Annotated in this window: 42 protein-coding genes; 24 read left to right on the top strand and 18 right to left on the bottom strand. The window is 63.9% G+C overall.

Annotated elements, in window-relative coordinates:
- Positions 1–421, bottom strand: a 421-nt coding sequence (locus ACFP9U_RS06170; RefSeq protein WP_378619838.1) for an alcohol dehydrogenase catalytic domain-containing protein, incomplete at its 3' end; no start/stop codon positions are given.
- A gap of 161 nt (positions 422–582) precedes the next feature.
- Between ACFP9U_RS06170 and ACFP9U_RS06165 the strand changes: the two genes are divergently transcribed.
- On the top strand, positions 583–1,245 hold the full coding sequence (locus tag ACFP9U_RS06165) for a GntR family transcriptional regulator (protein WP_378619836.1): 663 nt from the start codon (positions 583–585) through the stop codon (positions 1,243–1,245).
- A 43-nt stretch (positions 1,246–1,288) separates the two neighbouring features.
- Here the strand turns inward: ACFP9U_RS06165 and ACFP9U_RS06160 are convergent, their stop codons facing one another.
- Positions 1,289–2,593, bottom strand: a complete 1,305-nt coding sequence (locus ACFP9U_RS06160; RefSeq protein ID WP_378619835.1) for an NtaA/DmoA family FMN-dependent monooxygenase — start codon at positions 2,591–2,593, stop codon at positions 1,289–1,291.
- Between the two features lie 131 nt (positions 2,594–2,724).
- On the opposite strand from ACFP9U_RS06160, the gene ACFP9U_RS06155 reads away from it, so the two are divergent.
- The 4 genes from ACFP9U_RS06155 to ACFP9U_RS06140 are packed head-to-tail and all read left to right on the top strand — an operon-like array spanning position 2,725 to position 6,549.
- Positions 2,725–3,513: an ABC transporter ATP-binding protein gene (locus tag ACFP9U_RS06155; protein ID WP_378619833.1), complete on the top strand. Its 789-nt coding sequence runs from the start codon at positions 2,725–2,727 to the stop codon at positions 3,511–3,513.
- Positions 3,510–4,523 (top strand): FecCD family ABC transporter permease, encoded by a 1,014-nt coding sequence (locus ACFP9U_RS06150; protein ID WP_378619831.1) that lies wholly within the window; start codon positions 3,510–3,512, stop codon positions 4,521–4,523. Before ACFP9U_RS06155 ends, ACFP9U_RS06150 begins: the two co-directional genes overlap by 4 nt.
- Positions 4,520–5,584 (top strand): FecCD family ABC transporter permease, encoded by a 1,065-nt coding sequence (locus tag ACFP9U_RS06145; RefSeq protein ID WP_378619830.1) that lies wholly within the window; start codon positions 4,520–4,522, stop codon positions 5,582–5,584. Before ACFP9U_RS06150 ends, ACFP9U_RS06145 begins: the two co-directional genes overlap by 4 nt.
- A gap of 11 nt (positions 5,585–5,595) precedes the next feature.
- On the top strand, positions 5,596–6,549 hold the full coding sequence (locus tag ACFP9U_RS06140) for an ABC transporter substrate-binding protein (protein WP_378619828.1): 954 nt from the start codon (positions 5,596–5,598) through the stop codon (positions 6,547–6,549).
- Positions 6,550–6,692: 143 nt separating this feature from the next.
- Here ACFP9U_RS06140 and ACFP9U_RS06135 read toward each other — a convergent pair whose 3' ends face one another.
- Positions 6,693–7,049, bottom strand: a complete 357-nt coding sequence (locus tag ACFP9U_RS06135) for a hypothetical protein (RefSeq protein WP_378619826.1) — start codon at positions 7,047–7,049, stop codon at positions 6,693–6,695.
- Positions 7,050–7,175: 126 nt separating this feature from the next.
- The gene (locus ACFP9U_RS06130; RefSeq protein WP_378619825.1) at positions 7,176–8,087 is read right to left on the bottom strand and encodes a LysR substrate-binding domain-containing protein; all 912 of its coding nucleotides are present in this window, start codon (positions 8,085–8,087) and stop codon (positions 7,176–7,178) included.
- Here ACFP9U_RS06130 and ACFP9U_RS06125 point away from each other — a divergent pair.
- A complete protein-coding gene (locus ACFP9U_RS06125) occupies positions 8,079–9,122 on the top strand; it encodes a DMT family transporter (RefSeq protein WP_378619823.1) in 1,044 nt (347 codons plus the stop codon). The genes ACFP9U_RS06130 and ACFP9U_RS06125 overlap by 9 nt on opposite strands.
- A gap of 276 nt (positions 9,123–9,398) precedes the next feature.
- On the opposite strand, the gene ACFP9U_RS06120 is transcribed toward ACFP9U_RS06125, so the two are convergent.
- Positions 9,399–11,495, bottom strand: coding sequence for a TonB-dependent receptor (locus ACFP9U_RS06120; RefSeq protein ID WP_378619822.1), 2,097 nt, complete (start codon positions 11,493–11,495; stop codon positions 9,399–9,401).
- Between the two features lie 329 nt (positions 11,496–11,824).
- On the opposite strand from ACFP9U_RS06120, the gene ACFP9U_RS06115 reads away from it, so the two are divergent.
- From ACFP9U_RS06115 to ACFP9U_RS06105, 3 genes are all read left to right on the top strand, one after another.
- Complete coding sequence (locus tag ACFP9U_RS06115) at positions 11,825–12,661, top strand: siderophore-interacting protein (RefSeq protein ID WP_378619820.1); 837 nt, start codon at positions 11,825–11,827, stop codon at positions 12,659–12,661.
- A 40-nt stretch (positions 12,662–12,701) separates the two neighbouring features.
- Positions 12,702–12,944 (top strand): phosphopantetheine-binding protein, encoded by a 243-nt coding sequence (locus tag ACFP9U_RS06110; RefSeq protein ID WP_378619819.1) that lies wholly within the window; start codon positions 12,702–12,704, stop codon positions 12,942–12,944.
- A gap of 98 nt (positions 12,945–13,042) precedes the next feature.
- The gene (locus ACFP9U_RS06105; protein ID WP_378619817.1) at positions 13,043–16,030 is read left to right on the top strand and encodes a condensation domain-containing protein; all 2,988 of its coding nucleotides are present in this window, start codon (positions 13,043–13,045) and stop codon (positions 16,028–16,030) included.
- A gap of 83 nt (positions 16,031–16,113) precedes the next feature.
- Here the strand turns inward: ACFP9U_RS06105 and ACFP9U_RS06100 are convergent, their stop codons facing one another.
- Both ACFP9U_RS06100 and ACFP9U_RS06095 read right to left on the bottom strand, forming a co-directional pair.
- A complete protein-coding gene (locus tag ACFP9U_RS06100) occupies positions 16,114–17,475 on the bottom strand; it encodes a condensation domain-containing protein (RefSeq protein WP_378619816.1) in 1,362 nt (453 codons plus the stop codon).
- A 73-nt stretch (positions 17,476–17,548) separates the two neighbouring features.
- Positions 17,549–22,027 carry an amino acid adenylation domain-containing protein gene (locus tag ACFP9U_RS06095; protein WP_378619814.1) on the bottom strand — a complete coding sequence of 1,493 codons (4,479 nt, stop codon included), beginning with the start codon at positions 22,025–22,027 and terminating at the stop codon, positions 17,549–17,551.
- A 76-nt stretch (positions 22,028–22,103) separates the two neighbouring features.
- Between ACFP9U_RS06095 and ACFP9U_RS06090 the strand changes: the two genes are divergently transcribed.
- The 8 genes from ACFP9U_RS06090 (at position 22,104) to ACFP9U_RS06055 (ending at position 31,135) form a co-directional block, all read left to right on the top strand.
- Positions 22,104–23,279: an isochorismate synthase gene (locus ACFP9U_RS06090; RefSeq protein WP_378619812.1), complete on the top strand. Its 1,176-nt coding sequence runs from the start codon at positions 22,104–22,106 to the stop codon at positions 23,277–23,279.
- Positions 23,280–23,315: 36 nt separating this feature from the next.
- Positions 23,316–24,944, top strand: a complete 1,629-nt coding sequence (locus ACFP9U_RS06085; protein ID WP_378619811.1) for a (2,3-dihydroxybenzoyl)adenylate synthase — start codon at positions 23,316–23,318, stop codon at positions 24,942–24,944.
- A gap of 12 nt (positions 24,945–24,956) precedes the next feature.
- Complete coding sequence (locus ACFP9U_RS06080) at positions 24,957–25,832, top strand: isochorismatase family protein (protein WP_378619809.1); 876 nt, start codon at positions 24,957–24,959, stop codon at positions 25,830–25,832.
- A gap of 10 nt (positions 25,833–25,842) precedes the next feature.
- A complete protein-coding gene (gene dhbA / locus ACFP9U_RS06075; protein ID WP_378619808.1) occupies positions 25,843–26,598 on the top strand; it encodes a 2,3-dihydro-2,3-dihydroxybenzoate dehydrogenase in 756 nt (251 codons plus the stop codon).
- The gene (locus tag ACFP9U_RS06070; RefSeq protein ID WP_378619807.1) at positions 26,591–27,415 is read left to right on the top strand and encodes a 4'-phosphopantetheinyl transferase family protein; all 825 of its coding nucleotides are present in this window, start codon (positions 26,591–26,593) and stop codon (positions 27,413–27,415) included. Before dhbA ends, ACFP9U_RS06070 begins: the two co-directional genes overlap by 8 nt.
- A gap of 161 nt (positions 27,416–27,576) precedes the next feature.
- Positions 27,577–28,644: a methyltransferase gene (locus tag ACFP9U_RS06065; protein ID WP_378619805.1), complete on the top strand. Its 1,068-nt coding sequence runs from the start codon at positions 27,577–27,579 to the stop codon at positions 28,642–28,644.
- Positions 28,645–28,760: 116 nt separating this feature from the next.
- Positions 28,761–29,858, top strand: a complete 1,098-nt coding sequence (nspC, locus tag ACFP9U_RS06060) for a carboxynorspermidine decarboxylase (protein WP_378619804.1) — start codon at positions 28,761–28,763, stop codon at positions 29,856–29,858.
- Positions 29,859–29,896: 38 nt separating this feature from the next.
- Positions 29,897–31,135 (top strand): saccharopine dehydrogenase family protein, encoded by a 1,239-nt coding sequence (locus tag ACFP9U_RS06055; RefSeq protein WP_378619803.1) that lies wholly within the window; start codon positions 29,897–29,899, stop codon positions 31,133–31,135.
- Between the two features lie 103 nt (positions 31,136–31,238).
- On the opposite strand, the gene ACFP9U_RS06050 is transcribed toward ACFP9U_RS06055, so the two are convergent.
- The 10 genes from ACFP9U_RS06050 to ACFP9U_RS06005 all read right to left on the bottom strand — a co-directional run bounded on the left by ACFP9U_RS06050 (position 31,239) and on the right by ACFP9U_RS06005 (position 40,644).
- Positions 31,239–31,649: a VOC family protein gene (locus tag ACFP9U_RS06050; RefSeq protein WP_378619801.1), complete on the bottom strand. Its 411-nt coding sequence runs from the start codon at positions 31,647–31,649 to the stop codon at positions 31,239–31,241.
- A gap of 51 nt (positions 31,650–31,700) precedes the next feature.
- Positions 31,701–32,180 (bottom strand): DUF1772 domain-containing protein, encoded by a 480-nt coding sequence (locus ACFP9U_RS06045; RefSeq protein ID WP_378619800.1) that lies wholly within the window; start codon positions 32,178–32,180, stop codon positions 31,701–31,703.
- A 60-nt stretch (positions 32,181–32,240) separates the two neighbouring features.
- On the bottom strand, positions 32,241–33,104 hold the full coding sequence (locus ACFP9U_RS06040) for an alpha/beta fold hydrolase (protein WP_378619798.1): 864 nt from the start codon (positions 33,102–33,104) through the stop codon (positions 32,241–32,243).
- 470 nt (positions 33,105–33,574) lie between these two features.
- Entirely contained in the window at positions 33,575–33,820 is a 246-nt protein-coding gene (locus ACFP9U_RS06035; RefSeq protein WP_378619797.1) for a hypothetical protein, read from the bottom strand.
- A 264-nt stretch (positions 33,821–34,084) separates the two neighbouring features.
- Positions 34,085–34,966, bottom strand: a complete 882-nt coding sequence (locus tag ACFP9U_RS06030) for a LysR family transcriptional regulator (RefSeq protein WP_378619840.1) — start codon at positions 34,964–34,966, stop codon at positions 34,085–34,087.
- Between the two features lie 561 nt (positions 34,967–35,527).
- Complete coding sequence (locus tag ACFP9U_RS06025; protein ID WP_378619795.1) at positions 35,528–36,277, bottom strand: ABC transporter ATP-binding protein; 750 nt, start codon at positions 36,275–36,277, stop codon at positions 35,528–35,530.
- Positions 36,277–37,035: an ABC transporter ATP-binding protein gene (locus tag ACFP9U_RS06020; RefSeq protein WP_378619793.1), complete on the bottom strand. Its 759-nt coding sequence runs from the start codon at positions 37,033–37,035 to the stop codon at positions 36,277–36,279. The genes ACFP9U_RS06025 and ACFP9U_RS06020 overlap by 1 nt, the downstream gene beginning before the upstream one ends.
- Positions 37,036–37,044: 9 nt before the next feature.
- The gene (locus tag ACFP9U_RS06015; RefSeq protein WP_378619791.1) at positions 37,045–38,187 is read right to left on the bottom strand and encodes a branched-chain amino acid ABC transporter permease; all 1,143 of its coding nucleotides are present in this window, start codon (positions 38,185–38,187) and stop codon (positions 37,045–37,047) included.
- Position 38,188: 1 nt separating this feature from the next.
- Entirely contained in the window at positions 38,189–39,214 is a 1,026-nt protein-coding gene (locus ACFP9U_RS06010) for a branched-chain amino acid ABC transporter permease (protein ID WP_322453635.1), read from the bottom strand.
- Between the two features lie 89 nt (positions 39,215–39,303).
- Complete coding sequence (locus ACFP9U_RS06005) at positions 39,304–40,644, bottom strand: substrate-binding protein (protein ID WP_378619789.1); 1,341 nt, start codon at positions 40,642–40,644, stop codon at positions 39,304–39,306.
- Between the two features lie 191 nt (positions 40,645–40,835).
- Between ACFP9U_RS06005 and ACFP9U_RS06000 the strand changes: the two genes are divergently transcribed.
- The 4 genes from ACFP9U_RS06000 to ACFP9U_RS05985 all read left to right on the top strand — a co-directional run bounded on the left by ACFP9U_RS06000 (position 40,836) and on the right by ACFP9U_RS05985 (position 45,780).
- Positions 40,836–42,284: a helix-turn-helix domain-containing protein gene (locus ACFP9U_RS06000; RefSeq protein ID WP_378619787.1), complete on the top strand. Its 1,449-nt coding sequence runs from the start codon at positions 40,836–40,838 to the stop codon at positions 42,282–42,284.
- A 70-nt stretch (positions 42,285–42,354) separates the two neighbouring features.
- On the top strand, positions 42,355–42,741 hold the full coding sequence (locus ACFP9U_RS05995; protein WP_322453638.1) for a response regulator transcription factor: 387 nt from the start codon (positions 42,355–42,357) through the stop codon (positions 42,739–42,741).
- A gap of 1 nt (position 42,742) precedes the next feature.
- Positions 42,743–43,006: a hypothetical protein gene (locus ACFP9U_RS05990; protein ID WP_378619785.1), complete on the top strand. Its 264-nt coding sequence runs from the start codon at positions 42,743–42,745 to the stop codon at positions 43,004–43,006.
- Positions 43,006–45,780 carry an ATP-binding protein gene (locus tag ACFP9U_RS05985; protein ID WP_378619784.1) on the top strand — a complete coding sequence of 925 codons (2,775 nt, stop codon included), beginning with the start codon at positions 43,006–43,008 and terminating at the stop codon, positions 45,778–45,780. The genes ACFP9U_RS05990 and ACFP9U_RS05985 overlap by 1 nt, the downstream gene beginning before the upstream one ends.
- Positions 45,781–45,813: 33 nt before the next feature.
- Here ACFP9U_RS05985 and ACFP9U_RS05980 read toward each other — a convergent pair whose 3' ends face one another.
- Entirely contained in the window at positions 45,814–47,331 is a 1,518-nt protein-coding gene (locus ACFP9U_RS05980; protein WP_378619782.1) for a malonate--CoA ligase, read from the bottom strand.
- 282 nt (positions 47,332–47,613) lie between these two features.
- Here ACFP9U_RS05980 and ACFP9U_RS05975 point away from each other — a divergent pair, with 282 nt between their 5' ends.
- Genes ACFP9U_RS05975 through ACFP9U_RS05965 form a run of 3 tightly spaced genes read left to right on the top strand, consistent with a single transcriptional unit; the run spans position 47,614 to position 51,521 of the window.
- A complete protein-coding gene (locus tag ACFP9U_RS05975) occupies positions 47,614–48,867 on the top strand; it encodes an imelysin family protein (protein ID WP_378619780.1) in 1,254 nt (417 codons plus the stop codon).
- A 59-nt stretch (positions 48,868–48,926) separates the two neighbouring features.
- Entirely contained in the window at positions 48,927–50,444 is a 1,518-nt protein-coding gene (locus ACFP9U_RS05970; protein WP_378619779.1) for a di-heme oxidoredictase family protein, read from the top strand.
- Positions 50,445–51,521: an imelysin family protein gene (locus ACFP9U_RS05965; RefSeq protein WP_378619777.1), complete on the top strand. Its 1,077-nt coding sequence runs from the start codon at positions 50,445–50,447 to the stop codon at positions 51,519–51,521. It begins immediately after the preceding gene.
- Positions 51,522–51,658 lie beyond the last annotated feature (137 nt).

The raw sequence follows: 51,658 nt of genomic DNA, 5'->3' as shown, positions 1-51,658 counted from the left end.
GGGTGTCGGGGATGCGGCGGCAGTTCGTGGCCGGCGCGCAGACCTGCTCGGCGAATCCGCCGTCGGCGTGCAGACCCAGAACGCGCCGGGATGGACAATCCTGGCGCTGGCCGGCGCCGCAGGCATCACAGGCGCCACACCCGACCGTCGGCCAGCACACGACACGATCGCCCGGCATAAAATCGCCTGCCGCCGGCCCGACCGCGCTCACCGTGCCGGCAAACTCGTGGCCGATCGTCACCGGCATGCCGGCGGCCATGAACTCATAACCGTTAGTCCATTCATAGGCGTGAAGGTCGCTTCCGCAGATTCCCGCGGCCGCGACATCGATGAGCACGTGGCCGGCAGGCGGCGCTTCAAGCGCCTCCAGCGTCACCACCTCCGCTCCAAACCGCGGTGCATTCTTGCGCAGCGCGAGCATTCGTTCTCCCGAGCCCGGCGCGTCGACGGTGGCCCGCTCCCCCTTCGCAGGATACCGTCGCCGTGCTATGTAATTTGTTATAACAAATAATGCGCGAGGAATTTCCGATGTCAAGCGCCCAGCCGTCGAGAGAAGGCACAGAACAGCGAAACGGGGACTGGATGCGCCCGATTGCCAAGGAAAATCTGAGCGAAAGGGCCTATGCGCAACTGCGCAGCGCGCTGATGCACGGGCAACTGAAACCGGGGGAACGCCTGCTTTTGCGTCCCATGTCCGAACGTTTCGGCATCAGCGCGACGCCGATGCGCGAAGCCCTCCTGCGGCTGGTTTCGGAAAAAGCGCTCGCCCTCGATGCACGCGGCACGGTGGTGGTGCCGACACTGACGCTCGAGCAACTGCTGGAAATCCGCAGCATCCGCCTCGATCTCGAGGGGCGCGCGGCGGCCGAAGCCGCGCGCATCGCCTCCAACGAGGCGATCACCGAACTGGAAGAGATCCACGCCCGGATTTCCGAGTGCCACCGAACCGGCGCTTTTGCGCGCGCCGTCAACCTCAACACCGCCTTTCATCTGCAGCTTTGCGAATCGGGGAAGCTGCCCATCGTGCTGGAAATCGTCGAGCGGCTTTGGGTCCGCTGCGGTCCGATCCTGTCCCATCTCTATGACGCGGGCGTGCCGGACTGGGAGCCGCATCCGCATCTGCGGATCATCGCCGCGCTGCGCGCGCGCGATCCCGAGGGTGCGCGTGCGGGGATCCAGGAAGACATCGAGCGCGGCGGCAAGGGGCTTCTCGATCACGTGCGCAGCGCGAGGGAAGAGGACTGACGCGCACCAAGAGGCGGGACGGATCCCGCTTTCCGGGGAATGCCTATTCGCCGAGATGATCCGCGAAGGTCGTGCCGGAATAGGATGTACGGAAAAGACCGGCCTCGGCCAATCGCGGCACAAGCGCCTCGAAAACGAGCCGCAGGGATGACACGGATCCTCCCGGCACGGCGATGAAGCCGTCGATGGCCCCGGCCTCTACCCAATCGCGGATGGCCTCGAAGGCGTCGTCGATCGTGCCGATCACCTGCCAGTGCGCCGAACCGATCACCTCCGGCCGCCACAAGAGTTCTTCCACCGTGGGCGAGTCGCGTTCGATGAGCCGGCGCAGCAGATCGGCGTGCGTGCGGCTGCGCGGGTGTTCGGGCGGCGGCGGCAGTTCGGCCGTCGTGACCTTGCACTCGAGCGGCCAGTCGGAAAGGTCGAGCCCGGTCATCTCGCGGATGGTGGCAAAGGCGCGGGCCTTGTCCGCCCGTGTATGGGTCTCGGCGAAGAGTTCGAACGCCTCGGCCCGGCTTTCCGCGAGGTACAGGCTGAGGCCGGGCATCAGATTGATCGCATCGGGCGAGCGGCCATGGCCCTCGGCGCGCCGGCGCAAATCGCGCCGCAGGTCTATGGCGGCTTCCCTGTCGGGCGTCGAGGCAAAGACGGCATCGGCCACGGAGGCGGCGAAGTTGCGGCCTTCCGGCGAGGCGCCGGCCTGGATGAGCGGGATCGGCGCCCTGGCGTATGTCGGAAGGTTGAGCGGGCCCTTTACCTTCAGATGGGAGCCGGAATGGTCGATGGGACGGACGAGAGCGGCGTCGGCGAACCGTCCGTTGGCGCGGTCCATCATCAGCGCCTCTTCGGGATAGCTTTGCCAGAGAAGCCTGACGACCTCCGTGAATTCCGCCGCCCGTTCATAACGTTCCTCGGCCGAGGGCATCGCCGACAGGCCGAAATTTTCGTGCCCGGCGAGCGCGGTGACGATGTTCCATCCGGCGCGCCCGTTGCTCAGCCAGTGGAGCGATTGAAGCTGCCGTGCCACGACATAGGGCGGGAGAAAGGTTGTCGAGATCGTCGTCAGCAGCCCCACACGCGACGTCTCGCGGGCGATCGAAGCAAGAAGCATGGTTGGATCGAGGCTTGAAAAGCCCGGACCCTTCTCGAGGACCTCGGTGCGCAGAAAGAGCGTGTCGGGGCAGAAGACGAAATCGAGATGCGCCGCCTCCGAGCGCCTGGCGATGTCGAGATAGAAGTCGCTCGAAAAAAGACCCTCGATGTTGCTGTCTGGCCGGCGCCAGGCATCCCCGCTCAACCAGGTCGGGGCCAGCGACATGCCGATGTGAAGCTTTCGTCGAGCGCTCATCCTGAATCTCCGGGCGTTGGAAATGTCCGCGACAAGGGACGGGGGAGCCTGATTCCGCGTGATATCGAATTGTGGAGTTTTTTACTATAGTTTAAGTTCGCGCCGGAGAGGCGAACGGGAGTCGCTATTCGGTGCTCGAAGCGAGAGAAATCAAGGCAAGCTACGGCTCGACCCCTGTCCTGCACGGGCTGTCGACGCGCTTTGCGGCGGGCCGCGTCACCGCGCTGGTGGGCCCTAACGGATGCGGCAAGTCGACGCTCTTGAAGGCGATCATGGGCTTCCTGCCGCTCGCCGCCGGCGAAATAAGGCTCGAAGGCCAGCCGATACGGCAGATCGGCCGGCAGTCGCTCGCGCGCAGGATCGCCTATCTGCCGCAGGAGTGCCGCTGCCCCGACTACATGACGCTGGGCGAACTCATCGAGCTTGCGGGCTATGCGCGCTACTCGCTGGTCGGCGGGCCGTCGGATCACGACAGGCGGCTGTTCCGCGAGGCGCTGGAGATCGTCGGGCTTTCCGATAAGGCCGGCGCCCAGGTGAACGCGCTCTCGGGCGGCCAGCGCCAGCGGGCCTGGATAGCCATGGTGCTCGCACAGGACACCGACGTCATCATGATGGATGAGCCCGTCAATCATCTCGACATGAAGTACCAGTATGCCGTTCTCGGGCTCGTGCGCGAACTTTCCGTCCGCCACGGCAAGACGGTCATGGTGGTGTTGCACGATTTGAACCTCACCTCGGCCTTCGCCGATGACGTCATCATGCTGCGTGGCGGCAGGGTCGTTGCGGCAGGCCCGGTCGAGCAGGCCCTCACCGCCGCCAACGTCGAGCGGGTTTTCGACCTTAAGGCGGACATCTTCGACCGCGGTGGCCGCCTCGTCTGCCTGCCCCGTATGCAGCGTGTCGAACCGATACCCGCATGACGCGACGCTTCGTCTTCCTTTTCAGCGCCCCTTTCCTGCTGGCGCTCGTTCTCCTCATCAGCCTTTCCCTTGGCGGCGGCTCATTCCATTTTCTTGATGTCGTCCAGGCGTTCATTGCTTTCGATGCCGAAAGCTACGATCAGGCAGTCATCCTCCACCAGCGCTTGCCGCGCGCGCTGATCGCGATCTATGTCGGCGCGACCATGGCGTGCGGCGGTGCGGTTCTGCAGGGCCTCGTCCGCAATCCGCTCGCCTCGCCCTCGACGCTCGGCATCAATGCCGGCGCGTGTGTCTTCGTGGTCGGCGGCGCGTTTCTTTTCGATCTCGGGATGGCAGCGCTGGGGCTGGCGGCACTCGCCGGCGCGTTCTTCGGCTTTCTGTCCTGCCTCGTGGTGGCGCGGCTTGCGGGCCGTACGCATGATCCGCGCGGCCTTGCGCTCATCCTTTCGGGCGCGCTGGTCTCGATGCTCTTCTTCGGCGTGACCAACGCCTTCCTCCTCTCCGACCCCATGCGGCGCAACGAATTCCTCGGCTGGGTATCCGGCAACATCAACCACGTTTACATCGACCGGCTCCTTGCCTTCTGGTGGATCGGCGCGGTGGCGATCGGACTTCTCGCCGTTCTCGCGCGACCGCTCACGCTCATCCTGCTCGGTACGGAGAAGGCCGCGTCCGCCGGCGTGAACGTCACCGCCGTCACGCGTCTCGCGCTTACCGCGACAGTCCTCGCCTCGGGATCGGCCGTGGCGATCTGCGGCCCGATCGGCTTCGTCGGGCTGGTCGTGCCGCACATCGTGCGCCCCTTCGTGGGCAACAACTTCACTTTTTCGCTGCCCGCCTGCGCCCTCACCGGCGCGAGCGTCTGCCTGCTTGCCGACCTTTTCGCCCGGGAAGCCTTTCAGCCATACGTCCTTCACACGGGCCTCGTGACGGACCTTCTCGGCGGGCTGGTCTTCGTGGTGATCGTCAAGCGCTTCTACCTTTCGCCGGCGGCAAGGGGGCGCGCGTGAGACGCGAACACGCGACGGACGGCAAGCCGGTGCTGCGCTTCGCCTCGGGCCTGCAGATCCGGGTGGGCAATCTGCGGGCCGGGATCGGGCTCATGAGCGCGACAATCCTGCTGGCGGCGCTGTCGGCCGGGCTCGGCGTCACCGACGCCGGCATCCTCGATCTCCTGAATGGCTTTACCGGCACCGACGCCGACGATGCACGGGCCTATGCGCTCTGGACGGTGCGGCTGCCGCGGATCGTCATGGGCTTCATGGCCGGCTGCGCCGTCGCGCTGGCCGGAGCCATGCTGCAGTCGATCGCCCGCAATCCGCTGGCCGATCCTGGCCTGTTCGGTCTCAGCCAGGGCTCGATGACGATGATCATGCTTCTCTTCGTCCTGGCACCCGCCGCCCCGAAGGCCATGATCGCGCTCGCCGCGATGACCGGCGGACTCGGAGTGGCGATGTTGCTGATCTGGCTCGGCGGCGGCGAGCGGTCGAGCGGGCTGGCGATCCTTCTGATGGGCATCGCGATCGAAAGCGTGCTGTCCTCGGTCGGCTCGCTCCTGATCCTCTACATGCCGACGGAGACGTCGCTCGCGCTGTCGGAGTGGATGGCGGGGTCCCTCTTCAAGGCCGACTGGTCGAGCATCGCCACCTTCGCGCCGCTGATGGTCTTGAGCATCGTCGGGATATTCCTTTCCGGTCGCGCGCTTTCCGCCTACGACCTCGGGAACGAGATGGCGATGGCGCTTGGCGAGCCGGTGGGGCGCTCGCGGCCCGTGATCCTCGTTTTCGCCGTGCTGCTCAGCACGGCCGCGGTGACTGCTGTCGGGCCGCTCACCTTTCTCGGCGTGCTCGCGCCGCATCTGGCGGGCTTCGTATCGCCCGCCGTCTCGCGCGCCCGGCTTTTTCTGTCCGCTCTCATGGGCGGCATCCTGGTGATCGCCGCCGACGCCCTGACGCGCGGCCTCGTGGGCGATGTACCCCTGCCCATCGGCCTCAGCCTGACGATCATCGGCGTTCCGCTCTTCATCCTCGCCTTGCGTCTCCAGGCGCTTCGAAAAATGCAGACACATTGAAAGGGAATGCGATGCGACTGTCGATCCTCCTGGCTGCCCTTGTCGCCGCCAATGCCGCCCTTGCCGGGGAACGAGCCGTCACCGACGATGCCGGGCGCGCGGTCACGATCCCCGACCGGCCCGAGCGGATCGTCGTCATGCATGAACCGCTGCTCGGCCTGCCGCTCATGGATCTCGGCGTCGAACTCGTCGGCAGCTACGGCCGCACCGACGACGGCGAATTCGTGACGGCCGTCGACTTCATGGACACTGTCCTGGACACGGACCTTGCCAAGCCCAAGGGGATCGGCCCCTTCGGCCAGATCGACCTCGAAAGGCTACGCGCGCTCGAGCCCGACCTGATCATCGGCACGGATCTCAATATCGACAAGGTGGAGCAGCTTTCGACGGTCGCACCCGTCTATCTGCAGAATGTCAGCACCGGGAAGGCATACGGCTTCAGCGTCGAGGAGGACCTCGCCAAGGTGGTCGGCCGGGAGGATACGTTCACAAAACGCAAGGCGGCCTATCTGGACCGCGTGGCCGAGGTGCGGAAGGCGCTGCCCTCTGATCCCGCCGGCCAGGACTACCTCGCCGTCTTCCTGACCGACCAGCTCAACGCGGTCGGCGAGACATCGGGTGCGATCCAGGCGCTCGAGGATCTCGGATACAGCCGGCTGGAACCGGAGCACGAGGGCGGGGCAGCGGGACGGGGCGGCTCGATGATGCTGGTACCGCTGAGCGTCGAAGCTTTCGGGCAGCTTGACCCCGATCTTCTGGTTTTGATGAACAGCTATATGAACGACGCGCGCGAGGAAGCGGGAACACGCGCCGCACTCGACAGGATCATGCCAGGCTGGGAGAAGTTCCTGAAGCCGGCTAAGGAGGGCCGCATCCTTTTCCTCGATTCCGCCAAAGTCACCACGCCGACGGTGGCCAGTGCCGAACACACGCTGGACGCCGTCGAGACATGGGCGAAGCGGTAGCGGGTGTCAATTTCAACAGAGAAGTGCAGCGCTCAGAAGACAAGTGTAGTGGAGGCCACTGGAAGGTCTTGGTTGTGGAGAACAGTCATCCACGACGAGCGTGGTGGATGGCTTATACGCGGACAGTGCGGACGTTCGAACTTTCAGGCGTAGCTCTTGATCACCGCAACACGGTTTGCCTTTGCATTGGTGAATTCGAACACGTGGCTGAAACGCCGACGATTGCCATTTCCAAGTGTTACCTCTCCGCTGGCTGAGCCTACTTTTCCGTGAGAGATCGCGTGCTCGACGGTGATGGCAATTGGTGTCGTCCGATCGGCAAGTTCCTGAAACAATGCGCTTCTTCCGTTGATCGGCTCCTCCGAGGCACCTTCCCAGACGACATCCTCGCTGAAGTCTTGCGGTGTGGCTTCGCCAGTTTCCAGCGCGATCGCCATATCCTGCACAAACTTGTTCTTGGGAGAGTTCCCGCAATCTCTGCTGCCGTGAATTTCGGTCATCCAACTCTCCTGATCAGACCTTAGATCACCATAAGAGCTCTCGTGCCGAAGGTTCAAGAAGGGTGGAAACCGGAATTCAAAGCGAATGCGCGGAATGACCATTTTACGCACGCAAGTGGACGTAAATTAGTCCGATCTTTCAAATTCCAACTCCAACCATCTTAACAGCGCTTGGGTTTCCGCATGGTTACCCCGGCGCGCGCCACGGAAAACCGAGATTTCAGTCGGCCGGTGGATCGTTTCGTCGCACGCGCGGATCAAATTGCCCTCGGCGAGCATACCATCCACGGTCCGGCGCCAGCCCAGGGCGATACCTTGCCCAGCCACCGCAGCCTGAAGAACCAACGGGAAGCTGTCGAAATGGACGAGGCGCACCTCCTGCGGCATCCGCCTGCCGAGAGCGTTGAACCATTCCGGCCAATCGATCCAGTCTTGCGGAACCACCCGGTGTGAGAGCAACGGAAAGCGAGACAGACTATCCAGTGGAATCGGTTGGCGCACGCCTTCAACCAATCCCGGCGCGCAGACGGGGAAGACTTGGTCGGATGCCGTGAAGGCCAGGCGCGCAGAGCCGGAAGGTCGACCGGTCGTCTGGATCGCGACGTCGAAATGCTCCCGCGCTTCGGTCAGTGGCGCGAGGGCGCTGACGACCCGGACCTCGATGTCCGGATGCCGCTCGTGAAAGCGGGAAAGGCGCGGCATGAGCCAGTAAAATGCTTCGCAGAGCTGGCAATGGAGCACAAGACCGCCAGGTAAGGCCACGCCGCGGAGCTGGGCGGCCTCTGTCGCGATGTCGGCAAGGGCGGTGCTGACGATACGGCCGAACCGGCTGCCTTCGTCGGTCAGGAAGACTGCCCGATTCCGACGCTCAAAGAGTGCGACGCCGAGATCGCGTTCCAACGCCGCGATCTGCTTGGTCACTGCCGTCTGGGTCAGGCCCAGCTCTGAAGCGGCAAGGGTGAAGCTCTCATGCCGGGCAGCGGCCTCGAATGGCCGGAGGCGGGATAAGGGCGGCAAGGCCCGTGTGATGTGATCCATGCCAAACACTCATCTATTTTCGACAAAAATGCATTATTACAGCTCTCTGAGTTCTGTTTTCCATCCTACATGGAATGGAAAACATCCTCTTCGCAATCACTCGATCGTCGCAATCTGGGAATTGTGTCCATCATCGGTGCGGTCTTTCTCCTGTCGTTTTCGGATGCGCTGGTGAAGAATGCGGGCGACCATCTCGGTCTGGGTCAGATCGTCTTTCTGCGATCGGCGTTCGCGGCGCTTGTGATCGCAGGCAGTGCTCTCGCCTTCTCCGGCTTGGGGCGCCTTCACTCGATACCTCCCTTTTGGGTGTGGGCGCGCAGCCTCTGCCTGACGGTGATGTGGCTGTGCTACTATGCCGCCCTGCCGTCGATGTCCTTCGCCCTGGTGGCGGCCTGCTACTACACCTCGCCGATGTGGATGGCGCTGCTGTCGCGTCTCCTTCTGGGCGAGCCGGTGGGCGGTCTGCGCTGGCTCGCCATCTTTCTGGCGCTGACGGGTGTTGTGCTGGCCGTCAATCCGGGCATCGGAACAATATCGCCGGTGATTGCCTTGCCCTTGGCCTCGGCGTTCCTTTACGCCCTGGCTGCGGTCATCACCTGGAGCCGGTGCCAAGACGAAGCGCCCTTGACCATGGCACTGAACCTTAATGTCACGTTGGCAGTCACGGGCGCGGTGAGCATTGCGGCTCTGGCAGCGTTCGGCCCTGGCGACGATAAAAGTTTCGTCTTGTCCGTCTGGCCCACGCTCATGCTGGAGGACTGGTTGTTGGTCGGTATCCTGGGGGTTCTTCTCGCGATCATTGCGACTGCGGTTGCGCAGGCCTACCGGCTAGCTCCATCTCCCATCGTGGGCGTATTCGACAATGCCTACCTCCTCTTCGCAGCCATGTGGGGCGTGCTGTTCTTCGACGAAGTCCCGGCCATGCGTGAAGCGGCAGGAATGGCCCTGATTGCCAGTGGAGCCATTATGATGACTAGCCGAGACCATTCGACTTCCGATGATCGGCGCAGCGGATTTATCAGCTCTGGGCGCTAAAGCAGGCTTCCGCAGGCATACCGTCAACGACCGCGTAGGGTCGATTCCTGCCGGACCGATGAACCATGAAAACACTTCACGTGTCTTCTGTTCGCGGCAACTCGCTGCACTTCTCACCTGCGCGCTGAACTTGTCTTATACACGCGCGAAGCCCCAAATAGCTGCCTTCTGGCGTGCCTCACTGCATTTGACTGTTGAATTCAACAGCGGGGTCGGCATCATAAAAAAAGCGGGCCGGAAGACGGCCCGCCGACTGGTGTCGGAAGTTTATGGGGGTCAGAACCTTACCTTCATCCCGGCGCCGAATGTGCGCGGCTCCAGCATGGAGCCGACGATGGCGATCCCGCTGGCCGAGCGGTCATCATACTTCCAGGTGGGCATGCGCTCATCGAAGATATTGTTGACGAAGCCGTAGAACTGGAAGTTCTCGTTCGGCGAATAGGCGACACGGGCGTTGGCCACCGTATAGGAGTCGACCCAGTAGGCCGGGTCGTTGTTGTCGGTCGAGTGATACCCGTCCGTATGATAGACCTCGCCACTGAGCCGGACCTCGGGCGTGATGTCCCAGTCCGCGCCGAGGCTGACCATGTAACCGGGTGCCTTGCCGAACTCGTTGCCTTCCTGAATGTCCGCGGAAGGATAGTTGAACTCGATGATCTCGGTCTCGAGAAGGCCCGCCGAGGCCCGGATGCGAAGCGTGTCGAGGACCTGGTAGTCGGCGCTCACCTCGAGGCCGTAGGACCTTGCCTTTTCCGCGTTCACGACAACATTCCCGAACAGCCGTCCATTGAGATAGTCGGGCACGACGCGCTGCGAATTGCGCTGATCGGTATAGAACAGGTTGCCGCTCAGCGTCAGCCGGTCGTCGAGCAGGCGCGCGCGGGCGAACAGTTCGTAATTCCAAAGCGTCTCGGGCTCGAATGTGTAGAAGCTGGCAGTCGCAAACCTCAAACCGGCGCCGCCTGGATTATAGCCACGGTTTACCAGAGCCCCGACCGTCACGTCCGGTGTCAGGTCGTAGGCGAGGGAGATCTTGGGCAGGAGTGCATCGAAATTCTCATCGAAGTCCAGAATCTCGCCGGGTGCAAAGCCGGGAGCACTGCCGCTGCGCTGGATGTGGTCGAACTGATAGCGCAGCCCGCCGGTCAGCGCCCAGCGCTCGGCAAAGCGCCAAGTGACCTCCGAAAAGAGCCCGAGACTGTCCTTCGTGTCGTCGAAGTCGGAAACGCCGCGCAGGTAGAGCGTGTCGTTTGAGACGACATGGCTGTAGTAAATGCCGGCAACGCCGCTCCAGGTGGAGTCGTCGGTGCCGAAATTGATCCGGGTTTCGTTCGAGACATCCCGATAGTCGATGGTGGCGCCGCCGTTCGTCCAGGGCTCGACCTCGCGGGTGATGTCTCCCTGCGAGTACTGGAACTGGTTGGTCAGTTTGACGTCGTTGCCGAAATCGTACCCGATATCCAGAACGCCGGTGCTAACGCGCGTGTCATAGCTCGGCATGGAGACGGTATTGTTGTCCAGATCCTCGTAGGGAGGATAGGCGGCTTCCGACGTCGGGCGGTTGAGCTTGGTGTGCGAAAAGGTCAGCTTCGCCTCGAGCCCGGGAATTTCCGCCGGCTCCCAAAGCAGCTTCAGGCGCCCGTTGAAGGTCTCGAAATCCTGGTCCGTATTGCCCTTCGCAAAATTCGGGTTCGTGTAGTCGATGAAGGTGTCGCGACCGCTGTAGTCGAGTGCCAATCGTGCCGCGAAATCGTCCGTGAGCGGCCCTGAAACCACGGCCGAGACGCGCTTTTTGTTGCGGCTGCCGTACTCGATTTGCGCCTCGCCTTCGGGCGTGAATGTCGGATCCTTGGTCTTTACGATGACGGCGCCGGCGACGCTGTTTGCGCCCATGGTGGTCGTCTGCGGTCCGCGGAACACTTCGACACTCTCGACGTCCCAGATCGAGCTCGCACCAAAGACGGATTCGTAGAAAGACAGGTTGTGGCCGTCGACATTGATGCGGGCGCGCGGAACGGTGCCGCCAAAGAATGCGCCTGAGCCGAAGTTGGGGCCCTGGCCGTCAACGCCGCGGAACACCGGCGCACTGACGGTGTCCGTGTAAAGAACGTTCGGAATGCCCCGGACCACGTCGGAGACGTGGGCTGCCTCGACCTTCTCCTCGATATCCTCTTCCGTGACCACCTCGACGGAGGTCGCCGTGTCGAAAATGCTGCGTTCGACGCCCTCGCCCTTGACCGTGATGACGTCGAGCACCGTCACGCGGTCGGAGGTGGATGCCGCCTCCTGAGCGAACGCAGGCGCAGCGAATGCGGACAGGAGCGAAAGCGCGCTGACGCCACGGCCCAAGATCCTGACAAGATTTGACGACATGATTCCCCCGAATCCCCGAGCAAGAACGCTGGCTGGAGACGGGACCCTTGGCTCGCGCAAATGAATGATCGTGTCTCCTCAAATGCATAAGGCCTCCTTCCCTGTCAATATAAACTTGAGTTTTTGAGGCAAGTTATATTGCGAGGACGCGCACCCCTTGCTATGGTTCCCGCATCGACGGCAGCACTTCAGACAAGGCTGATGTGGCTCAAATCCGCATTGAATCTCCCGCTGATCATGACACTCGGCCTCGCCCACCGCTGCCGGCCAGAGGCAGAGAATGCCGCGAAGTCGGTCCGGCCGAGAACTTCCTGAAAGGAATTGGTACGATGAGCATGCCGCAAAGCATCCGCGCGCAGCCGGCCACGCGCACCCCGGAGCGCCACCGCCACCCCGTTCGGTTGCGTCGTCTCAACGTGGAGCGCGTAGAGCAGATCAACCACGCGATGGTGCGCCTGACACTGACCGGGCCGGAACTCGAAGGTTTCGTCAGCCTGGGATTCGACGACCACGTCAAGATGTTCTTTCCGGAACCGGGCGAGGCGGAGCCGGTACTGCCCTTCGTCGGACCGAACGGGCTGGAGATGCCGAAGGACCGCAAGCCGATCGCCCGCGATTTCACGCCGCGTCACCACGACGCGGCGAAGGGTGAACTGGCGATCGATTTCGCGCTCCACCACGACGGGCCGGCCAGCAACTGGGCGCGTTCGGTGAGCACCGGCGACAGCGCCTGGATTGCCGGACCGCGGGGCTCCTTCGTCTTTCCGCTCGATTTCGACTGGCATCTCCTGATCGCCGATGAAACCGGCCTGCCGGCGCTGGCGCGGCGGCTGGAGGAACTGCCGGCGGGCACACGCGCGGTGGCACTGATCGAAATCGACGGCGCAGAAGACGAGATCGCGCTCGAAACCGCGGCCGAGGCGACCGTCGCATGGGTTCATCGCAAGGGCGAACCTGCCGGCGAAAGCCGGATCCTTCAGCAATCGCTGAAGGCGCTCACCCTGCCCGGGGGGGATTTCTTTACCTGGATCGCCTGCGAATCGCGGATCGCCAAGGAATTGCGTTCATTCCTCATCGAGAACCGTGGCGCCAACCCGAAGTGGATGCGCGCCTCGGGCTACTGGCGGCGCGGCGCGACCGGCATCCACGATCACTTCGACGACTGAGTATACGGCGCCGGGCGATCACGAAATGACGGAGACGCGGATGATGGAGCAGATACGCGGCGAGCTCTCCCGGGTTCTCGATAAGGAGTTCGGAGATCTGGCTGCGGATACGAACCTGATGGAGGTGGGTCTGCACTCGCTGGCGATCATGCGTCTCGTATCGGCGTTATCGCAGATCGCGGGAACGCAGCTCGACTATGCCGACCTCGCTCGCGAACCGTCGCTCGGCGCGTGGCAGGCGCTGCTTTGCCGGCTTCGGAACTCCGGCCCCAAAGAGGCGTGACACCGCCACGGCTTGCTGAGCGCCACCCCTTTCGGCCGCTCTGGGCGGGCCGCGGGGCAACGACGATCCGGCGTGCGGCCGGAGCAAGGGAGATAGAGATGGCTGGACATTCCGATCGCCTGCTGGCGCGCAATGAATTGCGCCGCTTCAATGAAACATTCGAGGAGCCTGCCGCAGAAGTGCGGGCCGCGGAAGAGGCGCAACGGCCTTCCGAGCACGAAGAACGCACGTGGCTGGCCCAGCAGCAGGACCCGGATGCTGTCTTCAAGCGTATCCTGGCCTATCGGCTGGGCGGGTGGCCCGACATCGCGAAACTCGTGCACGCGGTCCAGACCCTCGTCCGCGCCATGCCCGATCTCAATGCCCGCTACCGCTTCGATGACGATGGCGAGTTGCACAAACACTTTAACGGAGACGAGGGACAATATCTGGAAGTCCTCAGCGCCGATTCCAGACGAGAAGCGGTCGAAACCATACTCGCCAGACAGGCAGCGCCCTGGCATCCCGAACACGAGCCGCCCTTCAAGGTCCTGCTGATCCTGGGACGCGGAGAAGTCGTTGTTGCCCTTCTCATGCACCGGATCCTCGACGAGGCCTGCTCTCCCGAGAACGTGCTGGACAACCTTACCCGCGCCTATAATGGCGACCCGCTGCAACCGGCCGTCATGCGCCAAACCGCGGCGCCCGCGACTGAAACGGACTATCCGGCACCTGTCGACTGGATCCGTCGAGGCGAACCGGACATGCAGATCGAAGTCATCGATTTCGGCGAGTCCAGGGCAAATCCCGCGAAACAGCGGGTCGCCTTGCGCTACGGCACGGTCGTCGAAACAGACTCCTTGAACGGGCTTGCCGGCTCACCGCCCGACGCTTTGCGACTCCTTGCCACCATTTCGGTGCAGTTCGCCCATTTCCTTTGCGACCTTGGCGGGCACGCGAAGATCGGCCTCGTCCTGCCACGCCAGCCCGAGGCGCGGCTCGGCGACCATGGCCTCCTCGCTCCGCCGGACCTCTTGCACCTCGTCGTGGAGCGCGACCTGCCGGTCGCCGACGCTGCGGCGCGTGTTGCGGCCCATCTGGAAGCCCAGCAAACAGAAGCTTCCGGTGGAATGCGAACCGCACCGGAGACAAGTCTTCCTCAGGCCCACGTTGCCTGGCTCACGGATCCCCGCCGTTTCTTCGCACCGCGCTCCGTCACCGTCGAACGCCTTCCCATGCCGACGCTCGAAACGCGCCCCGACCTCGCACTGGCCGTGGGCCTCGACGCCGAAGGCAGGACCATTCTCGAGCTCGTGACGGGACAGGCCGTCTCCCCTTACGCCGGCGCCTTTCTGCTGGAACGTTTCACCGACTTCGTCAGGGGCAAGGCTGTGACCGGCGCCGAAGGGGCCATTTTCCCATTCTCGCTCGTGCGCGGGCCGAAACAGGCCGACGCGACCGCCGCTGCATCCCCGGGTCGGAACCCGGCGGACGGCGAGGCGGTCACTGCCCTCATCCTTTCCGAATTCCGAGAGGCCCTGGCTTCGCCGGAGATGGGCCCCGACGACGACTTCTTCGACCATGGCGGCCATTCGCTGATCGCAACCCGCATCATCGGTCGCCTCCTGGGCGACCACGGTATCGAGGTGCATTTCAACGACCTGTTCAGCTATCCGACCGCTGCCTCGCTCGCGCGGCATGCGAAACTCACGGACGCGACCGCCTCTGCCTCTTCGTTGGCCGACGCCGCGAATTCCTCCTCAATCGCGCCGCTTTCGCTTGCGCAGATGTCGCTGTGGAAGGCATATGCGGCCTTCGGCTTCAACGAGATCTTCAACATTCCCTTCGCACTCGAATTCCTCGACCCTGTGGACGAGCACGTGTTCGAATGTGCCTTTACCGACATTCTCGAGCGGCATCCTGGGCTTCGCACGCTGTTCGTCATGGAAGGAGAAGACGTCCGCCAACAGGTTGTGCCGATGTACGAGCTGCCGCGGTACAAATGGTTCTGGTCGAGCAAGGAGAGCGAAGACGTCGACCGACATCAGGAAGCCGGCCACCGTTTCGATCTCGCCCGGGAACTGCCGATAAGGCTCCGCTTCATGGTTGACCCCGCGACCAAGCGCCAGATCCTTTCCTTCCTGTTCCACCACATCGTGCTCGACGAATGGTCGGTCAACCTCATGATGGACGAACTGGCCGAGGCTTATCGCGCCCGCGCCGCCGGCACGGAGCCGGCTTGGGCCACGAGCCCGCGCGCCTTCCAGGACTTCGCACGGCTGCAGAATGCGAGCGGCGTCGATGCCGCCCACCTCGCCTACTGGACGGACATGCTGCGGGATGCGCCGCACGGCCTGCCCCTTTTCGAGGGCCAGACGGCGGCCGGTGACCGGGACGGCGAAGCATCGCCCGCCGGCGGCTGGGTCGAATTCAAGCTCGAAAGCGAAATCTGCGAGGGCCTTTATACGCTCGCCAGGGAGAACAGCGCCTCGCTCTTCAACGTGGCCTATGCGGCGATTGCCGCTTCACTTGCCACGCTCGGCCGGCTGGACGAGCTCGTTGTCGGCACCTCCGCCTCGGGCCGTACCGATCCCGACTTCTTCGACACCATCGGCTATTTCACCACGGTGGTGGCGCATCGCGTGCGGTTCACGGACGGAATGAAGGTCGGCGCACTGATCACCACGGTGAAGAACACGATCAATGAATCCATGCCGCATACGGACATCCCGATCGACCTCGTCGAGGAAGCGCTCGGCATGACGCCCGGCAGGGACCATCTGTTCGAGGTATTCATCCAGATCCACGCCAAGAACAAGCTGAACGGTGCGCTGCCGACACCCGACGGCGGACGCCTCGAATTCCGTCAGATCGACCCGGACAAGCAGGAATCGCTGCTCGGACTGCAGTTCGAGGTGATGGAGGAAACCATCGGCGAGGAACGCGCAATCCGCGTGCTGATGAGCTATCGCGCCGACCACTATCGACCGGAGCAGGTGGAACTGATCCGCAGCACGACACGCAACGTCTTCGCCCTTTTCTCCCGCCCCAGTGCCTCGGACGTGGTGCTTGCCGAGCTGGAACCGGTGGCACCAGAGGCGGAATGAATTAAGTCGGGGCGGACAGAGAACCGCCCTCGTCCTTCGACAGGCTCAGGATGAGGGCGGGTTGCACAGGTGCGGACCTTCCCTCAGGAGCAATCGACAGAGATGAAATTGCTCCAAAGGTCGGCAACCGGGCGGTCCATCGCCTCCGGCGACAGGCAGTGCTCGAGGAAGGCCGGCAGGTCGCGGGTGTGCCGCTCGAACGCGTCCCGGCCCGTCATCGCCGGGTCGGCGTCGATGTAAAGCGTCAGGCGGCTGCCGTCGTCTTCTCCCCGAAAAGTCAGGTTGAAGCCGTCGCCCGGTCCGCTCGCCAGGATGTGGCGGGTCACGCGGCATCCCCCGAAATCGGGGGAGCTGAAGGGCAGCACGTTGATGAGCGGCGAGAAGAAGAAGCGGCTGTTCTTCGGGACGCCGCGATCCGCGGCGATCTGCTCGATGCGATAGCGGCCGTGCAGCCGCTGTTTCCGGAGCACGCCGACGCTCCGGGCAAGAAAGGCACGCAATGTCTCCTGCGGATCCAGTGACAGATGGAAGGGCAGGATGTTGACCAGCATGGCCGGAAGATGCGCGCCGACGCTTCCCCAACGGCTCATGAAGGGCAGCCACAGTGTCAGGACGTCGCGGTCACCGGCGCTTTGCCGGGGCATGGTGGCATAGAGATAAGCCCCCGACAGAAGGACGAGCAGGTCGGGCCAGCCGATCTTGGCCGAAGACGCTGTCGCCCGAAGGTTCCGGCAGATGGCGTCGGGAAGTGCGGCGCCATGGTGAAGCCCCGGTTCGCCGTAGTCCTCGCCGCCCCTGTCGAGAACAGGCAGATCGACCGGCAGGTCGAGATACTCGGACCAGAAGGCACGGTCCGCCTCCCAGCGGCGACTGCCGCGATAGGCGTCTTCCTCGGCAAGGAAGCTTGCGAAGGAATGGAAGGGATGGCCGGCCTCGGCACGGCCGCGGAAATGACGGTAGAGCTGGCCGCAACGCTGCTCGATGAGAGCGAGCCCGTAGCCGTCGACGACGATATGGTGGGCGCGGAGATACCAGAGATAGCGCTTCTCGCCGAGGCGGAAGAGCAACTGTGCGGACAGTTTGTCGGTGGTAAGATTGAGCTTTGCACGCACGTCGGCATCCATCAACCTCTCGGCCTCCGCGAACGGATCGGGAAAGGCGCACAGATCGATATGCTCCACGATGGGTGCCCGGCGCGGATCAGAGCGTTGCTGCGGGCCCTGCCCGCCGGTACCCCGCCGGAAACGCACCGACAGCACCTCCGCTTCACGCACCGTCTGCGCGATCGCCCGCACCAGTGCGTCTTCATCGACATCACCCTCGATATCCAGATAGTGCGCGACGGTGGAGAGAGGCAGGTCCGGGTGAGAGGAGAACTCCTCCCAGAAGTCGAGCTGACCCAAGGTCAGCGGCATCCATCCACCGGCAATCTCGATCTCTGACATGAAGAAATTCCTCGCAACCTTGGTGAATCGGAGGACCCGCTGCTGGTTGATGTTCGCGGCGGTCGGGTCGGGATCATCGTCGGCCCTGGCTGGCAAACAGCTGCTCGACCTGGCGGGCATTGCGGCAGCGCACCAGTTGCTGCGGTGCAAGCTCGACGCCGAATTCCTCGCGGATCCGCATGGAGATCGGCTTCAGGTGCGACGGCAGAAGGCCGATCGCCATGAAGTCGGTCGTATCGTCCACTTCCGCAGCCCTCGCCTTGCCGAGCACGCTCAGATAGATCTCGAGCACGCGGCGCCCTCTTTGCTGCCCCGGAGCGGGCGCGGCGATTTCGATTGCCGGAGCGGCGCCATCGGCCGCCGACGTCAGAAGTTCGCGGGCGCGGCGGCGGTCGGGCTTGCCGTTCGCGGAGAGCGGCAATTCCTCGACCTCTAAAAAGCGGGTCGGGACATGCGACTCGGGCAGACGCAGCCGGGCGAAGCCGCGCAGGTCAGAGGCCTGAAGGGCGGATTGGGGCTCCGGCACGTAGAGTGCGCCGACCGCGGCTTCGCCGCGATGCTCGACGCCGTAGTCGACCACCAGCACGCCGCGAATGGCGGTGTGCCTTGCAAGCTCGTTCTCGATGTCGGGCAATGACACCCTGACACCGCGGACCTTGACGTAACCATTGACGCGGCTTGCGAAGAGGATGTTGCCGTCCTGGCGGTAGCGCCCGCGGTCGCCGGTGCGGAAGGCGCGAACCGGCACGCCTCTCTCGTCCATGACGGTCACGAAGTCGTTCTGGGTCAGGACGCCGTCTTCCAGATAGCCGAGGGCGACGTTGACGCCGGCCGTATGGATGCGGCCGACGACCCCGGCCGGGCAATGTTCGCCCAGATCGTTCAGCACGAAATAGCGGTTGGCGGGAAGCGGGCGGCCATAGGGAACGCGGTCGACGTCTTCCGGGCCGATTTCGTGCCAGATGCTCCAGATGGTCGTCTCCGTCGGCCCGCCGAGGGAGAACAAGCGCATCTCCGGCACCAGCCGGCGCAATTCGGCGATGACGACCGGCTTGATGTAGTCGCCGCCCTGCGCAACGAGCCGCAGCGATTTCAGTTCGTCGCCGCGCCGGCAGGAGAGCAGCATTTCGAGAATGGCGGGAACGGAACACCAGATGGTGACGCCGTGCTCGGCGACGAGCCGGTTCCAGCCGATGGCATCCTTTTCCTCCTCACGCGTGGGCAGCACGAGCGTCGCGCCGGCGGTGAGGCAGCCGAACACGTCGAACACGGACATATCGTGATGGAGCGGCGTTACCGAGATGAAGACGTCGCGTCCGGTGATCGCCCAGTCCTCCAGGGTGCGGCCGATCACGTTGGACGTCGCCTTGTTGGAAAGAACCACGCATTTCGGCTTGCCGGTGGTGCCCGAGGTATAGAGATAATAGGCGGGCTCCTCGCTCGAAGAGAGTTCCTCGAGCGGGGACGTGAGCGCCCACGGGTTGGCCGGCGCTTCGCCCGCCAGAAGCGCCTCGGGCGTCGCGGATTCGAAATGGTCGACCGTGCCCGGCGAGATCACGAGATCGGGGCGGCAATTGTCGAGCAGGTAGCGCAACCGGTCGACCGGGGAAGCCGCATCGATCGACACCCAGATCACCCCGATCAAGGCACAGGCGAGCGTGACGGTCGTGTGCTCGGGGCTGCGCGGCAGGCAGATCGCGACGACACTGCCCTTACCGATGCCGCGCGCGGAAAGCGAAGCCATGACCCTGCCGACACGATCGCCGAGGTCGGCATAGGAAAGGCGTCCGGCGCCGCAGATCAGCGCGTCCTTGTCCGGTTGAGCGTCGAAGAGGTTGTCGGCGATGCGTTTCAGGAACCCGCTGCAGGAGAAGTCCCCTTCCGCGCCGTTCAGCCGATAGTGCCCGTGGTCGAGGACATCCCGCGCGGAGAATTCGAGCCCACCTGCCGCGCAAATCGCTTCCACTGCCCGGTCGATGGCCGCGAGAATATCGGACACAATCGTGGAATCGATCGCCTCGCGGGCATGATCAATATCGAGGATGAGATTGCCCCCGCCGTCGGCCGAAAAGCGGATATCCATCGCCACCTGCGGGGTCTGGGTCAGCCCGGCGTGCAGTTGAACCGAACTCTCCCGGCCGAGCGCCGGCCAGGACAGGCCATTGGTGATGACTACCGGCAGCACCGGCCCACCGGAATGGGTGTTCATCAGGAGCCTGTTAATGTCGATGCCCGAAAAGGACAGGTGTTCGAGCCCCTCCAGTATGTCGCTCTGCAGCGCGCGGGCACGCTCGGCTAAGCTGCCCTGACGGATGTCCCAGTTCACCGCGACGAAGGTCGAACGGTTGGCGAGAGGACCGGCGTCCTGTGGCGCGACCGGAACGCCGACGCAAAGCGCGCCTTCCTCGAGCCAGCGCGACAGCGTCTCGAGGAGGACCGCGGTCAGGGCCGTGTTCTTGAAAAGACGCTCCCTGGCGCCGATACGGGAGATCTTCGCAAACCTCTCACGCCCGACGATCAGACTTTGCCGCGCGTAGCGGGAGACCCTGATCGTCTCGAGCGGCTTTCTCCAGGGCAATTGCGGCGGCCCTTCGAAGGACCGCAGCTTCTCCGTCCAATAGGCCGCATCCTCGCTGCGTTTCGCGGCCGGTCCCGGCGCGGGCGAAGGTGCGCCGGCGGTTTCGGTCGGCAGCGTTTCTTCGCCGAACAGTTCGAGGATCAGCGAGGCGATCGACCGGCCGTCCAGGATCAGCGCGTCGAAAAGAAGAAATACGACACCGGTCTCTGCGCCCGGATCGTCCGCATTGGGCTCCGGCGACCGGAAGGCGGTCACCTGCCAGGGCGGACGGTCGAGATCGAGCAATTGGTGCGCATAGTCCTCGCGAAGATCGTCTATCCGTCGGAGCGCTTCGGCGCGTGGCAATTCGCTCAGGTCAATCTCTTCGAAATTCACCACTGGTTCCGGCGATACACGCTGGAGCAGCCGCTGGTTGTCGATGCGCGTGCGCAGGCTTTCATGGCGACAGACGAGGTCGAGAAGACGCGCCGGCAACGCGGCAAAGTCGATGCGTCCGCGATATTCGCGGAACTCCTGCATGGCGACCCCGCCGAGCGGCAGATGCTCGCCGCGGCCCAGCAGATAGGCGCGCTGGAGGGGCGTCAACGCTGTTTCCATGCCATCTTCTCCGGTCTGCGGCGGCTCGACGGATTCTGGTGCCCGGTCGGGTTGCGCTGAGCGGGCAAGGATTTCCTGCAGCGGTGTGTCGAGAAAATCCGGGTTTGCGGCGACCCGCCGGGCGAGAGAGACGTAACTGTCGAACATTTCGCGGACCCAGTCCTCGGGAAGTGCGTCGAGCCGGATGTCCCAGTTGATCAGCATGCCGCCATCGGCGGAGGCCACCTGCGCGTCGAGGGCGACCTGGGGGCCCTGCGAGATCACCCAGTTCATCGTACCGAAGGTCCGGGTGACCCGCTCTGACAGGAGCTCACCGCCGGCGACGTCCAGGCCCGCGGTGAAGACGACCGGGGACAGTTCCATCGCCCCGTGTTGGCGCGAGAGATCGCGCATGACGCTGACGCCCGGATAGGCCGAGTGGGACAGCAGATCGGTCATCTGGGCGCCGAGCCCCTCGCAGAGCGCGGCCGGCGTTGCCGGCGAAGCGAGATCCACCCCGAGGATGAGGACGTTGGAAAATTCACCGACGATCCGGTCCACCTGTTCGATCAACGGTGGACGCCAGAACATCGGCACGTTGAGGCGGAAACGCTCCGATTTCGTGGCGCGGCCAAGGGCGGCGGCGAACAGGCCGAGCATCAGGGTGGAACTGGTCAGACGGCGCCGGCGGGCGGTTTGGAAGAGCGAATCCCGTTCCTCGGGCGAAAGCCGCGCCGCCAGGCGGTCGCTGCGGGGTGCCGCCGCGCCCTCGCCTTCCAGCAGCGGCAGAGCCGGTGCCGGCGGTATTTCGGCGAGGCGGACGCGCCACCAGCGCCGATCGCGCTCGCACCGTCGCTTGAGGTCGGCGTCGGCATTCATACGGTCGAGCCAGTCGAAGAAGCCTGGTGCGGCCGCTTCGTCAGGCGTTTCCGGGTCGTCGTAGAAACGGGCGAGATCCTCCATCACGATCCGGAAGCTGGCCGGGTCGACGGCGATCATGTCGGTATCCACGTGAAGCCGGCTGGCACCGCCGGGCAGGAGGCTCAGTCCGAAAGCCGCCGCCTGACCGGAGGCGAGATCGGGCTGCCGGTGGCTCCATGTTCGGCGCTTCGCCTCGAGCTGCTCTTCGAGCGCCGCCGGCGGCAAATGGCTGAGGTCGTCGACCGAGACGCGGAGCGACTTGCTTCGATTGTCGATGTCCTGAAGGCCGGCAGTATCGACGCGCAACCTGAGCATCGGATGGACCAGACACAGGCGGTCAACCGCGCGCTGCAGCCGCCCGGGATCGACATTCCCGCCATCGAACTCCGCATAGAGATGCGCGGCGACGCCACCGAGGGCGGATCGAGACCGGTGGCCCACCCAGTAGGCGGCCTGCATTGGCGTCAACTCTCTCATCGAAACTCTGTGATTGACAAAACATGATTACGATACTCAAGTATTAGCCACCGTCAACCATCGGAGGAGATGTTCCATGCAAACAGGAACTCTCAGGATCGATCACGCAGACGCAGCGGAGCTGCCTTGCAGCGAAGGAAATCTGCTCTTCACCTCGGGGGATCGCGAACTCAGCGCCAGTGGTATCCGTGAACGAATCACCGCTCCCGCGCTCGGCGGCCACAACAGCGAGAGTGGCTTCCAGGAGACCCTTGCGAGTGCCTTCGCCCGGGCCCGACGGGCCGGTCAGGACAACCCCATCGTCATCGGCGCCATCCCCTTCGATCTCGGCGAAGCCACCTGCCTTTACGTGCCGGAGCATTACGCGTGGTGTGAGCGCACGACCGCCCGCGCAGCGGTGGACGCAGAGATGCCGGGCCTGGTTGCCCAGCGCAGCCTGCCCGACGAATACGGTTTCAAGCATGCCGTCGAGCACGCGATCGTCAATTTCCGTCACAGCGACGTGCGCAAGGCGGTGCTTTCGGTGGTGCGGGAGCTGACGTTCTCCGGCAGTGTGGACGTTGAACGGCTGCTCGCCAGCCTGCGCGCCCAGAACCGCGAGGGGCACCAGTTCCGCGTGCCGTTGCCCGATGGCGGGGAACTCGTCGGCGTCAGCCCCGAACTCTTGATGCGCAAGGAAGGCGACCGGATCGTCTCCAACCCTCTTGCGGGATCGGCCAAGCGCATGTCCGATCCCGAGGCCGATCAGGCCAATGCCGAACGTCTCGTGCAATCGGAAAAGGACCAGTACGAGCACAGCCTCGTGGTCCAGGATATTCGCAGGCTCCTGGAGCCGCATTGTGCAGAGCTCCACGTGCCGGAGCGGCCGTCGCTCATCAACACGGCCGCGCTCTGGCATCTCTCCACGAGACTGGAGGGCCGCGTGAGCGATCCGTCGGCGTCGGCGCTGCAGCTTGCCTGCCTGCTCCATCCGACACCGGCCGTATGCGGCTTTCCGACAGAGCGGGCCCGGCGCCTGATCCACTTCGTCGAACCCTTCGAGCGCGGCCTTTTTACCGGCATGGTCGGCTGGTGCGATGCGGAGGGCAACGGCGAATGGGTGGTGACGATCCGCTGCGGCATCGTCAAGAGCGACACCGTGCGCCTCTTCGCCGGCGCCGGCATCGTCGAGGCTTCTGAACCCGACTCCGAATGGGCCGAGGTGCAGACCAAGCTCGGCACCATGCTTAGCGCCTGCGGCCTCGCCGCCTGACACCGAACAAACCCTGCCGACCAATTGGTGAGAGACATGACGATCGAGTTCCAACGCTGGCCGGAGGAACTGGCCAACCGGTACCGCGAAAAAGGCTACTGGATCAACGAGCCGCTGACCCGGATACCTGCCGAGCAGCGGCGGCTGCGCCCCGAGGCGACCGCCGTGATCTGCAGCGAGCGTCACTTCACCTACGCCGAGATTGATATTCTCTCCTCCAATCTCGCGGCACGCCTGGCTGCACGGGGGCTCGGCAAAGGTGATACCGCGCTCGTGCAGCTGCCGAACGTCGCCGAGTTCTACATCGTGTTCTTCGCGCTGCTGAAGATCGGCGTGGCACCGGTGAATGCGCTCTTCAGCCATCGCAAGCTGGAACTGACCGGCTATGCGGGACAGATCGCACCGCGGGTCCTGATCGCCTCGCGCCGGCACGAGCTTTTCGTCGACGACGGCTTTATCACCGAGCTGCGCAAGGTCTCGCCGGGCCTTTCCCTCGCGCTCCTGCACGATGAGGCGTCGCCTGACAACGGCCTCGACCACTGGATGCGGACGGCGCCGGAGGAAAGTCCAGACTTTTCGCCCACAGCACCCGACGAAGTGGCCTTCTTTCAGCTCTCCGGCGGCAGCACCGGCACGCCGAAGCTCATTCCGCGCACGCACAACGACTACGACTACAGTGTGCGGGCAAGCGCGGAGATCTGCGGCCTCACCCCCAGGACGCGGTTTCTCTGCGCTCTGCCGGCAGGGCACAATTTTCCGCTCAGCTCCCCCGGCGCCCTCGGGATCTTTCACGCCGGCGGCTGCGTCGTCATGGCGCCGAATCCGGAACCGCTGGCCTGCTTCGCCCTGATCGAACGCCATGCGGTCGACATGGCCGCCCTGGTGCCGCCCGCCGTGGCGCTGTGGCTGCAGGCCGCACCGGATCACCGGGATGCTCTCCGCTCGCTGAAGCTCGTCCAGGTCGGCGGCGCGAGCTTCGCCGACTCGCTGGCGAAACAAGTGCCCGAGGCGCTCGGATGCCGGCTGCAGCAGGTCTTCGGCATGGCGGAGGGGCTCGTCAACTACACGCGCCTCGACGACGCGGACGAGCTCGTCTTCGCCACGCAGGGGCGCCCGATCAGCCCGGACGACGAGGTGAAAATCGTCGGTGAGGACGGTCGTGAAGTCGCCGACGGGGAGCCGGGCATGCTGGTAACCCGGGGACCCTACACGTTCCGCGGCTACTACCGCAGCCCCGAGCACAATGCCCGCGTCTTCGACGCCGAGGGCTTCTACTATTCCGGCGATGTCGTGCAGCGCACGCCGGAGGGCTATCTGAGGGTCGTCGGGCGCGTGAAGGACCAGATCAATCGCGGCGGCGAGAAGGTCGCGTCCGAGGAGGTGGAGAACCTGATCCTGCTCCACCCCGACGTCACGCATGCGGCACTGGTCGCCATGCAGGACACGCTGCTCGGCGAAAAGAGCTGCGCCTTCATCGTCTCGCACAATCCGGACCTAAAGGCACCGGCGCTCAGGCGGCACCTGCTCGCCCTCGGCGTCGCGGAATACAAGCTGCCGGACCGCGTCCGCCTCATCGACAAGATGCCGCTGACCGCCGTCGGCAAGATCGACAAGAAGACGTTGCGCGACCAGCTCGCGCGACCCGCCGCAACCGCTCTGACCTGATCGAGGTATCCCATGGCCATTCCGACGATCGCCGATTATCCGATGCCGCAGCCGGAGAGCTTTCCGGCAAACAAGACGAAATGGCAGCCCTCGGCCGAGCGGGCCGTGCTGCTCATCCACGACATGCAGCGCTATTTCCTACGGTACTACGACGCCGGCGGGAAGCTGCTGCCGCGGCTGATCGAAAATCTCGCCGGCCTGCGGGCCTGGGCTCGTGAAAACGCGGTTCCGGTCATCTACACGGCCCAGCCGCACGATCAGCCGGCCGCCGATCGCGCGCTGCTCAACGACATGTGGGGACCGGGGCTCACCGTCGCCGATCCGACCTTGCAGGAGGTGGTGGCCGAACTCGCCCCCGCCGCCGAGGACACGGTGCTGACCAAATGGCGCTACAGCGCGTTCCAGCGTTCCGATCTCCTCGATCGGATGAGGGCCTGGGGGCGCGATCAGGTCGTGATCGGCGGGGTCTACGCCCATATCGGCTGCATGGTGACGGCGGTTGACGCCTTCATGAACGACGTCCAGCCCTTCCTCGTCGGGGACGCGGTCGCCGACTTCTCGGAAGCCGAGCACCGCATGGCCCTGCAATATGTGGCGACACGCTGCGGCGCGGTTATCGACACGGCAAGCCTGGCGAACGGGCCGCGGCAGGAGACCACCCGTAACTGGTTGCAGGCGCGGGTACTGCAGCTCATCGAGGACGAAGACGAGACGGAAGTCGATCCGGACGAGAATCTGATCTTCTACGGCCTCGATTCGCTTCAGGTGATGAAACTTGCCGGCGAACTGAAGGAGCGCGGCATCAGCGTCGGCTTCGACGAACTGGCGCGCGTGCCGACCCTTAACGGCTGGTGGACGCTGATCGAGGAAAAGCGCCTTGCCGCCTGAAGGTATGGAAATGGCAGGCCGACAATTTGCCGGCAAACGCGTTCTGGTGACCGGGGCGGCGGGCGGCATCGGCCGCCGGATCGCCGAGCGTTTCGTCGAGAAAGGCGCGGACGTGACGGGCCTCGACCGCGAAACGGATACAGGCGAAACGCCGTTCAGGCTGCTTGCCGTCGACATCGGCGATCCCGCTCAGGTCGAGACCGTCAGCGAGCGCCTGAAGGCGGAGGAAAACCGCCTCGACATCATGGTCAACGCGGCGGGCATCCTCCGGCTCGGCAATGCCGAAATGCTCACGCCGGAGGATTGGCAGACCTGCATGAACGTCAACGCCGGCGGCCCCTTCCACCTGCTGCGCCAGTGGATCCCGATCTTCAAGGCCCAGCGCAGCGGCGCCATCGTCAACGTGGCGTCCAATGCCGCCCACGCGCCGCGCGTCGGCATGACGGCCTACTGCGCGTCGAAGGCCGCGCTGGTCAGCTTGAGCCACTGCGTCGGGCTGGAATTGGCGTCCTTCGGCGTGCGCTGCAATGTCGTGTCGCCGGGATCGACCGACACGCCGATGCTCGGCGGCATGCTCAAGTCTCCAGCCGACCGCGAGCGGTTGCTTGCCGGCCTGCCGGAGCAATTCAAGCTGGGTATCCCGCTCGGCAAGATCGCCACGCCGGACGACATCGCCGAGATGGTGCTCTTCCTCGCGTCCGACCGGGCAGGCCACGTGACGCTGCAGGACATGGTGGTCGACGGCGGGGCGACGCTTGGTGCCTGATTTTTCGACCGGTTGCGGCGCCATGATCGCAGAGACCGGCGCGCGGAACGCCTCCTTCCCACCAGGCCGGCTCCAAGAGTTCTGGCCATGGCTGGACGAGCCGGCGGACTGCCGCTGCGTGGCGATGCGCTTTTCATGGAACACTGGCAACACGGGACCGCTCGAGGCCTCGGACTTCGACGTCCCGCCGCGTATCGCACGCGCCGCTCCGCGCCGCCTGGCGGAATTCGTCGCCGGGCGCCGCTGCGCCGGCGAGGCGTTGCGTCTGTTGACCGGCAGGACTTTATTTCCCGGTCAAGCGGAAGACCGGGCACCGGTCTGGTCCGAAGACATCGTCGGTTCCATTTCGCACAGCCGGGACCGTGCGATTGCCGTTGCCGGACGGTCCGAGCGCTATCGCGGACTCGGCGTCGATCTCGAAACGATGCTGACGGAGACCGAGGCGCGCGAGATCGCGCCACAGGTCCTGACCGAACGGGAGCGTGCGCGTCTCGGCAGGCGCATCGACGCCTTCACGGTCGGCCTTGCCTTTTCTGCCAAGGAGAGCCTGTTCAAGGCGCTTTATCCGATCGTCCGCCGGTTCTGCGGCTTCGATGCATCGGAACTCGCGGGATGGGACTCCGAGGGGACGGCCCTTCTGCGTCTCACCGGAGACCTGTCCCCGGAATGGTGCCGCGGACAGGAGTTCGCCGTCCATCTTGGTTGTCTCGACGGTTTTCTCATCACACGTGTGTCGATCGAGCGGGGGCAAGCCCGGCCGCTTGCAGAAGGCGCAGCACCGACGGCGCAGCGGAGGGACCATATCGTGCCTGTTTGATTTAAACATGATTTTTATAGTCAAGTTTTTCTTGTCAGTATCAATGTTTACCCGCATAGTGACCGTGGCAGTTTCGGCCTCTGCGTTCTCTGGAACCGGGGAACCACGGCTCGCTGACACTGCCCGATTTTTCTTGGCCCCAGTCGAAAGGAACGAGCACCATGCCACCTGACGCTCCGGCCCCGTCGATGCCGCAGTCGAGCCCCCCTATCAAGCTCCTCAAGCAGATTGCCGCTTATCGCACGTCCCAGTGTATCCGCGCGGTGGTGGAACTCGGTATCCCCCGGCTTCTGGAGCAAGGTCCGCGTCCGGCGAACGAACTGGCGCGCGTGGCCAACGCCCATCCGGAGTTGCTGTCGCGCGTCCTCGACCATCTCGTCAACGAGGAGGTGTTCGGCCGCGACGAGGACGGCCGCTACTTCAACCTGCCGGCATCGCGTTTTCTCGTTCCGGGGCACACGCATTCGCTGCACCCCTGGGTAACGTTCGAGCTTGATCCCCTCTACTGGCGCGCCTGGGAGCGGCTCGCCGAACAGTTGCGGACGAACAAACCGGCCTTTGAACTGGCCCACGGGCGCTCATTCTTCGCGTGGCTTGCCGAAGACGATGCCGCGCGCAAACGCTTCGACGACGAAATGCGCGCCATCTCGAAGGCCATGGGTGGCGTCGTCGTGGGCCATCTGCGCTTCCGGGAAGGAACGACCATCGTCGATGTCGGCGGCGGCGACGGATCGCTCCTGGCGCAAGTTCTGGTTCGCAATCCCGGCACGAAGGGTCTGCTGTTCGAATTGCCCCGCGCGGACGACACGCTCGATCCGCTGTTCAAGGAACTGATGGCCGACGATCGTGCGTCGTTGGAACACGGCTCGTTCTTCGAAAAGACACCTTCGAACGGTGACGCATATATTTTCAGCAGAGTGTTTCACGATTTCGACGACGAAGTCGTCCAACAGATCCTGGCGAACACGCGCGCGGTGATGAAGGGGCACGAGCGCCTCTTCGTCGTGGACATCATGCGCGATCCTTTCAAGCCGAAGCCGGGGGAGTCCGCCCAGGACATCCTCATGCTGGTGCTGCTTGGTGGACGCGAGCGGACACCGGAGGAGTTTTCCGAGCTGTTCGCCTCAAGTGGATTCGCCACCGTTTCGGTCACGCCCACGGAATCTCCGCTCAGCATCCTGGAGTTTTGCCGTTCCGCTGAAGATCCGAAGCAAAAATTCTGTGCTTAGGGCGTGCGTATCGTTCTTCCGGCATTGTGAAAGAGCTGCCCTTACAAAGGTGGCGCCGACGGGTGGTTTGGGTTAGGAAACCGGCAGTGCGCCGAGGAGAAAGACGTCCGGAACAGATGATCGAAACGCCGTATTACCTGATCGACAAAGCAAAGCTTCTCCAAAACATGGAGAAGATCGCCCAGGTGCGCGAGAGATCGGGGGCTAAAGCGCTTCTGGCGTTGAAATGCTTCGCAACCTGGTCGGTCTTCGACCTGATGCGCGACTACATGGACGGCACCACCTCGTCGTCGCTCAACGAGGTGCGTCTCGGCCACGAACGGTTCGGGAAGGAGACGCATGCCTACAGCGTCGCCTACGCCGATCACGAGATCGACGAGGTCGTCGGCCACGCGGACAAGATCATCTTCAACTCGATCGGGCAGCTCGACCGCTTCGCCGACAGGGCTTCCGGGATCGTCCGCGGATTGCGCCTGAACCCGCAGGTCAGCTCCTCGAGCTTCGACCTCGCCGATCCGGCACGCCCTTTCTCCCGCCTCGGCGAGTGGGACGCGGAGAAGATCGAAAAGGCGATGGACCGCATCAGCGGCTTCATGATCCACAACCACTGCGAGAACGAGGATTTCGAGCTGTTCGACCGCATCCTCGGGCAGATCGAGGAGAATTTCGGCGCCCTTCTTTCAAGGGTCGAATGGGTCAGCCTCGGCGGCGGCATCCACTTCACAGGCGAGAACTATCCCCTCGAGACCTTCTGCGACCGGCTGAAGGCTTTCGCCGACAAATACGGCGTGCAGGTCTATCTGGAGCCCGGTGAAGCCTCCATCACGCAGTCCACCACGCTCGAAACCACCGTCCTCGATACCCTCTACAATGGTAAGCACCTGGCCATCGTCGACAGCTCGATCGAAGCCCATATGCTCGATCTCCTGATCTACCGGGAAAGCGCCAAGGTGACGCCGAACAAGGGGCCGCACCGCTACCTGGTCTGCGGCAAGTCCTGCCTTGCGGGCGATATTTTCGGCGAGTTCGATTTCGAGCGGGAATTGAAGGTGGGCGACCGTGTTTCCTTCCAGGATGCGGCGGGCTACACCATGGTCAAGAAGAACTGGTTCAACGGCGTGAAAATGCCGGCGATCGCCGTCAGGGAACTGGACGGCAGCATTCGGACGGTCCGCGAGTTCACCTACGCGGATTATGAACAAAGCCTCTCCTGATAAGACGTGGCACTGGACGGAAGGAGATATCCCGAGACATGAAGAAGAATGTGCTCATCATCGGCGCTGGCGGCGTTGCCCAGGTGGTCGCGCACAAATGCGCGCAGAACAACGACGTTCTCGGCGACATCCATATCGCCTCGCGCACCAAGGCCAAATGCGATGCGATCGTCGCGAGCGTGCACGAGAAGGAGGCGATGAAGCAGCCGGGCGTCCTCGAGGCCCATGCCCTCGACGCGCTGGACATCGAGGCGACCAAGGAGCTGATCCGCAAGACCGGTTCGCAGATCGTCATCAATGTTGGCTCGGCCTTCATCAACATGTCCGTCCTGCGCGCCTGCATGGACACCGGTGCGGCCTATATCGACACTGCCATCCATGAGGAGCCGGACAAGGTCTGCGAGACGCCGCCCTGGTACGGGAACTACGAGTGGAAACGCGCTGCCGAATGTGAAGAAAAGGGCATCACTGCAATCCTCGGCGCCGGCTTCGACCCGGGAGTCGTCAACGCCTATGCCCGCCTCGCCAGGGACGAGTACCTGGACAAGGTGACCGATATCGACATCGTCGACGTCAACGCCGGCAGTCACGGCAAGTACTTCGCCACCAATTTCGATCCGGAGATCAACTTCCGCGAGTTCACCGGCACCGTTTACTCCTGGCAGAACGGCGAGTGGCAAGAGAACAAGATGTTCGAGATCGGCAGGGAGTTCGACCTGCCGGTGGTCGGCAAGCGCAAGGCCTATCTGTGCGGCCACGACGAGGTGCATTCGCTGGCAAGGAACATGGACGGCGCGGACGTGCGCTTCTGGATGGGCTTCGGCGACCACTACATCAACGTCTTCACGGTCTTGAAGAACATCGGCCTTCTGTCCGAGCACCCGGTCAAGACGGCGGAGGGACAGGAGGTCGTTCCGCTCAAGGTGGTCAAGGCCTGTCTGCCGGATCCGGCCTCGCTCGCGCCGGAATATGAAGGCAAGACCTGCATTGGCGACTTCGTCAAAGGCACCAGGGACGGCAAGGAACACGAGGTCTTCATCTACAACGTGGCCGACCACAGGGATGCTTACAACGAGGTGGGCAGCCAGGGCATCTCCTACACGGCCGGAGTGCCGCCGGTCGCCGCCGCCATGCTGATCGCCACCGGTGAGTGGGACGTGAAGAGGATGGCGAACGTCGAAGAACTGCCGCCGAAGCCGTTCCTTGGCCTGCTGAACAGGATCGGCCTGCCGACCCGCATCAAGGACGCGGAGGGCGACCGGGCGTTCACGCCCTGATCTGCTCGAGTTGAGCCATCATTTTGATTGCGGCGCTTGCGCGCCGCATCTCACTCCCGTGGAAAGCCGGCGGCTTGCCTGTCGATCCGGTCCGGCAACCACATCAGGTGCCGGACACGGCCGCCGGATCCATCCACATCGGCTCGAACACATGCCCGTCGGGATCCTCGAAGGTGCGGACATACATGAAGCCCATGTCCTGCCGCTCCTGGACATCGGCCCTGCCGCCGGCGGCCGCGGCCGCTTCGGCGATGGCGTCCACTTCCTCGCGGCTGTCGCGGGAGAGCGCGATCAGCATTCCACTCGTCGTCTTCGAATCGGCGATCGGCTTGGGCGTGAAGGTGGCGAAGTAGTCGTGGGTCAGCAATTGAAAGACGATCGTGTCCGACCAGACCATCGATGCTGACCGATGGTCGCTGAACTGTTCGTTCTTCGTGCAACCGATCGCCTCGTAGAAACGGGTTGCGGCGGCAAGATCCTTCACCGGCAGGTTCAGGAAGAGCATCTTGGGCATTGCGGGTCTCCTTCGGTTTGCGTCGACTTGCTGCACCTGTCCGGAAGGCAATCAGGCCAAACCCCGGCGAAGGGCGATAGCGGCAATGAAAAGCGCCATCGCCGCCGCCGAGGCAACGGTCCGCACATGGTTCCAGAAGGTCCAGTCTTTCAGATAACGCGACCAGACCTCAGCCGCGCCGGTGCGCGTCAACTCATTGTTGAGCGGTACATTGTAGATGACGGTGACCAGGAACATGCCGATCACGTAAACCAGTCCGCCGGCCAGCATGACAGCCGCACCCGGCTCGTCCCAGCGAAACAGGGCGAGGATCGCGAGAACGGCGCCGGCGAGCGTCGTCCCGAAGAAGAACGGCATGAAAAGCGAGCCGAGGATCGTCGCATTAATCGAATTCATGGCTGCAATGCCGTGCGCCTGGTCGATGCGGGCGAACGCCGTCATGATGAATGTGGAGAAGGCGAAGTAGAGCCCGGCGAGGAGGCCGCAGCCGATTGCCGAGAACCACAGTAGGATCGTGACGATTATCTGCATCGGCCTCTTGCCTCCGGGTACCTGTTGCCGCCGTTCGACGGCCGTCGTGATGTCTTCGCCCTACTCGAACATCCCTTTCGGGGTTTCACCATTCAGGAACGGCTCGATAAAGGCGTGCAGCAGCGCGGGCTGCCTAATGACCGCCGTGTGCGCGGTCGCCGGCATGACGGCCAGCCGCGATTCGGGAAGCGGTTCGCCCATGTCGCCCATGACACCGCCGCCGAGCAGCCGGAACATCGACACCGAGTGCTCCAGCGTCGCGATATCGGCGTCGCCGGTGATGATCAGCACGGGAGTCTTCAGCGCCTTCACGTCCTCCTCCCAGGCCATCGGCTCGTGCTCGAGCGCGATCAGCTTCTCGACCAGGGCGGGGAAGCCGTCGGGATCGGGCGCGAGTTCGCGATATTGATCGGCGAAGGGCATGTCGAGGAACATCTCCACCGTCATTTGCGGAATAAACGCCTTCAATGCCGGTTGCCAGCCCTCCGCATCGTAGGCGACAGATGCCGCGGCGAGCCTGTTCACCTTCTCCGGATGCCGGATGGCGAGTTGAAGGCCCGCAGCCGCTCCCATCGAATAGCCGAACACATCGGCTTTATCGATGCCTACCGCATCCATGAAAACCGCCACGTCGTCGGCGAGATTCTGGTAGGTGATGGGCCGGTCGATATCGGTGGTGCGGCCGTGGCCTTGCAGTTCGAGCGCATAGACCTCGTGGCTTTCGGCGAGAATCGGGATGATCTCACCCATTGAGGGAATGTTCATATAGGCGCCGTGCAGCACGATCAGCGGATCACCCCTTCCCGAAACCTCGTAGTACATCTGCATACCGTTCACCTCGACGCGGTTGCCCACCGGTTCGGATCGGGCGACGGTGAGGCCGGCAACCAGTACGGCGGCAACAACGAGGGCGGTGCGGAACATCGTATTTCTCCTCTTCCATTATGCGTCGCTGCCGACGCCGGTCGCGAGCAACGCCTTGAATGTCGTCATCAAAAGGACGAGCGAGTCCAGGATATCCCGACACGCATGCGCGAATTTTTCCGATGCCTTGGAATATCGCCTGAGTCCGAAAGCGCCTACAGCACAGCCTTCAGAGGGCCATGGGCTGCCCGCCACGGCAATATGGCGGCGGCCGCAGTCGGAAATCTCTGCCAAACGGCGGGGAGGAGACTGGCCCGCGCCGGTCGACGTCAGCCCAGCAGTGACCGTTTACAGGTGATGGCCGGCAAGTTGAGCGAAGACGGACCCCCGGGATCACGAGAAAGGCGCGGCCCTTCAGGGCCGCGCCTCTCGTACCGTACAGCGCCATGCACGGATGCATAAGGATATTGTCAGTTACTGAATCCGCGCATCACGCTTTGAACACCGATTGCGGTTCTCGGGCCGGCGAACTAGCGCTGCTCGCTGCCCATCTTGCGGCTGATCAGTTCGAGATTGCGGTCGGCATCCACCATGTAGACTTCCTCGTAAACCCTTCCGTTGTCGTGAAATTCGTGCCGGAATGTCGTGCCGACGGGGACCCGCTCGAGTTTGACGTGCGGCTGGCCATCATAAGTGATGCTGCCGGGGACGGGCTCGATAGCGAAGGCCGAGGTTGCAACAGCGGCGAATGCAAGGGCAGAGATAATCGTCTTCATCCCTTAATCTCCTGTGTGTTAACAATCGCACCTGGGCGCCCCTCTTTTACTTTCATAGAGACGCCTCAGTGACCTTCATCTATGTACCCCCATCCTGTCGGATAATAATGATTTTCACGAACTCTTTGTTCTTGAATTGATAACAAACGTTTTTCTATAATTTTATACTTGTGCGTAACCTTTGTTCTGAAAACGCTGCTTTGTTTGGATTTCCTTTCCGATACCGCCTGTCGCGGCAATCCAGCAGAGGCGGGCGAGCACGCGCTAAGCGGCCTGTCTGACGTAGGAGCGCTGGATCGTTTCAAGGAAGGCGTTCAGTGCGGCCGTAGCAAGCTTCCGCGACGGGTAGACGAGATTGATCGGCAGCTCCGGCTGTTCGTAGCTCGCAAGCAACCGGACAAGGCGGCCTTCACGCAGATCGTCGGCGACAAGAAACTCCGGCAGGCTGGACACGCCAAGCCCGTCGAGCGCCGCCGAGCGGATCATATCACCGTTGTTGGAGCTGAAGACCGGCGCGATCTTCTGGTGGATGACCCCGCTGCCGGCATGAAAGGTCCAGGTCTCCGCGCCGGATACGTTGGTGTAGTAGAGGCTGCGATGACGCGCCAGGTCGCGGGGATGCTCCGGCACATCGTGAGCGGCGAGATAATCCGGAGACGCCACCACCTGCAGGCGCGAACCATGCAGGCGCCTGGCGATGAGGCTGGAATTGTCGAGTTCACCAATGCTGATCGCGGCATCAAAGCCCTGCCCGATCAGGTCATGGTGACGATCGTCGAGCACCAATTCGAGGCGCACGTCGGGGTACTCCTTCATGAAGCGAAGAACGAGCGGCCGGAGAGTGCACAGGGTGTAGGTGATCGGCGTGCCGATCTTCAGTTGGCCGCCGACCTTGCCCGACTGGTCGCGTACGGAATCGTTGGCCGCCTCCAGCTCGGCGAGGATGGTCCTGACCTTCTCGAAATATTGGCGACCAAGCGCCGTCGGCCTGACCGAACGGGTCGAGCGTGTGAGCAGACGGACGCCCAGTTCCGCCTCGAGGCCAGAGATATATTTGCTGCAAACGCTTTTCGAGATTCCGAGGCGTTTCGCAGCAGCCGAGAAACTTTCCTCTTCGACAACAACAAGAAAGCTCTTCAGTACCATTGTCTGCAACGCGCTGCTCCTTAGCTGCTGGACGCAGATCCGGCCGATGATCGTCAGGGACCCGGAACAAGGTGCGCCGGATCGATCCAGATCTGCCACCGCCGGTCACGCGCGGGTCTTGATCTTGTATTTTAAGGAAGGGCGGCGTCCCGGGTTTTAAGCCGGAACGGTCGCTTACGGTGCATAGTCGCTGCGATTTTCCATCAAGGAGGCATGAGACCTCGCTGCTGAAATACGCTCCCTATTTCAGCATCCACTTTGCCGTTTGCAATCGTTCGGCAAAGCCTATCCGCAGACTGTGGCCAATCGACCACACCCACCATTCGTACACTCCCCGGCCGGCCGTCGTGCAGCGGCCCTGGCAATCGATTCGCCGGAATGGGGATAGGCGCGACCCCTGGTTCCGCTGCCGTCCGCCCGGGCGGCGGCACGCCGGCGGCAACACCAAGGGTCGCCGCAGCAAAATGGAACGCATGGTAAGCCGCATGTGGACGTGTCGGATAAACCGCTTCCTTCAGAGCGGTATGGAGTCAGCGGCCGCTGACGGTCCGGACCGCCTTATCAAATCGCCAGATATTCGTTGCGCAGTTCGGGGTCCTCCAGGACGGCGGATGCCGATCCTTCGAAGACGATCTGGCCCATGTCGAGGATCAGGGCACGGTCGGCAAGCTCCAGCGCGGCAATCGCGTTCTGCTCGACAATGATCGTGGTGATGCCGAGTTCCTTGATCTGGCGGACGATGCCTTCGATCTCGCGCACGATCACCGGCGCCAGCCCCTCATAGGGCTCGTCCAGCAACAGCAGCTTGACCTCGCGGGCAAGCGCCCTGGCGACGGCCAGCATCTGCTGCTCGCCGCCCGAAAGGGTGATGCCTTCCTGATGGCGCCGCTCCGCCAGGCGCGGGAAATGGTCGTAGATCTTCTCGATGGGCCAGCCCTTCGGCTTCGCGATCTGGGCAAGCTGCAGGTTTTCCTCCACCGTCAGGCCCGGGATGATGCGCCGGTCCTCCTGGACGATCTGGATGCCGGCAGCGGCGGCCTGGTAGTCGCGGTATTTATGGACCGGCTCGTCCCGCAGCCAGATTTCACCGCCTTTAAGCTCCGGGTCGGAAGCGCGGGCGAGTGTGCGCAGGGTCGAGGTCTTGCCCGCGCCGTTGCGGCCCAGGAGCGCGACGATATCGCCTTCTTCGATATCGAAGCTCACGCCCTGCACGATGTAGCTCTCACCGTAATAGGAATGAATGTCGCACACGCTGAAGAAGGGCGACGTCCTGACGGCCGTCCGGGCCTCGGCGTTCGTCATGGCGTCCATCAGTGGGATCCTCCGAGATAGGCTTCCTGAACGACCGGATTGCCGCGCACCTCGTCAGGCTTGCCGTCGGCGATGACGGCACCCTGCGCCAGCACGGTCACCCGGTCGGCCAGCGAGAAGACCACATGCATGTCGTGCTCGATGATGACCTTGGTCATTCCGCGCTTCTTGATTTTCTGGAGCAGGTCGATCGTGGCGTTGGTGTCGTGCCGCGACATACCCGCAGTCGGTTCGTCGAGCAGGAGCAGGCGCGGCTTCTGGACAAGCCCCATGGCAAGCTCCAGCCGTCTCTTGTCGCCCCGTGACAGGTTCGACGCCAGCCGGTCCTTCTGCTCGACCAGGCCGACATCCTCCAGCCAGTGCTCCGCCTCCTCGATCAATTCGCCCTGGCGAGCGGCGACCTGCCAAGCGTTCAGGCGGAAGGCGCCGTCGCGCCTGGCGAAAGCCGGGATCATGACGTTCTGCAGGAGCGACAGGTCGGGGAAGATCTCCGGCGTCTGGAACACGCGCGCCACGCCGAGCTGGTTGATCTCGTACGGGCGCTTCCCGGTGATCACCTCGCCGTCGAAGACGACAGCGCCGCTGTCGGGCGCGAGCCGCCCGATGCAGACGTTCAGCAGCGTCGACTTTCCGGCCCCGTTCGGCCCGATGATAGCATGCGTCATGCCCTCCATCACCTGCAGGTCGATGTTCGAAAGCGCGCGCAGGCCGCCGAAATTCTTGTTGACGTCGGCAATGTGGAGAACCGCGTTTTGCATCTGAGCCTCCTACTTCGCCGTTGCAAGTTTGGTCGGCTCGGCGGCGGTTTGCTTGCGCCGGGTGAAGAGTGCGCGGATCCGGCGCGCGCCTTCCATCAGCCCTCCCGGCAGGAAGGTGACGATGAGCATGAAGATGACGCCGAGGGTAAGCAGCCATCCCTCGCCGACGAACGGGGCGGTGATGGCGACGAAGAAGTCCTGCAGCCCGTCAGGCAGGAAGGAATAGACCGCGTGCAGCCGCGCCTCGTGATAGGCCGAGAAGATGTTTTCGAAATACTTGATCACCCCCGCACCGATGACGGGCCCGACCAGCGTGCCGGCACCACCCAGGATGGTCATCAGCACGACCTCGCCCGAGGCGGCCCACTGCATGCGCTCCGCCCCCGCGAGCGGGTCGGTCACCGCCAGCAGCGCCCCGGCAAGGCCCGCATACATGCCCGAGACGACGAAGGCGGCGAGCGTGTAGGGGCGCGTGTTGAAGCCCGTATATCCCATGCGGCTCTGGTTCGACTTGATGGCGCGCAGGCTCATGCCGAAGGGCGAGTGGGCGATGCGCATGGCGAGGAAAAAGCAGATGATGAGGAGCGCGGCACAGAAATAGAAGCCGGCATAGCCGTCCATGTCTATGCCGAAGAAGCTCGGAAACGGAATCCCCGGCGCGGCGGCGGCGCCGGACAGGCGGTCAAGGATCCGCGGGTCGCCGAGTGCGAGTTGCAGGCCCGTCTCGCCATTGGTGACCGGCGTGAGGACCGAATAGGCGAGGTTATAGGACATCTGCGCGAAGGCGAGCGTGAGAATGGAGAAATAGATGCCGGAGCGTCGTAGGCTGACATAGCCGATCACGGCGGCGAAGAGGCCCGACAGGATGACGGCGAATATCACGGCCGGCACGACGTTCATGGTGAGCAGCTTGAACGACCAGACCGCCGCATAGGAGCCAATGCCGAGGAAGGCGGCATGGCCGAAGGACAGATAGCCGGTCAGGCCGAACAGGATGTTGAAACCGATGGCGAAGATCCCGTAGATCGCGAATTTCTGCAGGAGATCGGGATAGTTCGCGCCCACCGGATCGAGCCAGACCGGCATGGTGAGCACCGCGATGGTGAACGCGGTCATGAACAGAACTTCCTGGCGGAGCGTCGTCATCTGCATGTCAGTCTTCCATCACTCCGCGACGGCCCATGAGGCCTCTCGGCCGCACGAGAAGGATCACCACCGCCACGAGATAAATCACCACCTGGTCGATGCCCGGCAGCAAGTCTTTCACCTCGTTCATCGAGGCGAAGCTTTGCAGGATGCCGAGCAGGAAACCCGCCAGCACCGCGCCAGCCACCGAGCCCATGCCGCCGACCACCACGACCACAAAGGAAAGCACCAGGAAATCCATGCCGAGATGATAGTCGGGCGGCACGATGGGCGTGTACATGGCGCCCGCCATGCCGGCGACCGCGGCGGCGATACCGAATACGACGGTGAAGCGACGCTGGATGTTGATGCCCAGGAACCCGACCGTCTGCCGGTCCTGCATGCCGGCGCGCACCACCATTCCCCAGGTGGTGAACTGGAGGAAGGCGATCACCAGGAACACCATCAGAATGGAGAAGGCGAGATAGACCAACCGCCACCAGGGATAGTAGACGCCGGCTCCGAGCCCCAGCCACGCCCCGACATCGGCGCTACCCGAGAAGGCGCCGGGGGCGCTCACGGGGATCGGATTCGCGCCGAAGAATGCCTTGATCACCTCCTGCAGCACAATGGCGAGACCGAAGGTGACCAGGATCTGCTCGGCATGCGGGCGGCGATAGAAGAAGCGGATCAGCCCGCGCTCCATTGCCACGCCGAAGAGCAGCATGACCGGAACGGCGACTAGGAGCGACAGCGGAACCGAATATTGCAGCAGGAACGCCCCGAAGTCGCCGAGCCACGCCTGCACCAGGGGCGTGCGGATTTCCATCGGGGAGCCCCAGGGGGTGAGCTGGTCAGGGTCGACCGTCACCGTCTCCAGCCTCAGAAGCCGGTTGACGAGAACGGCGACGAAGGCGCCGAGCATGAACAGCGCGCCGTGCGCGAAGTTGACGACTCCGAGCGTGCCGAAGACGAGCGTCAGCCCCAGCGCGATCAGCGCGTAGGCTCCGCCCTTGTCCAGTCCGTTGAGCAGTTGCAGAAGGAACGCGTCCATTCAGTTTACCCTTGCCACCCGCCGCGACGAAGAGAGCGTAAAGGCCGGGCGAAACTGCGCCGCCCGGCCTTCTTCCCCCCGGGAGATCGTCAGCACTTGTTGCTGACGGGGCCGAGTTCGCCGCCGAAGATGGACGGGTCGTACATGACCTGTTCCGTCGGCACTTCCCTGACGACCTGCAGCAGGTCGTACTTGTCCTTGGGATCCTCCTTGCCCTGCACCACGAGCACCGGCTTGAAGCACTGGTGGTCGGCGCCGCGATAGAGCGTCGGGCCGTTGCCCAGCCCGTCGAACTCGAAATCCTGAAGCGCTTCCACCACGCCCTCGGGATTGAACGTGCCGGCAGCTTCGCAGGCGTTGGCATAGAGCAGTGTCTGCACGTAGCAGGTCTGCGCCGCCTGTGACGGCGGCTGGCCGTATTCCTGCCCGAAGGACTTGGTGAAGGCCTTGGTGCCTTCGTTCTCCAGCTTCCAATCCCAGTTGGCGGTGCCGTAGATGCCCTTGATCGCATCGCCGGCGCCCTGCGCCATCAATTCGGAGAACAGCGGCACGACGATCTGGAAATCCTTGCCGTTGACCTGCTTGTCGCGCATCCCGAACTGGACGGCCTGGGTCAGCGAGTTGATCATGTCCTTGCCGTAGTGATTCAGGATCAACACGTCGGCGCCCGAATTGAGGACCGGCGTGATGTACTGCGAGAAGTCGCCGGCGCCGAGCGGCGTGCGCACGGCCTGCACCGTTTCCCAGCCGAGGGCCTCGGTGGCATTCTTGATCGATTCCTCCTGGGTCCAGCCCCAGGTATAGTCGGCGGTCAGATGATAGGCCTTGCGGTCCTTGCCGTAGGCCTCGGCCAGCACCGGCCCGAGTGCCTGGCCGGACATGTAGGCATTGAAGAAGTGGCGGAAGCCGTTGCGCTTCTTGTCCTTGCCGGTGGTGTCGTTGGAATGCGTCAAGCCGGCCATGAAAATGATGCCGGATTCCTGGCACAGCGACTGCACGGCGACGGCGACACCGGAGGACGAGCCGCCGGTGATCATCAGCGCGCCGTCCTTCTCGATCATGCGCTTGGCCGAGGCACGCGCAGCATCGGACTTGGTCTGCGTGTCGCCGGTGACGAAGGTCACCTTCTTGCCCAGGACGCCGTCGCCCTTAAGCGCCGTGCCCTTGAAGGTGTTCAGCATGCCGCCGTCACCCTCGCCGTTCAGATGCTGGACAGCGAGCTTGAGGGCGCGGAGTTCGTCGGCGCCTTCGTCCGCGTAGGGGCCGGTCTGCGGAACGTTGAAGCCGAGCACGAGATTCGCGCCTGTCGGGGCGTTGCAGAAGTCCTGCGCCCGCGAAGCGCTGGTGAAGATGGTCGGCATCGCCAGACCGGCGCCCGCCACCGCGCTGCCTCGCAGGAAGACACGCCGGGTGATCCTGTCAAATGTCATCAATTCCTCCCTTGGCTGGTTGAACGCAACATCCGGCAGGATGCGCGCCACCTGGCGCAAGTTATCGCCGTATTCGTCAATTTTTCAATAAGTATTTGGTATGAATGGATATTTTTGTAAATATATTCATATTGCGATACGATTCTGTGTAAGGTATTTACAGATCATGAGGAGGAGGAGGAGGAAAGCTCGTGGCGCGTAACCTGACCGGGCTTAAGATCCGCTCCTTCCGCAGGAAAGCAGGCCTGACCCAGAGCGCGCTGGCGGATCGGGTCGGCATCTCGGCCTCATATCTCAATCTCATCGAGAGCGACAAGCGCTCCGCCGCCGGTATGCTGCTCGTCAAGTTGGGGGCGGAACTGGGGGTATCGCCATCGGAGCTCGACGGGCTTGCCGAACGCCGCCTGGTCGAATCGCTGGAGGAACTCGCCACCGATCCGCGCATCGGCGGCGAAGGACCGCGCGCCCGCGCCACGGAGGATCTCGTCGGCCGGCACCCGGAATGGGCGGAGTTGATCCTCGGGCTCTACCGGGCGTTCAACGACCAGAGCGAGGCCGTGCTGGCACTGGCCGACCGGCTCAACCACGATCCGTTTCTCGGCGAAAGCGTGCACCGGATGCTGACAAGCGTCACTTCCGTCAGCTCTGCGGCGGAAATCCTCGGCAGCGCGGACGACCTCGCCCCGGCCGACCGCGAACGCTTCCTGGCGATCATCGCGGCCGACGGTGCGCGTCTCACACAGACGGCACGCGCCCTGCTCGACTTCTTCGACAATTCCACCATGCGCGTGCGCTCGGCCACGTCGATGGAGCACGTCGACGCCTTCATCTTCCAGTCGGACAATTATTTTCCGGAACTGGAGACGTTGGCCGACGAATACCGGCGGGAGGCTCTCGCCCTGGAAATACCCCCTGAAGGGAACGATACGGCTTCGGTTCCCGCCAGGGCTGAAAGCGCCCGCTTTGCCGCCACGCGGGTGCTCGCCGGCCGCGTGGCGGAAGAGGCGGTCAACACGATCGTCAATGCCCACCCCGCGCTTCCGACCGAGGAAGCCCGCGCGCTTGCGCGCGCCGCACTCATCAGCTATGTGGCCGGCGCTTTCCTCATGCCCTACGAACGTTTCCTGGAAGTGGCCGAAGCGTGCCGCTACGATCTCGATCAGCTCTCCCGCCGCTTCCGGGTGTCCTACGAGCAGGCCGCCCATCGCCTTGCCACGCTGCGCCGGCCGGGTGCCGCCGGAGTCCGTTTCGCCTATATGCGCTCGGACGCCTCCGGATATGTGACCAAGCGCCTGCCGCTGCCGGGACTTCCGTTGCCGCGCTACGGCACCGCCTGTCCGATGTGGCCCGTCTACGGCGCCTTCCAGACGCCCGGCACGACGGCGCGCTGCTTCGGCGAACTGCCTTCCGGCGACGGTTTTCTCTTCTTCGCGCGCGCGGTGGAGAAGCAGTCGGCAAAAGTGGGGCATCCGCGCAAGCTGCTGTCGATCATGCTCGCCTGCCCGGCACACGAGGCCGAGAACGTCGTCTATGGAGACGGCCTCGACCGGGCGCGCGCCACCATTCCCGTGGGGACGGTGTGTCGGCTGTGCCCACGCACGAACTGCACCCACCGCCAGGAGGCGCCGCTGATCGCGTGAGAGATAAGCATGCAGGAAGAAGGGACTATGTTCACGTGAGCGTGGGCCATATACTGCAGTGGGAGGAGCCATGGGAGGATCGGGTCTGTCTTCGCAACGTATTCTAATAATCGAGGACGAGCCGAACATCGTTGAATCGCTACGTTTCATTCTCGAACGGGCGCGATTCGCGGTTGATGTCGTCTCGAACGGGGCCGCTGCGCTCGAAAGGCTGCGGCGCGAACCCTTTGCCGCAGTCATTCTCGACATCATGCTGCCTGGCATGGACGGCTTCGACGTTCTGAGGGCGGTGCGCGAGGAGCCGGGGCTTGCCGCACTTCCGGTCGTCGTTTTGACGGCGAAGGGCCAATCGAGCGACCGCGACATGGCCATATCGAGCGGCGCCAGCGCCTACATCACGAAACCCTTTTCCAATGCCGAGGTGGTGGCGCAGGTGAGGAAGCTGACCGGAATGTGAAATGAGCGAGATCGAAACAGGCGGACGTGGCGCGCGGGACGCGGCTAAGGTGCTGCCCTTCCTGGCGGCCGTTCTCCTGGCGCCGCCCATCGTGCTGATCTTCACCGCTCCGGCCACAATCGCCGGCATACCGCTGATCGTCGTCTATCTCTTCGGGGTCTGGACCGCGGTGGTGTTCGCAGCCTTCCTCCTGTCGCGGCGCCTGGCCGAGGGCGAGGCGCCCGGAGACAAGCCGCGCCGCCCACTCGACGGTGAGAGGCGCTGATGCTTCCCACCGACGTCGTCATCCTGGTTTGCCTCGGCTATGTCGCCATCCTGTTCGCGGTGGCCTTCGCCGGCGACCGGCGCGCGCGCAGGGATCCCGGCGGCTGGCTCTCCTCGCCCCTCGTCTACACGCTGTCGATCTCGATCTACTGCACGTCCTGGACGTTCTTCGGCGCCGTCGGTTCGGCGGCACGCAGCGGATTCGAGTTCGCCACCATCTATCTCGGCCCGACGATCGTCTTCGTTGGCTGGTGGGTCTTCCTGCGCAAGCTGGTTACCATCGGCCGCGTCTACCACACCACCTCGATCGCCGATCTCATCTCGGCGCGCTTCGGCAAGGACCCCGCGCTCGGCGCGCTCGTCACCGTGATCGCGCTCATCGCGACGGCGCCCTATATCGCGCTCCAGCTCAAGGCGCTGACGGCGAGCTTCCAGGTCATCACATTCCCCGCCGGCGCGGTGACGGCGGCCAAGATCAACCTCGAGCCGGACTTCACGACCACCTTCTGGCTGGCGGCGGGCCTGTGTGTCTTCTCCATCATGTTCGGCGTGCGCAACATCGACGTGAACGAGCGCCATCACGGCGTCATCGCGGCCATTGCGCTGGAAGCCGTCGTCAAGCTGGTCGCTCTCCTGACCGTCGGGCTGTGGGTCGTCTTCGGCCTGCAGGACACGCCCGCCGCTGCCTTCGACAACGCGCCGGTGAGCCTCACCAACCCCGACGAGACCTTCGGCATGCGGTGGCTCACACTCTGCTTTCTCGCCGGCGCCGCCGTTATCTGCCTGCCGCGCCAGTTCCAGGTGACGGTGGTGGAGAATTCAAGTGAAAGACAGCTTCGCACCGCCTCCTGGCTTTTCCCGCTTTATCTTCTGCTCATCTGCCTTTTCGTCGTGCCGATCGCCGTGACCGGGCTGAACCTGCTTCCCGAAAACACCAATCCGGATCTCTTCGTGCTCACGCTTCCGCTCAGCGCCGACCGCAACACGATCGCGCTGCTTGCCTTCCTGGGCGGCTTCTCCTCGGCGACCTCCATGGTGATCGTCTCGTCCATCGCGCTTTCGACGATGATCTCCAACCACATCATCATGCCGCTGGCGCTGCGCTTTTCCATCGCTCCCTCCGAGAGCGGGCAGGCCATGCGCGGCTTCATTCTCGGCGCGCGCCGCATCAGCATCGTCTTCATCGTCTTCCTGGGCTTCATCTATTTCAAGCTGAGCGGCACCGGGAGCGCGCTCGCCTCCATCGGCCTCATCTCCTTTTGCGGGGTGGCGCAATTCCTGCCGAGCCTCGTCGGCGGCCTCTACTGGCGCAGGGCCACTCACGGAGGGGCGCTCGCGGGGCTCGCGGCAGGCTTCCTCGTGTGGGGCTACACGCTTTTCCTCCCGAGCTTCGGCGGAACGTTCCTGATGCCGGCGTCGATCATCACGCACGGGCCGTGGGAGATCGGCCTTCTCAAGCCGCAGGCGCTGTTCGGCCTTGCCGGCATGGATCCGCTCGTTCACGCCGTCTTCTGGAGCATGTTCTTCAACGTCGCGCTGTTCATCGGTGTCTCCATCCTGTCCGAGCCGACGCCGCTTGCGCGATACCAGGCGCGCCTCTTCATCGATGTCTTCCGCCGGCGAACCGAGGGCGAGGTGAGCATCATCCGCCGTACCGCGCGGATCGCCGATCTGCGGCGCATCGCCGATCGCATCCTCGGGCCCGCCGAGGCGCTGGAGCTTTTCGCGCTGACGGAGCCGGCGGACCGGGCGACGACGGCGAGCGACGAGCTCATCTCGCTGGTCGAGCAACGGCTGGCGGCCAATGTCGGCGCGGCAACGGCACGCTCCCTCGTTTCCAGTGTCGTGACGAGCGAGACGATCAGCGTCGACGAACTGAAACGCCTGGCCGACGAAACGGAGCAGATCCGCGCCTATTCGGCCGAACTCGAACGGAAGTCGCGCCAAGTCGAGGAGGCCGCCGCGGAGCTTGCCCGTGCCAACCAGCAGCTTCGCGAAATCGACGTGCAGAAGGACGAGTTTCTGAGCCAGGTGAGCCATGAGTTGAGGACACCGATGACGTCGATCCGCTCCTTCAGCGACATCCTGCTTTCGACCCCGGACCTCGGCGAGGGCCGGCGGCGACGCTTCCTGCAGATCATCCAGGACGAGAGCATCAGGCTCACCAGGCTTCTGGACAGCATTCTGCACCTGAACCGGATGGAGAATGGCGGCGTCGAATGGGAGGTCGAACCCTTCGATCCGGACGCCGCGCTCGACCTTGCCATGGCGAGTTGCGAGGCGCTCGCCCGTTCCGAAGGGGTGACGCTGAAACGGACGGGCCGCGCCCGACGCGCGGTGGTCGAAGGCAATCGCGACCAGCTCGCTCAGGTCTTCATCAACCTCATCTCCAACGCCATCAAGTACAACACGGCCCGCGACCCGCTCGTCACCGTCAAAAGCGTGGCCCGCAAAGGCGTCTACGAAGCACACGTGGATGACAACGGGCCGGGCATTCCCAAGTCGGAGCGCGAGCGCATCTTCGTCAAGTTCTCGCGCGGGCCGATACCGCGGCAGGTCGGCACGGGGCTGGGACTGGCCATCAGCCGTCAGATCGTCGAAAACATGGGCGGTACGCTGACGCTTTCCGAAAGCAGGCTGGGCGGCGCCAGATTCACGGTGGGGCTCAGGACGACGCAGGCTGCATCAACGCCATCGCCGGCCGCCTCGTCGCGCGACGTGCTCGACCGTGCACACGAAGACGCAGAGTCCGGCGCCGTCAATTCCCGCCCGTAACGCGAAAGAGCACAGGCTTGCACCAAACCCGGATCATGTATCTTCATAGAGGCTGAGATACCTCTCGCGCAGCACGTTCTTCTGCACCTTGCCCATCGTGTTACGCGGCAGTTCGTCGACGAAAAGGACGCGCTTGGGCTGCTTGTAGCGGGCAAGCCGGTCCTTGAGGCTGCCCAAGAGCGTCCGTTCGTCGACCGCCGCCTCCGGCCTTACGACCACAATCGCCGTCACGCCCTCGCCGAAATCAGGGTGCGGGACACCGATAACCGCGCTTTCAACAACCCCCGGAACCCGGTCGATCTCCGTCTCGACCTCTTTGGGATAGACGTTGTAGCCGCCGGAAATCACCAGGTCCTTGCCGCGCCCGACGATGTGGACATAGCCCGCTTCATCGATCCTGCCGAGGTCGCCGGTGATGAAGAAGCCGTCCTCGCGGAACTCGGCTTTCGTCTTTTCCGGCATGCGCCAATACCCCTTGAAGACGTTGGGGCCGCGCACCTCGATCATGCCCACCTCGCCCTGCTCCAGCAATTCGCCCGTTTCAGGATCGGTGATGCGCAATTCCACACCCGGCAGGGGGAAACCGACCGTGCCGGCAACCCGCTCGCCCTCATAGGGATTGGAGGTGTTCATGTTGGTTTCGGTCATGCCGTAGCGCTCGAGAATGGCGTGACCCGTGCGCTCACGGAACCGGCGGTGCGTCTCGGCGAGCAACGGCGCGGAGCCGGAGATGAAAAGGCGCATATTGGCTGCTGCCTCGCGGGTGAGACCTTCGTGCTGCAGAAGGCGGACATAGAAGGTCGGCACGCCCATAAACGTGGTCGCCTGAGGCAGCAGCCGCAGGATTTCCTCGGCGTCGAAAGCGGGCAGGAAAAACATCGAAGCACCCGATAGAAGGACGACGTTGGTCGCCACGAAGAGCCCGTGCGTGTGGAAGATGGGCAGGGCGTGGATCAACCTGTCCTTTGCCGTGAAGCGCCAGATGTCGCGCAGCGTCACGGCATTGGACAGGAGATTGTCATGGGAAAGCATCGCCCCCTTCGAGCGCCCGGTCGTGCCCGAGGTGTAAAGGATGGCGGCCAGGTCGTCGGGACCGCGCGGCACGTCCGCGAACGCACGCCCGGCGGCGCTCGCGCGCTGCATGAGTGTGCCGCCTCCTTGGCGGTCGAGCGTTTCCATGCTTGTGCTCCGCCTGGCGGCGATCACGGCGACATTCCTTGCCGCGTCGGGCGATACGACGACCAGCCTCGGCTCGGCATCGCCGATGAAGTAGTCGAGCTCGGCCAGTGTGTAGGCGGTGTTGAGGGGCAGGTAGACGGCCCCCGCCCTGAGGCAGGCGAGATAGAGCATCACGGCCTGAGCGCTCTTTTCCACCTGTGCCGCAACGCGGTCCCCGGGCGTGACACCAAGCTCGACGAGCGCCGCCGCCAGTTTCGCGGTTTCATCCAGCATATCCCGATAGGTCCAGCGGCGATCGCCCGGCACATCGATGAGCATCGCCTCGCGATTTGCTGTCGCATCGCGGATGGCGTCGAACAGGTGATTGCTCATGAAGCGGACTCCTTCGATTCACTGCCGGCTTCAGCACAGCCGGAAACGCTTACAGCCGACACATGGCGCCTCTGCAACCGAACGGTCGGCCATGTCGAAGCCGGCGGAAAGGCAAGGAAGGGTAAATTGCTGAAATTCAAGATTCCAGTGAGGGCATGTGGCGCCGAACGATAGTCCGGATGAAAGAAACATGATATACCCACTCCACTATTGATACCGTTGAGCGGAGTCTCTATGGCTTCTGCCGTCGCATTGCACAGAAATAATACCTGGAGGGTTCCGATGAAGTTTTCGTTTGCCGTCGCCCTGGCCGGCCTCGGCATCTCCACTGCTCATGCAGCGGAGCCGTCGGCCATTCTCGACACCTACGCCGACATCGCGCTGGCCGGCTATGAGGACAGCCTGGAGACTGCACGCTCACTGCAGAGTGCGGTGGAGGCGCTGGTCGCCGAACCCTCGGAGGAGGCGCTGACTGCCGCGCGCGAGGCCTGGCTTGCTTCCCGTGTCCCCTACCAGCAGACGGAGGCCTATCGTTTCGGCAACGCCATCGTCGACGAATGGGAGGGCAAGGTGAATGCCTGGCCGCTGGACGAGGGGCTGATCGACTATGTCGACGCAAGCTACGGCACCGAGTCCGACGTCAACGCCTTCTACACGGTCAATGTTATTGCCAATGATCATGTGAGCGTGGGCGGCGAGACCGTCGACGTCTCCGAAATCACGCCGGCCGTCATCCAGTCCCTTCATGAGCTGGGCGGTATCGAGGCGAATGTCGCGACCGGCTACCACGCCGTCGAATTCCTCTTGTGGGGGCAGGATCTGAACGGCACGGGACCGGGCGCCGGCGAGCGTCCCTACACGGATTTCGATCCGGAAGACTGCACCGGCGGCCATTGCGAGCGCCGTGCGCAGTATCTGACGGCCGCGGCAAGCCTGCTTGTCTCCGACCTGGAGGAGATGGTGGCCAACTGGCAGGAGGATGGCGCCGCACGCAAGGCGCTGACCGACGATGACCCGAATGCGGGACTGACGGCGATCCTGACCGGCCTCGGATCGCTCTCCTATGGCGAGCTTGCGGGCGAGCGCATGAAGCTCGGGCTCCTCCTGAACGATCCGGAAGAGGAGCATGACTGCTTCTCCGACAACACCCACAACAGTCACTATTACGACATTGCGGGCATCAACAACGTCTATTTCGGCCGCTACGAGCGCACGAACGGAAAGACGGTTGAAGGTCCGAGCCTGGCAGAACTCGTACGCCAGAGAGATCCGGCGCTGGCCGACGAGGTGGAAGCAAAGCTTACCGCGACGTTCGCGGCCGCCGAGGCACTCAAGAAGCGCGCCGAGACGACAGAGGCCTACGACCAGATGATCGGCGAAGGCAATGACGAGGGCAACGCGGCCGTGCAGGCCGTGATCGACGGGCTCGTCGGCCAGACCCGCTCGCTGGAGCGCGCGATCGCCGCGCTCGACCTATCCGGCGTGACGATCGAAGGCTCCGACAGCCTGGACAATCCCGACGCCGTCTTCCAATAAGACGACCGGGCCGCCCGTCCTTTGGACGCGGCGGCTCCCTCTTTCCGCCTCTCGGTGCGATGCATTTTCCTGTTCGATCTTTCCTGCCTCTCATAGCGGCATTCCTCACCGCCCTCATCGCCGTCGAGGCGCGGGCGCCGGCCCCGCGCGACGATCTGAGCGAAAAGGATCGTGCGCGTGTGGAAAAGGTGACGCGACCGACCACGGACTTCACCGCCGCCGAGCGTTTCGAGCGCAGGCAGGCAGGTGCCGCGACCTCCACGAAGCGCGTCAACGCCGACGCCTACTCGCATCCCTCCGCCAATCTGAAGTTCGAAGACGAGCAGCGCTTCCTGCTCGGCAACGGGCTTTTCCGCAAGGAGTGGGTGTCCGCCCCCTCCTCGACCCAGGCTTCCGACGGGCTTGGGCCGCTCTTCAATGCGCGTGCCTGCCAGTCCTGCCACATAAAGGACGGGCGCGGCCACGCGCCTGCGAGCCGGGAGGATGCGGCTGTCTCCCTGCTCGTGCGGCTCTCCGTACCGCCCACGGAGAAACAGGAAGAAGCCATTCGCGACGGCCGCCTTTCCGCGGTTCCCGAGCCGGTCTATGGCGGTCAGCTCCAGGACTTTGCCGTGGCCGGATTGCCGGCCGAAGGCCGCGTGCGGATCGACTACGCGGAGGTGCCCGTGCGGCTCGGCGACGGCGAAATCGTGCGCCTTCGCAAGCCGAAGCTTTCCATCGACAATCCGGGTTTCGGACCTCTGCATCCCGACGTCATGCTCTCAGCCCGTGTCGCCCCGCCGATGATCGGTCTCGGGCTCCTGGAAGCGATCGACCGTGGTGACATTCTTGCCCGCGAGGACCCGCAGGACGCCGACGGCGACGGCATTTCCGGCCGCGCCCGCTGGGTACGCGACAAGGCGGGCGAATGGCATCTCGGCCGCTTCGGCTGGAAGGGCAATGCCATGAGCGTCGAGCAGCAGACGGCCGACGCCTTCTCCGGCGACATGGGCCTTTCCACGCCGCTGGTGCCGGACCACTGGGGCGAATGCACGAAAGCCGAAACTGCCTGCCGCGAATTGCCCCATGGCGCCCAGCCGCATCTGGGCGCGGAGGAGGTGCCGGCCGACCTCTTCGACCTCGTGGTCTTCTATTCGCAGAATCTGGCCGTGCCCACGCGCCGCGAGGTGAACGATCCGAACGTCCTCGCCGGCAAGCAGATCTTCTACGAGGCGGGCTGCACGAACTGCCACAGACCCAAATTCGTGACCCGGCGGGACGCCGCCGTGCCCGCGCTCGCCTTCCAGCTCATCTGGCCGTACACCGACCTTCTGCTTCACGATATGGGCGAGGGTCTCGCCGACCATCGGCCGGAAGGAACCGCCACCGGCTATGAATGGCGTACGCCGCCGCTTTGGGGGATCGGCCTTGCAAAGACCGTGCACGGCGAGGCGACCTTCCTGCACGATGGCCGCGCGCGAACGCTTCTGGAAGCGATTCTGTGGCACGGCGGCGAGGCAAAGGCCGCACGCGACAAGGTGGTGGAGATGGACAAGGCTGACCGCGACAATCTCATCCGCTTCCTGGAGTCGCTATAGATGCTGAAGACGCTCCTTCTTTGCCTCGGCCTCGCCTTGAGCCTGCCGGTGCAGGCACAGGAAGCCGGGCACGTTCCGCCCGATATCGGCACACGCGTTGCGGATCGCTACGCCACGTCGAGCCTTGCCGGTTTTGCCGGCGTGACGGGGCGACTGCGCGGCAAGATGGAAGAGCTTTGCGCGAGACCGGGCGAGGCTGCCCTTGCGGACGTGCACGCGACCTTCGCGGACACGATCAGGGCCTGGGCCTATGTCTCGGTCCTGCGCTTCGGGCCGCTTGTCGAAGAAAACCGCTTCGAGCACATCTTCTTCTGGCCGGATCCGCGCGGGGTGACCCTGCGCCAGGTGCAGGGCCTGCTCGCGGAAAAGGACGAACAGGCGGCAAATCCCTCAGCGCTCAAGGAAAAGAGCGTGGCACTCCAGGGCCTGCCGGCGCTCGAATTCGTACTGTTCAGCTCGGACTCCGAGGCGCTTGCCGGAGAGGGAGACGCTTTCCGCTGCCGTTACGGCACGGCGATCGCCGCCAATCTGGCCGATCGTGCTGCAACCCTCCAGGCCGCCTGGGCGCCGGGCTCTTCGTTCCACGCCGCGTTCACCGGGCCCGGCGCGGACAACGCCCTCTACCGCTCACCGAAGGAGGTGGCGGGTGAAGTGGTCAAGGCGCTGGGCACCGCGCTGCAATTTGCCCGAGATGCCGAGCTTCTGCCGGCGCTGGGCGACGAGGCCGCGAAGGCCAATGGCCGGCGCGCGCCGTTCTGGCGCTCCGATCTCACCTTCGCTCTGGTCGGCGCGCAGATCGAGGGCACGGTGGCGCTCCTTCAGTCGGCCGGCTTCGACATCCGGCTCGACACGGAACGCCGGGCTGTCATCGACACGGTTCTGTTCGATCTGGAGCATGCGCTGGGCGCTGTCAACGACGTGCAGGCGCCGGCGGAGACAGCCTTCGCGGAGGAAGAGGACCGCAGCCGCATCACCTATGCCGCCGTGGCGCTCAAGGGCGCCAACCGCAGCATCAGCGAAGAGCTTTCGGCCGCAATCGGATTGACGATGGGCTTCAATGCACTCGACGGCGATTGACCGCAGAACTTTTCTGGCGCTCGCCGGCTGGGCGGCCTTTGCGCCCGCAGGGGCGGGTGCGGCGGAAGAGGCGCTGTTTCTCGGCGCAAGACTGAACGGCGGCCAGTTCGAGGCCGCCGTCGTCGACGCGCGCGGGC

It is taken from the genome of Nitratireductor sp. GCM10026969, assembly GCF_042660605.1.
In the GTDB taxonomy this organism is placed as follows: domain Bacteria; phylum Pseudomonadota; class Alphaproteobacteria; order Rhizobiales; family Rhizobiaceae; genus Chelativorans.
Note: the sequence above shows the minus strand (reverse complement) of the source record. Positions and strands in the feature narration are given on the sequence as shown.

Excerpts from the sequence above, each read along its gene's own strand:
- ACFP9U_RS06040 (WP_378619798.1), bottom strand. The coding sequence starts at position 33,104 with ATGTTCCGCACCGCCCTCGTTGTTGCCGCCGTACTGGTTGCCGGCCTC.
- ACFP9U_RS05965 (WP_378619777.1), top strand. The coding sequence starts at position 50,445 with ATGCTGAAGACGCTCCTTCTTTGCCTCGGCCTCGCCTTGAGCCTGCCG.
- ACFP9U_RS06140 (WP_378619828.1), top strand. The coding sequence starts at position 5,596 with ATGCGACTGTCGATCCTCCTGGCTGCCCTTGTCGCCGCCAATGCCGCC.
- ACFP9U_RS06110 (WP_378619819.1), top strand. The coding sequence starts at position 12,702 with ATGATGGAGCAGATACGCGGCGAGCTCTCCCGGGTTCTCGATAAGGAG.
- ACFP9U_RS06025 (WP_378619795.1), bottom strand. The coding sequence starts at position 36,277 with ATGGACGCCATGACGAACGCCGAGGCCCGGACGGCCGTCAGGACGTCG.
- ACFP9U_RS06045 (WP_378619800.1), bottom strand. The coding sequence starts at position 32,180 with ATGCAGATAATCGTCACGATCCTACTGTGGTTCTCGGCAATCGGCTGC.
- dhbA (WP_378619808.1), top strand. The coding sequence starts at position 25,843 with ATGGCAGGCCGACAATTTGCCGGCAAACGCGTTCTGGTGACCGGGGCG.
- ACFP9U_RS06080 (WP_378619809.1), top strand. The coding sequence starts at position 24,957 with ATGGCCATTCCGACGATCGCCGATTATCCGATGCCGCAGCCGGAGAGC.
- ACFP9U_RS06130 (WP_378619825.1), bottom strand. The coding sequence starts at position 8,087 with ATGGATCACATCACACGGGCCTTGCCGCCCTTATCCCGCCTCCGGCCA.
- ACFP9U_RS06010 (WP_322453635.1), bottom strand. The coding sequence starts at position 39,214 with ATGGACGCGTTCCTTCTGCAACTGCTCAACGGACTGGACAAGGGCGGA.
- nspC (WP_378619804.1), top strand. The coding sequence starts at position 28,761 with ATGATCGAAACGCCGTATTACCTGATCGACAAAGCAAAGCTTCTCCAA.
- ACFP9U_RS06135 (WP_378619826.1), bottom strand. The coding sequence starts at position 7,049 with ATGACCGAAATTCACGGCAGCAGAGATTGCGGGAACTCTCCCAAGAAC.
- ACFP9U_RS06100 (WP_378619816.1), bottom strand. The coding sequence starts at position 17,475 with ATGTCAGAGATCGAGATTGCCGGTGGATGGATGCCGCTGACCTTGGGT.
- ACFP9U_RS06090 (WP_378619812.1), top strand. The coding sequence starts at position 22,104 with ATGCAAACAGGAACTCTCAGGATCGATCACGCAGACGCAGCGGAGCTG.
- ACFP9U_RS06015 (WP_378619791.1), bottom strand. The coding sequence starts at position 38,187 with ATGCAGATGACGACGCTCCGCCAGGAAGTTCTGTTCATGACCGCGTTC.
- ACFP9U_RS06030 (WP_378619840.1), bottom strand. The coding sequence starts at position 34,966 with ATGGTACTGAAGAGCTTTCTTGTTGTTGTCGAAGAGGAAAGTTTCTCG.
- ACFP9U_RS06020 (WP_378619793.1), bottom strand. The coding sequence starts at position 37,035 with ATGCAAAACGCGGTTCTCCACATTGCCGACGTCAACAAGAATTTCGGC.
- ACFP9U_RS06035 (WP_378619797.1), bottom strand. The coding sequence starts at position 33,820 with ATGAAGACGATTATCTCTGCCCTTGCATTCGCCGCTGTTGCAACCTCG.
- ACFP9U_RS06095 (WP_378619814.1), bottom strand. The coding sequence starts at position 22,027 with ATGAGAGAGTTGACGCCAATGCAGGCCGCCTACTGGGTGGGCCACCGG.
- ACFP9U_RS05995 (WP_322453638.1), top strand. The coding sequence starts at position 42,355 with ATGGGAGGATCGGGTCTGTCTTCGCAACGTATTCTAATAATCGAGGAC.
- ACFP9U_RS06050 (WP_378619801.1), bottom strand. The coding sequence starts at position 31,649 with ATGCCCAAGATGCTCTTCCTGAACCTGCCGGTGAAGGATCTTGCCGCC.
- ACFP9U_RS06160 (WP_378619835.1), bottom strand. The coding sequence starts at position 2,593 with ATGAGCGCTCGACGAAAGCTTCACATCGGCATGTCGCTGGCCCCGACC.
- ACFP9U_RS06005 (WP_378619789.1), bottom strand. The coding sequence starts at position 40,644 with ATGACATTTGACAGGATCACCCGGCGTGTCTTCCTGCGAGGCAGCGCG.
- ACFP9U_RS05980 (WP_378619782.1), bottom strand. The coding sequence starts at position 47,331 with ATGAGCAATCACCTGTTCGACGCCATCCGCGATGCGACAGCAAATCGC.
- ACFP9U_RS06150 (WP_378619831.1), top strand. The coding sequence starts at position 3,510 with ATGACGCGACGCTTCGTCTTCCTTTTCAGCGCCCCTTTCCTGCTGGCG.
- ACFP9U_RS06165 (WP_378619836.1), top strand. The coding sequence starts at position 583 with ATGCGCCCGATTGCCAAGGAAAATCTGAGCGAAAGGGCCTATGCGCAA.
- ACFP9U_RS06115 (WP_378619820.1), top strand. The coding sequence starts at position 11,825 with ATGAGCATGCCGCAAAGCATCCGCGCGCAGCCGGCCACGCGCACCCCG.
- ACFP9U_RS05990 (WP_378619785.1), top strand. The coding sequence starts at position 42,743 with ATGAGCGAGATCGAAACAGGCGGACGTGGCGCGCGGGACGCGGCTAAG.
- ACFP9U_RS06055 (WP_378619803.1), top strand. The coding sequence starts at position 29,897 with ATGAAGAAGAATGTGCTCATCATCGGCGCTGGCGGCGTTGCCCAGGTG.
- ACFP9U_RS06085 (WP_378619811.1), top strand. The coding sequence starts at position 23,316 with ATGACGATCGAGTTCCAACGCTGGCCGGAGGAACTGGCCAACCGGTAC.
- ACFP9U_RS05975 (WP_378619780.1), top strand. The coding sequence starts at position 47,614 with ATGAAGTTTTCGTTTGCCGTCGCCCTGGCCGGCCTCGGCATCTCCACT.
- ACFP9U_RS06105 (WP_378619817.1), top strand. The coding sequence starts at position 13,043 with ATGGCTGGACATTCCGATCGCCTGCTGGCGCGCAATGAATTGCGCCGC.
- ACFP9U_RS06120 (WP_378619822.1), bottom strand. The coding sequence starts at position 11,495 with ATGTCGTCAAATCTTGTCAGGATCTTGGGCCGTGGCGTCAGCGCGCTT.
- ACFP9U_RS05970 (WP_378619779.1), top strand. The coding sequence starts at position 48,927 with ATGCATTTTCCTGTTCGATCTTTCCTGCCTCTCATAGCGGCATTCCTC.
- ACFP9U_RS05985 (WP_378619784.1), top strand. The coding sequence starts at position 43,006 with ATGCTTCCCACCGACGTCGTCATCCTGGTTTGCCTCGGCTATGTCGCC.
- ACFP9U_RS06065 (WP_378619805.1), top strand. The coding sequence starts at position 27,577 with ATGCCACCTGACGCTCCGGCCCCGTCGATGCCGCAGTCGAGCCCCCCT.